53 protein-coding genes, 1 pseudogene and 1 riboswitch (1 of these 55 running past the window's edge) are annotated in these 57671 nt (G+C 47.8%); of the genes and pseudogenes, 35 read left to right on the top strand and 19 right to left on the bottom strand.

Annotation, left to right across the window (positions count from 1 at the left end; translation table 11 throughout):
* Positions 1-223: 223 nt before the first annotated feature.
* From P402_RS0101030 to dnaA, 7 genes are all read right to left on the bottom strand, one after another.
* A complete protein-coding gene (locus tag P402_RS0101030; RefSeq protein WP_026827028.1) occupies positions 224-1270 on the bottom strand; it encodes an HD-GYP domain-containing protein in 1047 nt (348 codons plus the stop codon).
* A 94-nt stretch (positions 1271-1364) separates the two neighbouring features.
* A complete protein-coding gene (gene gyrA, locus P402_RS0101035; RefSeq protein WP_026827029.1) occupies positions 1365-4025 on the bottom strand; it encodes a DNA gyrase subunit A in 2661 nt (886 codons plus the stop codon).
* A gap of 27 nt (positions 4026-4052) precedes the next feature.
* Positions 4053-5966, bottom strand: coding sequence for a DNA topoisomerase (ATP-hydrolyzing) subunit B (gene gyrB / locus P402_RS0101040; RefSeq protein ID WP_200868725.1), 1914 nt, complete (start codon positions 5964-5966; stop codon positions 4053-4055).
* Between the two features lie 10 nt (positions 5967-5976).
* Complete coding sequence (recF, locus tag P402_RS0101045; RefSeq protein ID WP_026827031.1) at positions 5977-7131, bottom strand: DNA replication/repair protein RecF; 1155 nt, start codon at positions 7129-7131, stop codon at positions 5977-5979.
* Between the two features lies 1 nt (position 7132).
* The gene (gene yaaA, locus P402_RS0101050) at positions 7133-7354 is read right to left on the bottom strand and encodes a S4 domain-containing protein YaaA (RefSeq protein ID WP_012368917.1); all 222 of its coding nucleotides are present in this window, start codon (positions 7352-7354) and stop codon (positions 7133-7135) included.
* A 140-nt stretch (positions 7355-7494) separates the two neighbouring features.
* Positions 7495-8628 (bottom strand): DNA polymerase III subunit beta, encoded by a 1134-nt coding sequence (dnaN, locus tag P402_RS0101055; protein WP_012368916.1) that lies wholly within the window; start codon positions 8626-8628, stop codon positions 7495-7497.
* A 186-nt stretch (positions 8629-8814) separates the two neighbouring features.
* Complete coding sequence (gene dnaA / locus P402_RS0101060) at positions 8815-10209, bottom strand: chromosomal replication initiator protein DnaA (RefSeq protein ID WP_026827032.1); 1395 nt, start codon at positions 10207-10209, stop codon at positions 8815-8817.
* Positions 10210-10955: 746 nt separating this feature from the next.
* Here dnaA and rpmH point away from each other — a divergent pair.
* From rpmH to P402_RS0101100, 8 genes are all read left to right on the top strand, one after another.
* The gene (gene rpmH, locus P402_RS0101065) at positions 10956-11090 is read left to right on the top strand and encodes a 50S ribosomal protein L34 (protein WP_012371910.1); all 135 of its coding nucleotides are present in this window, start codon (positions 10956-10958) and stop codon (positions 11088-11090) included.
* Between the two features lie 168 nt (positions 11091-11258).
* The gene (gene rnpA, locus P402_RS0101070; protein WP_012371909.1) at positions 11259-11609 is read left to right on the top strand and encodes a ribonuclease P protein component; all 351 of its coding nucleotides are present in this window, start codon (positions 11259-11261) and stop codon (positions 11607-11609) included.
* A gap of 102 nt (positions 11610-11711) precedes the next feature.
* The gene (yidC, locus tag P402_RS0101075; RefSeq protein ID WP_026827033.1) at positions 11712-12566 is read left to right on the top strand and encodes a membrane protein insertase YidC; all 855 of its coding nucleotides are present in this window, start codon (positions 11712-11714) and stop codon (positions 12564-12566) included.
* Between the two features lie 148 nt (positions 12567-12714).
* Entirely contained in the window at positions 12715-14097 is a 1383-nt protein-coding gene (gene mnmE, locus P402_RS0101080; protein WP_026827034.1) for a tRNA uridine-5-carboxymethylaminomethyl(34) synthesis GTPase MnmE, read from the top strand.
* Positions 14098-14139: 42 nt separating this feature from the next.
* Positions 14140-16026, top strand: coding sequence for a tRNA uridine-5-carboxymethylaminomethyl(34) synthesis enzyme MnmG (mnmG, locus tag P402_RS0101085; RefSeq protein ID WP_026827035.1), 1887 nt, complete (start codon positions 14140-14142; stop codon positions 16024-16026).
* Positions 16027-16031: 5 nt separating this feature from the next.
* On the top strand, positions 16032-16748 hold the full coding sequence (rsmG, locus tag P402_RS0101090) for a 16S rRNA (guanine(527)-N(7))-methyltransferase RsmG (RefSeq protein ID WP_026827036.1): 717 nt from the start codon (positions 16032-16034) through the stop codon (positions 16746-16748).
* Between the two features lie 48 nt (positions 16749-16796).
* Positions 16797-17633, top strand: a complete 837-nt coding sequence (gene noc / locus P402_RS0101095) for a nucleoid occlusion protein (protein WP_026827037.1) — start codon at positions 16797-16799, stop codon at positions 17631-17633.
* 41 nt (positions 17634-17674) lie between these two features.
* Positions 17675-18439, top strand: a complete 765-nt coding sequence (locus P402_RS0101100) for a ParB/RepB/Spo0J family partition protein (protein ID WP_026827038.1) — start codon at positions 17675-17677, stop codon at positions 18437-18439.
* An 85-nt stretch (positions 18440-18524) separates the two neighbouring features.
* On the opposite strand, the gene yyaC is transcribed toward P402_RS0101100, so the two are convergent.
* Positions 18525-19142, bottom strand: a complete 618-nt coding sequence (yyaC, locus tag P402_RS0101105; protein ID WP_034770119.1) for a spore protease YyaC — start codon at positions 19140-19142, stop codon at positions 18525-18527.
* Positions 19143-19326: 184 nt separating this feature from the next.
* On the opposite strand from yyaC, the gene P402_RS0101110 reads away from it, so the two are divergent.
* The 18 genes from P402_RS0101110 (at position 19327) to rlmH (ending at position 36699) form a co-directional block, all read left to right on the top strand.
* Positions 19327-20256, top strand: coding sequence for a mechanosensitive ion channel family protein (locus tag P402_RS0101110; protein ID WP_034769569.1), 930 nt, complete (start codon positions 19327-19329; stop codon positions 20254-20256).
* The gene (locus tag P402_RS0101115) at positions 20228-20416 is read left to right on the top strand and encodes a DUF951 domain-containing protein (protein ID WP_012371900.1); all 189 of its coding nucleotides are present in this window, start codon (positions 20228-20230) and stop codon (positions 20414-20416) included. Before P402_RS0101110 ends, P402_RS0101115 begins: the two co-directional genes overlap by 29 nt.
* A 259-nt stretch (positions 20417-20675) precedes the next feature.
* Positions 20676-21776, top strand: coding sequence for a redox-regulated ATPase YchF (gene ychF, locus P402_RS0101120; protein WP_026827041.1), 1101 nt, complete (start codon positions 20676-20678; stop codon positions 21774-21776).
* Between the two features lie 123 nt (positions 21777-21899).
* Positions 21900-22187, top strand: coding sequence for a 30S ribosomal protein S6 (rpsF, locus tag P402_RS0101125; protein WP_012371898.1), 288 nt, complete (start codon positions 21900-21902; stop codon positions 22185-22187).
* A 23-nt stretch (positions 22188-22210) separates the two neighbouring features.
* A complete protein-coding gene (locus P402_RS0101130; RefSeq protein ID WP_012371897.1) occupies positions 22211-22738 on the top strand; it encodes a single-stranded DNA-binding protein in 528 nt (175 codons plus the stop codon).
* Positions 22739-22785: 47 nt separating this feature from the next.
* Positions 22786-23016, top strand: a complete 231-nt coding sequence (gene rpsR, locus P402_RS0101135) for a 30S ribosomal protein S18 (protein WP_012371896.1) — start codon at positions 22786-22788, stop codon at positions 23014-23016.
* Between the two features lie 137 nt (positions 23017-23153).
* On the top strand, positions 23154-25139 hold the full coding sequence (locus P402_RS0101140; RefSeq protein ID WP_026827042.1) for a DHH family phosphoesterase: 1986 nt from the start codon (positions 23154-23156) through the stop codon (positions 25137-25139).
* Positions 25136-25579 (top strand): 50S ribosomal protein L9, encoded by a 444-nt coding sequence (rplI, locus tag P402_RS0101145; RefSeq protein ID WP_012371894.1) that lies wholly within the window; start codon positions 25136-25138, stop codon positions 25577-25579. The genes P402_RS0101140 and rplI overlap by 4 nt, the downstream gene beginning before the upstream one ends.
* A gap of 19 nt (positions 25580-25598) precedes the next feature.
* Complete coding sequence (gene dnaB / locus P402_RS0101150; protein WP_012371893.1) at positions 25599-26951, top strand: replicative DNA helicase; 1353 nt, start codon at positions 25599-25601, stop codon at positions 26949-26951.
* A 218-nt stretch (positions 26952-27169) separates the two neighbouring features.
* A complete protein-coding gene (locus P402_RS0101155; RefSeq protein ID WP_026827043.1) occupies positions 27170-28462 on the top strand; it encodes an adenylosuccinate synthase in 1293 nt (430 codons plus the stop codon).
* A 246-nt stretch (positions 28463-28708) separates the two neighbouring features.
* Positions 28709-29419, top strand: a complete 711-nt coding sequence (yycF, locus tag P402_RS0101160) for a response regulator YycF (RefSeq protein WP_026827044.1) — start codon at positions 28709-28711, stop codon at positions 29417-29419.
* Positions 29420-29421: 2 nt separating this feature from the next.
* Complete coding sequence (walK, locus tag P402_RS0101165) at positions 29422-31272, top strand: cell wall metabolism sensor histidine kinase WalK (RefSeq protein WP_026827045.1); 1851 nt, start codon at positions 29422-29424, stop codon at positions 31270-31272.
* Positions 31269-32585: a YycH family regulatory protein gene (locus tag P402_RS0101170; protein ID WP_026827046.1), complete on the top strand. Its 1317-nt coding sequence runs from the start codon at positions 31269-31271 to the stop codon at positions 32583-32585. The genes walK and P402_RS0101170 overlap by 4 nt, the downstream gene beginning before the upstream one ends.
* 6 nt (positions 32586-32591) lie before the next feature.
* On the top strand, positions 32592-33428 hold the full coding sequence (locus P402_RS0101175; RefSeq protein WP_026827047.1) for a two-component system regulatory protein YycI: 837 nt from the start codon (positions 32592-32594) through the stop codon (positions 33426-33428).
* Positions 33429-33438: 10 nt separating this feature from the next.
* On the top strand, positions 33439-34230 hold the full coding sequence (locus tag P402_RS0101180; RefSeq protein ID WP_026827048.1) for an MBL fold metallo-hydrolase: 792 nt from the start codon (positions 33439-33441) through the stop codon (positions 34228-34230).
* Between the two features lie 106 nt (positions 34231-34336).
* Complete coding sequence (locus P402_RS0101185; protein WP_026827049.1) at positions 34337-35629, top strand: S1C family serine protease; 1293 nt, start codon at positions 34337-34339, stop codon at positions 35627-35629.
* A 356-nt stretch (positions 35630-35985) separates the two neighbouring features.
* Positions 35986-36147: a CxxH/CxxC protein gene (locus P402_RS16800; protein ID WP_012371885.1), complete on the top strand. Its 162-nt coding sequence runs from the start codon at positions 35986-35988 to the stop codon at positions 36145-36147.
* 72 nt (positions 36148-36219) lie between these two features.
* Positions 36220-36699 carry a 23S rRNA (pseudouridine(1915)-N(3))-methyltransferase RlmH gene (gene rlmH / locus P402_RS0101195; RefSeq protein WP_012371884.1) on the top strand — a complete coding sequence of 160 codons (480 nt, stop codon included), beginning with the start codon at positions 36220-36222 and terminating at the stop codon, positions 36697-36699.
* Positions 36700-37007: 308 nt separating this feature from the next.
* On the opposite strand, the gene P402_RS0101200 is transcribed toward rlmH, so the two are convergent.
* Positions 37008-37697: a class I SAM-dependent methyltransferase gene (locus P402_RS0101200; protein ID WP_026827050.1), complete on the bottom strand. Its 690-nt coding sequence runs from the start codon at positions 37695-37697 to the stop codon at positions 37008-37010.
* Between the two features lie 478 nt (positions 37698-38175).
* On the opposite strand from P402_RS0101200, the gene P402_RS0101205 reads away from it, so the two are divergent.
* Complete coding sequence (locus tag P402_RS0101205) at positions 38176-38619, top strand: hypothetical protein (RefSeq protein WP_026827051.1); 444 nt, start codon at positions 38176-38178, stop codon at positions 38617-38619.
* Positions 38620-38649: 30 nt separating this feature from the next.
* Here the strand turns inward: P402_RS0101205 and P402_RS16115 are convergent.
* The 5 genes and pseudogenes from P402_RS16115 to P402_RS0101230 form a co-directional block, all read right to left on the bottom strand.
* Positions 38650-39000 (bottom strand): annotated as a pseudogene (locus P402_RS16115) (VOC family protein).
* The gene (locus P402_RS0101215) at positions 38997-39380 is read right to left on the bottom strand and encodes a hypothetical protein (protein ID WP_026827052.1); all 384 of its coding nucleotides are present in this window, start codon (positions 39378-39380) and stop codon (positions 38997-38999) included. Before P402_RS0101215 ends, P402_RS16115 begins: the two are co-directional and overlap by 4 nt.
* Before the next feature lie 25 nt (positions 39381-39405).
* A complete protein-coding gene (locus tag P402_RS16965; RefSeq protein WP_160168601.1) occupies positions 39406-39561 on the bottom strand; it encodes a hypothetical protein in 156 nt (51 codons plus the stop codon).
* 224 nt (positions 39562-39785) lie between these two features.
* A complete protein-coding gene (locus tag P402_RS0101225) occupies positions 39786-40028 on the bottom strand; it encodes a hypothetical protein (protein WP_012371879.1) in 243 nt (80 codons plus the stop codon).
* A 15-nt stretch (positions 40029-40043) separates the two neighbouring features.
* Positions 40044-40676 carry an HNH endonuclease family protein gene (locus P402_RS0101230; protein WP_026827053.1) on the bottom strand — a complete coding sequence of 211 codons (633 nt, stop codon included), beginning with the start codon at positions 40674-40676 and terminating at the stop codon, positions 40044-40046.
* Between the two features lie 354 nt (positions 40677-41030).
* On the opposite strand from P402_RS0101230, the gene P402_RS0101235 reads away from it, so the two are divergent.
* The 3 genes from P402_RS0101235 (at position 41031) to P402_RS0101245 (ending at position 46355) form a co-directional block, all read left to right on the top strand.
* Positions 41031-42227 (top strand): DUF4317 domain-containing protein, encoded by a 1197-nt coding sequence (locus tag P402_RS0101235; protein WP_026827054.1) that lies wholly within the window; start codon positions 41031-41033, stop codon positions 42225-42227.
* A gap of 254 nt (positions 42228-42481) precedes the next feature.
* The gene (locus P402_RS0101240; RefSeq protein ID WP_026827055.1) at positions 42482-43576 is read left to right on the top strand and encodes an alpha/beta hydrolase; all 1095 of its coding nucleotides are present in this window, start codon (positions 42482-42484) and stop codon (positions 43574-43576) included.
* Between the two features lie 4 nt (positions 43577-43580).
* Positions 43581-46355 (top strand): glycoside hydrolase family 3 protein, encoded by a 2775-nt coding sequence (locus tag P402_RS0101245; protein ID WP_026827056.1) that lies wholly within the window; start codon positions 43581-43583, stop codon positions 46353-46355.
* 89 nt (positions 46356-46444) lie between these two features.
* On the opposite strand, the gene P402_RS0101250 is transcribed toward P402_RS0101245, so the two are convergent.
* Both P402_RS0101250 and P402_RS0101255 read right to left on the bottom strand, forming a co-directional pair.
* Positions 46445-47440, bottom strand: a complete 996-nt coding sequence (locus tag P402_RS0101250) for a tRNA dihydrouridine synthase (RefSeq protein WP_026827057.1) — start codon at positions 47438-47440, stop codon at positions 46445-46447.
* Positions 47441-47541: 101 nt separating this feature from the next.
* Positions 47542-49134: an FMN-binding glutamate synthase family protein gene (locus P402_RS0101255; protein ID WP_026827058.1), complete on the bottom strand. Its 1593-nt coding sequence runs from the start codon at positions 49132-49134 to the stop codon at positions 47542-47544.
* Positions 49135-49290: 156 nt separating this feature from the next.
* Between P402_RS0101255 and P402_RS0101260 the strand changes: the two genes are divergently transcribed.
* Genes P402_RS0101260 through P402_RS0101270 form a run of 3 tightly spaced genes read left to right on the top strand, consistent with a single transcriptional unit; the run spans position 49291 to position 50828 of the window.
* Complete coding sequence (locus P402_RS0101260) at positions 49291-49773, top strand: LURP-one-related/scramblase family protein (RefSeq protein ID WP_026827059.1); 483 nt, start codon at positions 49291-49293, stop codon at positions 49771-49773.
* Positions 49774-49799: 26 nt separating this feature from the next.
* A complete protein-coding gene (locus P402_RS0101265) occupies positions 49800-50309 on the top strand; it encodes an LURP-one-related/scramblase family protein (protein ID WP_026827060.1) in 510 nt (169 codons plus the stop codon).
* Positions 50310-50828, top strand: coding sequence for an NUDIX hydrolase (locus P402_RS0101270; RefSeq protein WP_026827061.1), 519 nt, complete (start codon positions 50310-50312; stop codon positions 50826-50828).
* A 41-nt stretch (positions 50829-50869) separates the two neighbouring features.
* Here the strand turns inward: P402_RS0101270 and P402_RS0101275 are convergent, their stop codons facing one another.
* Both P402_RS0101275 and P402_RS0101280 read right to left on the bottom strand, forming a co-directional pair.
* Complete coding sequence (locus tag P402_RS0101275) at positions 50870-52114, bottom strand: MFS transporter (RefSeq protein WP_026827062.1); 1245 nt, start codon at positions 52112-52114, stop codon at positions 50870-50872.
* A gap of 200 nt (positions 52115-52314) precedes the next feature.
* Positions 52315-52869, bottom strand: a complete 555-nt coding sequence (locus P402_RS0101280; RefSeq protein WP_026827063.1) for a histidine phosphatase family protein — start codon at positions 52867-52869, stop codon at positions 52315-52317.
* A 217-nt stretch (positions 52870-53086) separates the two neighbouring features.
* Positions 53087-53162, top strand: a riboswitch (glycine riboswitch).
* Positions 53163-53322: 160 nt separating this feature from the next.
* Here P402_RS0101280 and P402_RS0101285 point away from each other — a divergent pair.
* Complete coding sequence (locus tag P402_RS0101285) at positions 53323-54690, top strand: amino acid permease (protein WP_026827064.1); 1368 nt, start codon at positions 53323-53325, stop codon at positions 54688-54690.
* Positions 54691-54771: 81 nt separating this feature from the next.
* Here P402_RS0101285 and P402_RS0101290 read toward each other — a convergent pair whose 3' ends face one another.
* Entirely contained in the window at positions 54772-56298 is a 1527-nt protein-coding gene (locus tag P402_RS0101290) for a cryptochrome/photolyase family protein (protein ID WP_026827065.1), read from the bottom strand.
* A 234-nt stretch (positions 56299-56532) separates the two neighbouring features.
* Between P402_RS0101290 and P402_RS0101295 the strand changes: the two genes are divergently transcribed.
* Positions 56533-57671: the 5' portion of a malate:quinone oxidoreductase gene (locus P402_RS0101295; protein WP_026827066.1), read on the top strand. It continues 355 nt past the right edge of the window; only the first 1139 of its 1494 coding nucleotides appear in the window; it begins with the start codon at positions 56533-56535; the stop codon falls past the right edge of the window.

A 57671-nucleotide genomic window follows, 5' to 3' on the forward strand; every position in this document is an offset into this window, starting at 1 on the left:
TTAGAATACCAAGTCTGAAACAATAAGTCAACAACTTTTTGAAAGAAGTTTTTTTCTTGTTTCCGGCAGTGCGCTCGTCCTCTTAAGGACAAGAAATAATATACCATGGGATTTATTATTGTACAAGTGTTTTTTATAAAAAAAAGAAAAACTCTTTTTTTCATCAAATTCATGACGAAAAAGAGAGCGTTTCTTCTATATATAATACACATGATACTGATCTTTAATCCATAAGCTGAATGATGTTCAGTTGCCGTTCCTCCATCAAGTCTTTCACAATACGCTGATTATGTTCTTCATACATAATCACCGGACGATCAAATACATTGTTTTTTCGAAGGACCGTTGCAATCTTTCCATTACTCATCAAGACGCGATCACCTGATTCGATCGGTAATAACAGCTGTCCAAGAAGCATGACATACTTCGAATCGTATTGCATAGGTCGTGCTTTTAAATGACAGTACGCATCATAGACCTTATAAGCATCACGGTACGGACGCCAACTGGTCATGGCTGCAAAGACGTCCGCTACGATGAACAGTCTCGTATGATCCATGATCTTATCCCCTTTGACTTTCAAAGGATATCCGGAACCGTCCAGCCGCTCGTGATGTTGAACGATCAATCGTTTGACTGTATCGGAGATGATGTTCTCTTTTTGTAAGGCCTGGAATGCCATCGCGGGATGACGGTGAAAGATTTCTTGTTGCATGGCTTCATAACGTTTTGTGTGACGCCATTCCATGATTCGGGCTAATCCACAATCAGCAAAATAGGAAGCTACCCATAAATCATGAATCATCTTGCGCTCTTTCCCTGCTGCTTCCGCAAGCAATTGAGCAATCGCTCCCCGGTAAATCGCATGTCGCACGGTATAGGCTTCTGTTCCCCGCTCAAGGAAGTACGGTAAGATATCTTCCCGCCGCATCGTATCCGGCATGGATTCCTTAACCCACCGCAACGCATCGTATACATTTGGAACTAATCCTTGCTCCCATGAAGTAAACACCTGATTATATGTTTCAATCAACGAATCAAACAAACTGTCCTCGGTCATCTCTTCCAGTTCTTGATCCGTCATCGATGCTTCACTCATACCTTCAGGTCGTTCCTCGATGTCCACTTCTTTAATCAAGAACCGTTTGATTCGTCTTAACTCGTCTGCTCCAATCTTTTTTCCTGCTTCAACGATTGGAATATCCGTATGTAAAAACAGAGATTCGGTTATTCGGTCACCAAGAATAAGTCGCTCACTTGCCACGCGCATCGTTGTCTCGTTCCTTCCCCTAAGTGATTTTTTAGAAAAACAGCAGAGTAAAGACAAGATTGTCCCCGCTCTGCTGTACGTCGTTCTACTTCGTTTATTCTTCTGTCTGCTCAGAGTCGCCGTTCATCTCAGAAGTTGAAACCGTCTGTTCTTCCGAACTCGTTTCGCCTTCTTCTAACACAGCAATTTCTTCCTCGACAGCATCTTCTTTTTTCAGTTTCGCAACTGTCGCGACACGATCGCCTTCTTCGATTCGAATCACTTTGACCCCTTGTGCATTACGTCCCACACTCGAGATATTTTGTGAATCTGTTCGAATGACGATGCCGCTTTCCGTCATGATCATGATGTCATCATCAACATCAACAATCCGGAGTGCAACGATTTGTCCGACACGATCTGTCACTTTACTGGCAATCAATCCTTTACCACCACGTGACTGGGTGCGGAACTCTGTCATTGGCGTCCGTTTCCCGAAACCTTTTTCCGTAATGACGAGTACATCCTGCTCATCACGGGCAAGTTCCATTCCGATGACGATCGCGTCTGCCGATAAGTTCATCGCTTTGACGCCTCGGGCACCACGTCCCATTGAGCGAACGTTCGTAATTGGGAAGCGGATGGCTTTTCCGGTATTCGAGACAGTAAAGACTTCATCTTCTGTAGAGGCAAGACGAACCGATGTCAATTCATCATCTTCAAACAGACGAATCGCAATCAATCCATTTTTATTGATCCGGGCGTAAGCAGATAACGGTGAACGTTTGACACGACCTTTACGTGTCATGAAGATCAACGATTTCTGTTCATCCTGCATTACTTCTTCTGCATCGAGCGCTTCTTCCGGTTCTTCAAGACTGTCCGGTGCCTCTTCCGAAGTGACTTCGACATCAATAATGTTCTCAGTCGCTTCCGCTGCCTCTTGTTCTTCAAGGTAACGTTTGAAGTTGACCGGAATCATCGTCTCGACCTTCTCATCACGTTCGATTTGAATCAAGTTGATGATTGGTACACCTTTCGATGTCCGGCTCATCTCCGGTACTTCATACCCGCGAATCCGGTAGACTTTTCCACGATTCGTAAAGAAGAGAATCGTATCATGTGTCGAACACGACAACAGACGTGTTACATAATCCGTATCGTTCGTGCCGATTCCTTGGACACCGCGTCCACCGCGGCGCTGTGCACGATAAGAATCCGTCGTCAAGCGTTTGATGTAGCCGCTGCTCGTCAACGTAATGATGATATCTTTTTCCGGAATCAAATCTTCATCTTCGAATTCAATGTGGTCCATCCGAATTTCAGTCCGACGTTTATCGTTGAAGCGTTCTTTCACTTCTTCGAGTTCTGTCCGGATCAATTCAAGCAAGACTTCATCGCTTTCGAGGATTGTTTTGAGTTCCGTGATCAATTGCATGATTTCCTCGTACTCGGCGTCAATCTTCTCACGCTCAAGACCCGTCAACCGTTGCAGACGCATGTCGAGAATCGCTTGTGATTGTTTCTCGGATAAAGCAAACCGTTCCATCAACTGTTCACGGGCAGCATCCGCTGTCCGGTTCGCACGAATAATCTTGATGACTTCATCGAGGTGATCAAGGGCAATCCGTAAACCAGCTAAGAGATGTTCCCGTGCTTCTGCTTTCTCGAGATCAAACTGCGTCCGGCGACGGACGATTTCTTTTTGGTGCTCAAGATAGTGATACAACATTTCTTTCAGTGTCAATGTACGTGGACGTCCACTGACGATCGCAAGCATGTTGACCCCAAATGTTGTTTGCATCGACGTTTGTTTATAGAGATTGTTAAGAATGACACTTGCGTTGGCATCACGGCGAATCTCCATGACGACACGCATACCGCGGCGATCAGATTCATCACGTAAATCAGTGATACCTTCGATTTTTTTCTCACGGACGAGATCGGCAATCTTTTCAACGAGACGGGCTTTGTTGACCTGGTAAGGCAACTCCGTGACGATGATCCGTTCACGATCTTTTTTCGTCTGCTCGATTTCGGCTTTCGCCCGGACGATGATTGACCCACGTCCAGTTTCATAAGCACGACGAATACCACTACGTCCCAAGATTTCACCGGCTGTCGGGAAATCTGGTCCTGGAATGTGCTGCATCAATTCGGAAATCGTGATATCCGGATTATGCGACAAGGCAAGGACACCATCGATGACTTCACCGAGTTGGTGAGGCGGAATGTTCGTCGCCATCCCGACTGCAATCCCGCTCGAACCGTTGACGAGCAAGTTCGGGAAGCGGGATGGTAACACTTCCGGTTCCCGTTCTGATCCATCGTAGTTATCTTTGAAATTGACGGTATTTTTATTGATATCACGAATGATTTCCATCGCGATTTTTGACATACGGGCTTCCGTATATCGCATGGCAGCGGCTGAATCGCCGTCGACAGAACCAAAGTTTCCGTGACCATCGACGAGTTCATACCGGTAACTGAAGTCCTGCGCCATCCGAACCATCGTGTCGTAAACAGCAGAATCACCGTGCGGGTGATACTTACCGATAACTTCACCGACGATACGGGCAGACTTCTTATGCGGTTTATCCGCGCGGATACCGAGGTCATTCATCGCATACAAAATACGACGATGACCTGGTTTTAAACCATCACGGACATCCGGTAAAGCACGTGCGACGATGACACTCATCGCATAATCCATGAAGGATGTACGCATTTCTTGACTGATGTTGATATCTTTAATGATCCCTTGTTGATCGGACATTCGTATGGCCACCCTCTCTATTCAACGTTAAATATCCAAGTTCTTCACATAGTGGGCGTGCGACTGGATAAAGTCACGACGTGGTTCTACCTGGTCTCCCATCAAAATGTCAAAGACCTCATCTGCTTCGATCGCGTCCTGTAATTCGACACGCAGCATTTGACGACCACTCGGATCCATCGTGGTTTCCCACAGTTGCTCCGGATCCATCTCACCGAGACCTTTATAACGCTGAATGTCGTATCGTGCGTTTTCCGGAAGTGCTGCTAATGCTTCATTCAACTCACGTTCGTTGTGCACGTACGTGATGTTTTTCCCTTGTTTAATCCCGTAAAGCGGCGGTTGGGCAATGTAGACGTAACCGTGCTCGACAAGCGGACGCATGTAACGATAGAAGAATGTCAATAACAGTGTCCGGATGTGGGCACCATCGACGTCGGCATCGGTCATGATGATGACTTTGTGATACCGGGCTTTCTCGATATTGAATTCAGAACCGATACTCGTTCCGAGCGCCGTAATGATCGTCCGGATTTCGTTACTGCCAAGAATCTTATCAAGGCGTGCTTTTTCGACGTTCAAGATCTTACCTCGAATCGGTAAGATGGCTTGGAAATGACGATCACGTCCAGATTTTGCTGAACCACCCGCCGAGTCACCCTCAACGATGTAGATTTCAGAAATCGTCGCATCACGTGATGAACAGTCGGCAAGCTTTCCTGGAAGTGAACTCACTTCAAGGACCCCTTTACGTCGTGTTAATTCACGGGCACGTTTCGCAGCCATCCGGGCACGAGACGCCATCATTCCTTTTTCGACGATCGCACGGGCACTTGTCGGGTTCTCCATCATGAACTGTTCAAACGCAGACGAGAACAACGTATCCGTTGCCGTCCGTGCATCCGAGTTCCCAAGTTTCGTTTTCGTCTGTCCTTCGAACTGTGGATTCGGGTGTTTGATCGAGACGATTGCCGTCATCCCTTCACGCACATCTTCCCCGGACAACGTACCGTCGGCTTCTTTCATCAGACCGAATTTTTTCGCGTAATCATTGATGACACGTGTCAAAGCCGTTTTAAAACCGGTTTCGTGTGTTCCACCCTCATGTGTCGGGATATTGTTCGTGAACGAGTAGATGTTGGCTGCAAAACCATCGTTATATTGCAACGCCACTTCGACTTCAATCCCGTCCCGGTTTCCGTGCACATAAACAGGTTCTTCGTGGACGACTTCTTTCGAACGGTTTAAATGCTCGACGTACGACTTGATTCCGCCTTCGTAATGGAAACTGCGCGTAATCGGTTCATCCGCACGATCATCCGTAATTTCGATCGTCAGTCCTTTATTTAAGAATGCCAGCTCACGAAGTCGTGTCGCAAGCAGATCATAATCGTATTCAAGTGTTTCCTGGAAGATCTCATCATCCGGGAAGAAACGGATCATCGTCCCGGTTTCTTCCGACGTACCGATAATCTCTAAATCAGCAGCCGGTACACCGCGGTGATAGGCTTGGTAATACAATTTTTCATTCCGTTTGACGAAAACTTCAAGTTTCGTCGAGAGTGCGTTAACGACAGATGCCCCAACACCGTGAAGACCACCGGATACTTTGTATCCGCCGCCTCCGAATTTACCGCCGGCATGAAGGACTGTCAAAATGACTTCAACTGCCGGACGTCCCATCTTCTCCTGGATATCGACCGGGATTCCCCGTCCGTTATCTTCAACCAGAATCGAATTACCCGGTTCAATCGTAACTTTAATCGTATCGCAATATCCTGCAAGTGCTTCATCGATTGAGTTATCGACGATTTCCCACACTAAATGGTGAAGCCCCTTCGATGCAGTCGATCCGATATACATACCCGGACGTTTCCGAACGGCTTCTAGACCTTCAAGCACCTGAATTTGATCGGCACCGTACCCTTGTTCTAATTCCATATCTTCATGATTACTCATCGGTTTTCTCACCTACTATTTCTTTGTATGATGTCTCTTCCAAAATGACGGCCCCCTGTTTCACGTGGAACAACTTCGCCTGTTTGATCGTTTCATGTGCAATTCCATCGACACTCGTTGTCGTCAGAATGGTTTGCACCTTTTGTTGCATCGTATCGAGCAAATGGGTTTGACGATGATCATCGAGCTCGGATAAGACATCGTCTAGAAGTAGCAATGGATATTCTCCCACTTCTTCATGAATCAATTCAATCTCTGCTAACTTCAAAGAGAGTGCTGCCGTTCGTTGTTGTCCTTGTGAACCATAAGTCTGGACATTCCGACCGTTGACTTCCATTTCGAAGTCGTCCCGATGCGGACCGAACAAGGTCACACCTCTTCGGATTTCGTTTGTCTTTATTTTACCAAACTTCTGCATGTAAGAAGCAGTCATTCCTTCGACATCGAGCAAATCATTGCTAAATGTATCCGAACGGTAAATAAGGACGAGCTGTTCCTGTCCACGACTGATTCCTTCATGAATCGGACGTGCCCACTTTTCGAGCTGGGCAATGAAGTGATGACGGCGCTGAACGATTTTAACGGCAAGCGTAATCATCTGCTCCGTCAAGACATCGAGAAACGTTTCGTCCCCACCTTTAATCGATAACTGTTTCAGCAACGCATTCCGTTGTTTGAGAACTTTTAAATATTGACTGAGTTCATGTAGATAGACCGGACTGACCTGACCAATTTCCATATCCAAAAAACGACGTCTGATTTGTGGACTGCCTTTGACGATGTGTAAGTCTTCTGGTGCAAACAACACGATATTCAATGCGCCGACATAATCACTGAGCCGGCGCTGTTCGAGATGATTCAACTTCGCTTTTTTACCGCGACTCGAAATCGCGATTTCCTGCGAGTGAGATCCTCTTCTTTTATGAATCCGTCCTTCGACACGAGCTGTCTCGGCATCCCACTGAATCAATTCTTTGTCATGCGTCGTCCGGTGAGACTTCGCAAGGGCAAGAACATAGATGGCTTCCAGGAGATTCGTCTTCCCTTGCGCATTCTCCCCGATCAGCACATTCGTCTTTTCGGAAAAAGATAATTCCAACGACTCATAGTTGCGATAATGACTGAGCCGGACCGAATCTAGTCGCACGTTAGTTTCCCTCGTTCTTAATGATGAACTGACCGTAATCTTCTACGTCAATCACATCTCCATCCCGTAATTTACGACCACGTCGCTGATCGACTTCACCGTTGACAAGAATGGGTACCTCGGCGAGGAACGGTTTAGCTTGTCCACCGCTCGAGATGATATCAGAAAGTTTCAGGAACTGACCTAATGTGACATATTCTGTTGAAATCTTGATTTGATTCATGGTTTGACTCCTCCTACCTACATATTATAAATGACGTACTCTTTATTGTACTAAAAAACTTGCGATTTGGCAAAATGAACGAACGTATATACGGATTTCAAAAAAAGCCCAAGGAACGTAAAGGGTTCCTTGGGTATGAATCATGCTGTCCGGACTGGCAGGATCAGCTGCAGGACGTTGTCTTGGTCAACCGGGTGCAGGATGAATGGTCGGATCGAACCGGTGAACTGGATCTCGATATCCGTCGCATCGAGTGCCTTTAACGCATCCATCATGTATTTCGAGTTGAACGAGATTTTCAGCTCTTCTCCTTCAAGCGATAAGATACTGACTTGCTCCGACACTTTACCGACTTCCGGTGAGTGGGAAGAAATTTCAACTGCCGTCGTTCCTTCAGCTGCGAACTTGATGACGTTGTTACGGTCTTCCCGTGCAAGAAGTGATGCACGGTCAATCGCTTGAAGTAATTCCTTTGCATTCATGCGGACCGCAGTCCGGTACTCTTCCGGAATCAAACGTGATGTATCCGGATAGTTTCCGTCAAGCAGACGCGAGAAGAATAAGACATGTTTCATCTTAAACAGTATCTGTTGATTCGTAATCGTAATGTCGACGTGACCATCACTAAGTAATTTGGATAATTCGTTTAAGCTTTTTCCCGGTACGATGACGTTTTGGAACGAAATCTCATTGTCCGTCTCAAACTGAGCACGTCGTAAGGCAAGCCGGTGACTGTCCGTCGAGACGCATGTCAAGATGTCCTTATCCGCCGAGAAGTTAACACCCGTCAACACAGGACGCGTTTCCTGTACTGCGACGGCAAAGCTCGTTTGACGGATCATTGACCGTAACAGATCAGCTGGTAAACGGAACTGTTGTCCTCCGTCGACTTGCGGCAAGCGTGGGAATTCATCCGGATCGAGTCCGTTCAAATGAAACTCTGCCGTACCCGATTGAATCCGTGTCATGAAGTTTGGTGAAACTTCCAAGATCACTTCGTCTGTCGGTAACTTCTTGACGATATCCCCAAAGAAGCGGGCATTCAAGACGACACTGCCTGCACGATGAACCGTGACATATGAAGTGCCGTTCTCTTCTGCATAGATGGTCCGTTCGATTGAGATTTCCGTATCGCTTCCTGTCAGCGTCATACCATCTCCATGGGCTTCGAGTTTGATTCCCGTTAAGATCGGAATCGTTGTCCGGGATGAAACAGCTTTTGCTACATCTTGAATTGCTTGGATTAAAGTATCCCGTTGAATTGTAATATGCATATTGTCGTTAAGCTCCTCTCAAAATGGGCGTTACATCATCATAACATAATAATATATTTTTTTAATAATAGTATTAGGGGCTGTGGATAGTGTGGATAAGTCGGTGGATAACTTGGTATAGAGCCAAAACGCATGTGGATAACTTGTGGATAACTAGCCTCTTTTATCCACAGCTTATCCACAGGTTTACGAATGCTTCAATTCATGCTTGATTTGTTCAATGACTTTTCCTGTTTCTCCATCCGATTTGACGAGTGTACTGATTTTTTCATGTGCGTGAATGACGGTCGTGTGATCACGTCCCCCAAATTCCTCACCAATCTTCGGTAATGAGCTTTCTGTCATCTCCCGCGACAGGTACATGGCAATCTGACGGGGAAAAGCAATCGACTTCGTCCGTTTTTTAGCTTTTAAATCATCAAACGGAAGATTAAAGTGCTTACTGACTGATTCCTGAATATCACGAATCGTGACTTTTCGTGGTTCACTCGCAGGCATGATGTTATGCAACGCTTCAGCGGCAACATTCGGATCAATCGTCCGTCCGACCAGGTTGGCGTAAGCAATGACGCGGGTTAAGGCCCCTTCGAGTTCACGAATGTTCGTATCGATCTGGCTCGCGATGTAGAGCATGACTTCATTGGAAACATCCAGTTGTTCCGCATTCGCTTTTTTACGAAGGATGGCAATTCGTGTTTCAAGATCCGGTGGTGTGATGTCTGTAATCAAGCCCCACTCGAAACGGGAACGCAATCGGTCTTCAAGTGTCGGAATTTCTTTAGGTGGACGGTCACTTGAGATGATGATTTGTTTCTGATCGTTATGCAAGGCATTAAATGTGTGGAAAAATTCTTCCTGCGTTTGTTCTTTTCCGGCGAGGAACTGAATATCATCTATTAATAGAACATCGATGTTCCGGTATTTATTGCGGAACTGAACCGTTTTGTTATCCCGAATGGAGTTAATGAAGTCGTTCGTGAACTGTTCAGAGGAAACGTACGCGATTTTTGTCCCCAGTTTTTGATCCTGGACATATTGACCAATCGCATGCATTAAGTGCGTTTTCCCCAGCCCGACGCCACCGTAGATGAAAAGCGGATTGTAGGCTTTGGCTGGAGCTTCCGCTACAGCCAAAGAAGCAGCGTGTGCAAAACGATTCCCCGATCCGATGACAAACGTATCGAACGTATATTTTTCATTCAACTGTCCGAGTTCACTCATGACCAGTTCATCAGAGGACTTACGGGTCTTTTGTGTTTTAGTCTTCGGTGGTGCGACTTCAATCACTTCTTCTTCCTCATTTTGACGATCGAGCATATGTTTTGCTTGACCTTCCTCGATAAACTGAATATCAAGCCGGCTTCCAGTAACTTCTTCGACGGTATCTTCTAATAGAGATAAGTACTGACGTTCCAACCACGTAACGGTAAATGCCGCTGGTGCCGAGACGATTAAAGTCGTGCCGTTGAGTGTCACACCCTCGGTAGACTTTAACCACATGTCGTAACTCGCTTTTGGGGTACGTTGTTCTTCCTCGATTACAGATAATACATTGTGCCAAAGTTCGGCAGCGTTTTTCATAAATACCCCCCTTTTTCTATCATGATATAAAAAACTATACACAGCTTTATGCACAGGACAAGGTTAATGAAGAAACACGACTTATCCCCAGAACATAAAAACTGTGGATAACGTTATCCACAGGGGCTGATTTCTGTGTATAAAGTTATCCACAGGTTGTGTATAACTTGAAGAATCAAATTGTCTTACGTTCTTGTTATGCACAATTAGTGTACCAAATGAAATGAGGTCTGGCAATGCTTAGAACGATTTATCCACAAGTAAATCCACATATACACAGGCAGTTACCCACAGGCTGTGGACAGTGTGGATAAACTGTGGATAAGATGTGTATAACTTTTCGAAAGAGGAAGCGTTCAGAAAAAGTTATGCACAAAACAAAAAAAGTGAAAGCAAAAAATCCAAAAAACAAACCTTGACGCTGATTTTAAAAAATACTATTGTAGACAAAGTGATGAGTTATCCACGGAAAGTGTGGATAGTGTGGATAAGTCTGTGGATAGTTTGAAAAAGGTATGGATTGATTCGTTTTCCATTCCGTCCGATCGACAAATCGTATCGTATGATATGAAACCGACTGGGGAATCCTATTTTCACGAATCCCGTCATTTTTGCTGAAAATGCTTGTAATAATTCTTACGAACTTTCATTGACAAGGTCACTTTTGCTTTATATAATATACAAGACTGCCTTAAAGTAGAAAACGATGATTTTTATAGAGTAATTTTTAAAGGAGGTGCAGACTAATGAAACCAACTTTCAACCCAAACAACCGTAAGCGCAAAAAAGTTCACGGATTCCGTGCGCGCATGGCAACGAAGAGTGGCCGCCGGATCTTGGCTGCTCGCCGTCTTAAAGGCCGCAAAGCCTTGACTGTATAATCGAGCGATGATGAGATCACTTCTGGCGCTGCCTGAAGTGATCTTTTTTTTGTAGTTTTAAGGGATGTTCGTGCTTTTGTCACAAGACCCCTCTCGCAGAGCGGGTTTGTTCTATGATATGATGAAAGACGACGAATTTTCGTGATGACAGGATGGAGTGTGATCAAGGTGAAGAAGGAATACCGCGTCAAGAAAGACAAGGAGTTCCAAGCGGTGTTTACTCGGGGAGCCTCTGTCGCAAATCGGCAATTTGTCGTATATGCACTAAAGAAAGAGCAGCAAACTCACTTTCGGATTGGTTTATCGGTGAGTAAGAAAATCGGGAATGCCGTTGTCCGTAATCAGGTTAAACGGTATGTACGTGAAGCATGCCAGCTTCATGAAGCCTCGCTTGCCCCGAATTATGATTTTGTGATCATCGCACGCAATCCGGCTGCGAAGATGACTGCTCAAGAAGTTGCTGACAGTTTACGCCATGTCTTTAAACGATCCGGTGTCTGGAAGCGACAGGTAAAATAAACGTGTAGTATATCCTGTTGATTTGTAGCGGCCACTCGCCTGCTTCTATATATAGATAGAACTTCGAGGACCGACCACGTGTAAACATTACTAGGAGGAATTATGAACAAGAGAACTAAGATTTGGCTGACTCTCGGATTGATGTCCGTACTCGCGGTCGTTCTATCCGGTTGTACACCTGGGACATACGGAACAGGTGAACCGATTACTGGTGATACAGAAGGTTTCTGGAAACATTACTTTGTTTGGCCGATGGCTTGGCTCATTCGTGAAATTTCGCATTTCTTTAATGGGGATTATGGAATCGGAATCATCGTCACGACGTTACTTGTTCGTCTCGTCATCCTGCCGTTGATGATCAAACAGACGAAGAGCATGGGTGGAATGCAGGTCATTCAACCGGAAATGGTCAAATTACGTGAAAAATACAGTTCGAAAGATCAGGAAACACAGCAGAAATTGCAACAGGAAATGATGAAGCTGTATCAAGAGCACAATGTCAATCCGCTTGCCGGCTGTTTACCGATCTTGATTCAAATGCCGATTTTGATTGCCTTCTATAATGCAATCATCTATACACCGGCAATTTTCCAGCATACGTTCCTTTGGTTCGATCTTGGAAAACCAGATCCGTATTTTATCTTACCGATCTTATCGGCCATCTTTACGTACCTGCAACAAAAACTTTCGATGGCGGGACAAGATGACAACCCACAGATGAAAATCATGTTGTACGTCTTCCCGATCATGATCTTCGTCATGGGTGTGACGTTACCATCTGCCTTGTCTCTATACTGGGTCGTCGGTTACATCTTCTCCATTATCGTGACGGTTGCCATCATGAAGCCAATGCGTGAGAAGATCAAAGCGCAGACGGAAGCAACGATTGCTTCAAAACGTGAACAAGAAGCGGCAAATGCTGCTCCTGCTCCAAAAAAACCGAAAAAGAAACGTTAACAACAAGTAAGAGCGATACTCCGTTTTACAGAGTGTCGCTCTTTTTCTTTTGCGCTATTTCGTGTATAGTTGTCACGTTATACCCATTTATAGATTCCTGAACATTTAACTATAGAAAAGATTGCAGAAAACGAGGTGTGAACAACTGATGATGGAATTTGATACGATAGCCGCCATTTCGACGCCGATGGGTGAAGGAGCGATTGCGATCGTCCGTTTATCCGGTCCTAAAGCAGTCGAAACAGCCGATCGCGTCTACCGCGGTGCCAACCGGTTGAATGAAGTCCCGACACATACGATTCATTACGGCAAGTTGGTTGAACAGACGACAGAACAAGTCGTCGATGAAGTCATGGTCAGTGTCATGCGGGCACCGAAAACCTTTACGCGGGAAGATGTCGTCGAACTGAATTGTCACGGCGGAATCGTGGCCGTCAATCGGGTGCTCGAACTGATTCTCGAACAACCGGACGTCCGTCTTGCAGAACCGGGTGAATTCACGAAACGGGCTTTCCTGAACGGTCGGATTGACTTGTCCCAGGCAGAGGCCGTCATGGACTTGATCCGGGCGAAAACGGACCGGGCGATGACGGTCGCGGTTGGTCAAATCGAAGGACGGTTATCGAAACTCGTCCAAGATTTACGCGAACAATTGTTGCAGACGATTGCTTCGATTGAAGTCAACATCGACTATCCGGAATATGATGCGGAAGAAATGACACAGCAAATCGTTCAAAAAGATGCGGGTGAAGTTCGCCGTATTCTAACGGAACTGTTGTCGACGGCGCGACAGGGAAAAATCCTGCGGGAAGGCTTGTCGACCGCGATCATCGGACGTCCGAATGTCGGGAAATCGTCTTTGCTCAACACATTGGTGCAAGAAGCAAAAGCCATTGTCACGGATATTGCCGGGACGACACGGGATACGATCGAAGAATACGTCAATGTCCGCGGTGTACCGCTGAAATTAATTGATACGGCCGGTATCCGGGAAACGGAAGATATCGTCGAGCGGATGGGTGTCGAAAAATCGCGGCAAGCGTTAAACTCAGCTGACTTGATTTTACTCGTCTTAAACGGAAATGATGCATTGACGGAAGAAGATGTCTTATTATTCGAAGCCATTCGGGGCATGAACGCCATTATCATCGTCAATAAAAGTGATTTAACACAAGCGATTGATCTGATGCGTGTCAATGAGTTAGCAGACGGTCGTCCCGTCGTTACGACATCACTTCTCGAAGAAGCAGGAGTCATGGATCTGGAAGCGGCGATTGCCGCGCTCTTCTTTGAACAAGGGGTCGAAGGACAGGACATGACCTACGTATCGAATGCCCGTCACATTCAACTCATCAAACAGGCGAGCCAAATGATTGAAGATGCACTCGGTGCGGCAGAAGCGTCGATGCCGATTGATATGGTCCAAATCGATTTACGCCGGGCGTGGGATACGCTCGGTGAAATCAATGGCGATACGGCGCAAGACAGTTTACTCGATAAATTATTCTCACAATTTTGTTTAGGGAAATAAGTGTTGTCAGGTTGTTGATTTTTAAAAGGAGGAACTACAGTTATGGCTTATCAAGCAGGCGAATTCGATGTCATCGTCATCGGAGCCGGTCATGCAGGGATTGAAGCATCTCTTGCAGCCGCCCGTATGGGTTCAAAAACCGTCATGTTGACGATGAACCCCGACATGGTCGGATTCATGTATTGTAATCCGTCAATCGGCGGTCCGGCAAAAGGAATCGTTGTCCGGGAAATCGATGCCCTCGGCGGAGAAATGGCACGGGCAATCGACGCGACGTACATTCAAATGAAAATGCTTAACACATCAAAAGGTCCTGCTGTTCGCGCACTTCGGGCACAGGCAGATAAATTCGAGTACCAAAACCGGATGAAAAAAGCGCTCGAAGACGAACCGAATCTGTTATTACGCCAAGCACTCGTCGAGCGGTTAATCATCGAAGACGATACGTGTGTCGGCGTCGTCACGAATACAGGGGCCGAGTACCGGGCAAAAGCGGTCATCATCACGACCGGAACGTTCATGCGCGGGAAAATCATCATCGGTGAACTGTCGTACGAGAGTGGTCCGAACAACCAGATGCCGTCGGTCAACTTGTCGAAACACCTGGAAGAACTCGGCTTCGAGCTCGCCCGTTTCAAAACCGGTACACCACCCCGGATCGACGGGAAAACGATCGATTATTCGAAAACGGAAATCCAACCGGGTGATGCTGTCGCATTGCCGTTCAGTCATGAAACGACACAGATGATCACGGAACAGATTCCATGCTGGTTGACGTATACAACGGAATACACACACCAGTTGATCGATGCGAATCTACACCGTTCCCCGATGTTTTCCGGCATGATTAAAGGAACGGGTCCGCGTTACTGTCCGTCAATCGAAGATAAGGTCGTCCGGTTCAGCGATAAACCGCGTCACCAGATTTTCCTTGAGCCGGAAGGCCGTGACACGGAAGAAGTCTATGTCCAAGGACTTTCAACGAGTCTGCCGGAAGACGTTCAACATGATATTTTACGGTCGATTCCGGGTCTTGAGAAATCAGAAATGATGCGTCCCGGTTATGCGATCGAATATGATGCGGTCGTTCCGACACAACTCTGGCCGACACTGGAAACAAAACGGATTGCCGGATTATTCACGGCCGGACAAATTAACGGGACAAGCGGCTACGAAGAAGCAGCCGGACAAGGCATCATGGCCGGAATTAACGCTGCCTTGAAAGTCCAGGAAAGAGATCCACTCATTCTGTCCCGTTCACAAGGATATATCGGCGTCATGATCGATGATCTCGTGACAAAAGGAACGAATGAACCCTATCGTCTGTTGACGTCACGTGCCGAATACCGGTTATTGTTGCGTCATGACAATGCCGATTTACGTTTATCCGATATCGGACATGAGCTCGGACTGATCAACGAGACACGACACGCAAAACTGGCCGAGAAAAAAGAAGAAATCAAGCGGGAAATGAAACGACTCGAAAAAGTCGTCATCAAAGCAACGAGTGATGTCAATGAACGGCTGACAGAAATCGGTGTTTCTCCGTTAAAAGAGGCATTACATGCCATCACCTTACTGAAACGTCCGGAAATCACGTATGCGATGATTGCGGAAATGACACCGGCACCAGTCGCACTCTCTCCGGAAGCAGCCGAACAGGTTGAAATCCAGGTCAAATATGCCGGTTATATCGACAAACAGTTGGATCAAGTCGAGCGGATGATGCGGATGGAGAAAAAACGGATTCCAGAACGTCTTGATTACGATGTCATCAGTGGTCTCGCCATTGAAGCGAAACAAAAACTAAACCAAGTGCGTCCGCTCTCGATCGGACAAGCATCACGAATTTCAGGGGTCAATCCGTCTGATATTTCGATTTTGCTCGTCTATATCGAACAAGGCCAATACGCATTGACTGCGGAGTGAAGAGAATGAATCAACAGCAATTCGTAACCGCATTAGCGGATCAAGGACTCGAAGTCTCAGAGCATCAATTGCAACAGTTCCGACGGTATTATGAACTACTCGTCGAATGGAACGAAAAAATGAATTTGACGGCGATCACGGATGAGGAAGGTGTTTATCTGAAACACTTTTACGATTCGATCACAGCGGCATTCTACTTTGACTTCACGAAAGTCGAAACGGTCTGTGACGTCGGTGCCGGCGCCGGTTTCCCGAGTTTGCCAATCAAAATCATGTTCCCGCATCTGAAAGTCACGATCATCGATTCACTCAATAAACGGATCGGCTTCTTGAACATGCTCGCGACGGAACTTGAGCTCGAAGGCGTCGCCTTCCACCACGGACGTGCCGAAGAATTCGGGAAAAATAAACAGTTCCGGGAACATTTTGATGTTGTGACAGCGCGTGCCGTTGCCCGGATGTCGGTTCTTGCGGAATACTGTTTACCGCTTGCGAAAGTCGGCGGGCAATTCGTCGCTTTAAAAGCCGCGAAACTGGGTGAAGAACTGGAAGAGGGCGCGACGGCCTTGAAGGTGTTGGGTGGAAATTTGCGGGAAAGTTTCCAATTCCAATTGCCAGGGGAAGAAAGTGAGCGTAATATCGTAATTGTCGATAAAAAACGATTAACACCCGGGAAATATCCGCGTAAAGCAGGTACACCGGCAAAAGATCCACTGGGTTAAACACCGTTTCACGTGAAACGATGACTGATGAAGGCGAGGTACACCAACGTGAAGAATGCAATTGCCAAACTGCTCGGTAAGGGAGGACAAACCGTTTCCCTAGAGCTAGATCCACAAGATACCGTCCGTGAGTTGAAGTTAACGGAATTGGTCGCCAACCAGTTCCAACCGCGGACCGTCTTTGACGGGGAACGGATTACCGAACTAGCGACCACGATTGAAGAACATGGTTTACTGCAACCGATTGTCGTCCGAAAACAAGGCGAAGGATATGAAATCATCGCCGGCGAACGCCGTTTTCGGGCGGTTCAATCGCTCGGATGGGAGACGATTCCCGCTATCATTAAACAGATGACAGACGAGACGACGGCTGCCCTCGCACTCATCGAAAATCTACAACGTGAAGAATTGACGCCAATCGAAGAAGCGGAAGCATATGCGCGGTTGCTTGCGATGCAAGAAATCACACAGGAAGTGCTGGCGCGCAGACTTGGACGGAGCCAGTCGACGATTGCGAACAAGCTTCGTTTACTGCGATTGCCGGAAACGGTCCGTGAAGCCCTGAAACAACGGAAAATCACGGAACGCCATGCGCGGGCCCTCCTGCCGTTAAAAGCAGCTGACTTACAGCTTCAAGTGTTGGTTGAAATCATTGAACGAGAATGGAACGTCAAAGAGACGGAACAACGGGTTGAACGGTTGTTGACACCAAAAGTTCCGAAAAAGCGTCATAAAAGCTTTGCCCGGGATACGCGGATCGCTTTAAATACGATTCGTGATTCTGTGGATATGATTGAACGGACCGGTTTGACGGTCGAAAAAGAAGAAGTCGATTGTGAAGAATATGTCGAGGTGCGGATCCGCATCGTGAAGGCACGTCCGTAAACTAGCGGTCGTGCCTTCCGCTACGTTTAGGAGAGATTAGCATGAATGAAATACCGATTGGAGCCATCCGACCGAATCCGGGGCAACCGCGGAAACAGTTCCACGAGAAAGCGTTGGCAGAACTCGCCAATTCCTTGACACGCCATGGAATGATTCAACCGATTGTCGTTCGTCCACGTGAGGGATTTTACGAAATCATCGCCGGTGAACGTCGTTATCAAGCTGCAAAACAGGCCGGATTTAATCGTGTCCCGGTCTTGATTATCGAAGCGAACGAAACCCGTGTCATGGAACTGGCACTGATCGAAAATATCCAACGTGCCGACTTGAGTGCGATTGAAGAAGCGATGGCTTACGCAGAGATGCTCGAAGAGTTTAACGTCACGCAGGCGGAACTGGCGAACCGGGTCGGAAAAAGCCGTTCCCACATCACGAACAGTCTCCGTTTATTGCAGTTACCGGCCGAGGTTCAGCAAGCCGTCATGGAAGAACGGTTATCGATGGGGCATGCACGGGCTTTATTGTCCTTAAAACAGCCACTGAAGATTGAACGGATGGCGGAACGCGTCATGCGTGAAAACTGGAATGTCCGGCGCCTCGAGCAAGAGTTGCGTGAAAAAAAACAGGTGCGTCCGGCAGCCAAACAGTCAACGGAACTGGATTTCATCGAAGAGACGTTACGGGAACGGATTGGGGCGACTGTTCGCATCAAGATGGCGAAACAAGCCGGAAAACTCGAAATTGATTTTACGGACGAGGACGATTTAAACCGAATTCTTGAACTGCTTTTACCCGAAGAAGATTAATAGCAAAGGATCCATTCCAGTACTGCACTTGGAATGGATCCTTTTTTTGAAACTTACAGGATAAAAGAAAGGAAAAATACTGCCATTAAATCGAGCGTGGTGTGAAGGAGATAGTTGTACGTGTAGTTTCAGCCGCAAGCTTCGTATCGAGCAAGGCAAAGCTATCGGCAACGAGTTCAGCCAACTCATAAACAAGGTGGAGGCGCGTATTTTGAAGAATCATCATTTCCATGAAGCCACTGACATTGACGACAGCTTTAATATTAAAATCACCGACAGCCGGTAATTCTTTTTGGACACCGGCACCAGGAGCAAGCGGACCTTCCGAGAAGAAGACATGACCAACACTCGACAGGCGGCCGAGACAGGCATCGATGGCGATAACGAGCGGACGGTAATGTGTCGTTTGAATCGAATGAATGGTTTCGGCCAGATTCAAGGCATGGACCGGTTTGGCCAATGTCCCGTAGACATGCATGTTCGCCGGTCGATTTTTTTCCAAAAAGGTTCCGACGAGCGGTCCGAGTGAGTCGCCGGTTGACCGGTCGGAACCGATACAGACAAGGACGACGGGACGGTTTTCCTTCATGGCATTGACCTGTTCATGCAACTGTTCGGCCAGTCGTTCCTTAGCGAATGGTTCCGTATATTCTAAAAAGAAAGAATAGGGCTTTTTTTCGTGAGAATGAAAACGGAAATTCATCTGGATCATCCTTTCTTCTCCTGGTGTCAGCATCCTGGTGTCGTGGTGAGAGTGAAGGCATTCTGTAATGATTTTCCTTTCCCGGTTTTTGTGAAAATCTAACGTCAAAATCGGTTCTTTGGTTGAAAGTCATTTAAAATCACGTATACTGTCGTAATAGAGAGAAGTCGAAAGGATGGAGAGAATGGCTACCAATAAAGACGTACAGGATTCAGTCGCCCAGGTCGATCGGATTCTAGATCAAGTCATGGACGCAGACATGTGGATCCGCTTTGGATTGAAGTTATTGATCGCCGTGATCATTATCGCCGGTTTTTATATACTGATGCGTATTTTAACAGGCGCGGTTTCACGATTGTTTACGATTCGAAAGATTAATGAACATGATTCGTTGGCACAACGCCAAAATGAAACATTGTTGAAACTGCTCCAAAATGCTATCCGTTATGTTCTTGGTATCGTCATGCTCTTGACGGTCCTCAGTCAGTTCGGAATCAACATTACAGGTCTTGTCGCCAGTGCCGGTATCGCCGGACTTGCCATCTCATTTGGGGCGAAGAACCTGGTTCAGGATATCATTACCGGAGCCTTCATCATTTTCGAACGTCAATTCAAGGTCGGTGACTTTGTCCGTGTCGGTTTGATTGAAGGGGTCGTCACAGAACTCGGAATCCGGACGACGAAGTTAAAGGGATTGAATGGAGAAATCCATATCATTCCGAACGGACAAATTCTGCAGGTGACGAACTTTTCCGTCGACAACAGTTTTGCTTTAGTCGATGTACAAGTCTCGTATGAAGAAGATTTGGAACGGGTCGAACAGGTCTTGCATCAAATTGCTAACGTGACGACGGAAAAATATACAGATATGTTTATTGAGCCGATTCAAATGCTCGGTGTCCAGACACTTGGACCGTCTGAAGTCGTCTACCGTCTGATGGCAGAAGTGCCGCCGATGCAGCATTTTCAGGCAGGACGCTTGATCCGGAAAGAACTGAAGCAAGGACTCGAACTGGAAGGAATTAAGATTCCGTATCCACGGATGGTCATGATGAATACAGAACAAGGGAATGGTGGTCAAGCCGATGATGCCAAAAACGTACAATCTTCATGATTATGTCGAAATGAAAAAACAACATCCTTGCGGAACGAACCGTTGGCAAATCATCCGCGTCGGGATGGACATCCGAATTAAATGCCAAGGATGCGGAGCGAGTATCCTGATGCCGCGCCGTGACTTCGATAAGCGTTTAAAAAAAGTCTTACCCGAATGAATATGAGCAAGCCCCTGTCGACCGGTAAAGGTCTTCAGGGGTTTGTTGCTGTTCCGGTAATCAAATAGAAGATTGCTTGGAACTACAGCAAAACGTACATGAAACAATCTTGTCTTTAAAAAAAGAAGACGCATCTCCTTGCTTAAAAAAATTGAACTATCTATAATTGTGAAAGATGTGCTGACGTGGTGTAATCATTCTACCCACTGCGGCCGCTAGCACGGATTTCCTAGGAAATACCGAAAAGGAGGAATTCCAAGTGGGATTAACAGCCGGAATCGTTGGCTTACCAAACGTAGGAAAATCAACACTTTTTAACGCAATTACACAAGCAGGTGTCGAGGCAGCGAACTACCCGTTCGCAACCATCGACCCGAACGTCGGTGTCGTCGAGGTGCCGGATGCACGTCTTCGTAAATTGACAGAACTCGTTAATCCGAAGAAAACGATCCCGACCGCATTCGAATTCACGGATATCGCCGGAATCGTCAAGGGAGCTTCAAAAGGAGAAGGACTCGGTAACAAATTCTTGGCCAACATTCGTGAAGTCGATGCCATCTGTCAGGTAGTCCGCTGTTTCATCGATGAGAACATCACACACGTTTCAGGAAAAGTCTCACCAATCGATGATATTGAAACAATCAATCTTGAATTGATTCTTGCCGATCTCGAATTGGTCGAAAAACGGATCCAACGTGTCCAAAAACAAGTGAAATCACGCGATAAAAATGCAGCGGGCGAACTCGAAGCACTTGAAATCGTCTTGGCATTACTGGAAGACGAAAAACCAGCACGTCTTGCCGAGTTAAACGAAGATCAGGCAGCAATCGTCAAGCATTTCCAATTGCTGACGATGAAACCGATGCTTTATGTCGCAAACGTCGGTGAAGACGAAGTCGCGGACGCAGACAGCAATGAAAACGTCCGTTTGGTTCGTGAATTCGCGGCGAAAGAAGGCGCAGAAGTCATCATCATCTGTGCCCGGATCGAAGAAGAGATTGCTGAGCTTGAACCGGAAGAACGTCAAGAGTTCCTCGTTGACCTTGGAATCGAAGAGTCAGGTCTTGACCAGTTGATCCATGCAGCGTATAACACGCTTGGTCTTGCGACGTACTTCACAGCCGGTGAAAAGGAAGTTCGTGCCTGGACGTTCAAAAAAGGCATGAAAGCGCCGCAATGTGCGGGCGTCATCCACTCGGACTTCGAACGCGGTTTCATTCGTGCGGAAGTTGTTGCTTACGAAGATTTAGCAGCAGCTGGAAACATGGCGACCGTGAAAGAACAAGGACGTTACCGTTCTGAAGGGAAAGAATATGTCTTCCAAGACGGCGATGTCGTCACATTCCGCTTCAATGTTTAAGAGAAGCGAACGAATCGTTATTGCATAAACCAAAATACTTTGATAGTATTAACAAATGTGAGTAATGAATTATTGCTCCTTGCTCGATGAATCGAGCCGCCAGTCCAAGAGGAGGTGACAGATATGCGTAAATACGAAGTACTTTACATCATCCGTCCGGAAGTTGATGAGGAAGCACGAAAAGCTCTAGTTGAGCGTTTCAACAAAGTCCTCACTGACAACGGTGGTACAGTTGAAAAAACAACTGAAATGGGTAAACGTCGTTTTGCTTACGAAATCAATGATATGCGTGAAGGTTTCTACGTTCTTCTTAACGTGACTGCTGAACCAGCAGCTACTAAAGAACTTGACCGTCTCATGAAGATCAGTGACGATATCGTTCGCTTAATGATCACAAAAGACGAGAAATAAGCTGAAACAGGAGAGTGATTCTGATGATTAACCGCGTCGTTTTAGTCGGTCGGTTAACTCGTGACCCTGAAATGCGTTATACGCAGAGCGGGATTGCGGTAACGCGATTCACACTCGCTTGTGACCGTCCGTTTACAGGACAAGATGGGAAGCGAGAAGCTGACTTCATCGATTGCGTCGTTTGGCGCAAGCAAGCAGAAAACGTTGCTCAGTATTTGAAAAAAGGGAGCCTCGCAGGAGTTGAGGGTCGCCTTCAGATTAGTAGCTATGACGATAAAGATGGTCAACGTCGTTATCGTGCAGAAGTCGTCGCGGATAGTGTTCGATTCCTAGAATCACGCAATGCAAGCCGTTCTTCCGATAGTGATAGCTACTCTTCGAATTCAAATACAGGTGGAAACGGAAATGCTGCAGGATGGGGTTCACAGCAACAGCAGAACAACTCTTCCTCGCCAGCACCCGCTTCATCTTCATCGAATTCGGGCTTCGGCGCTGATCCGTTCAGCGGCGGCAGTTCGATCGATCTTTCAGACGACGACCTTCCATTCTAATGGGAACGTCGGACTGAAAAATTTACTCTAAAAAGGAGGTTAATCACATGGCACGTCGTCCAGGTGGAAAACGTCGTCGTAAAGTATGTTACTTCACGTCGAACCACATCACTCATATCGATTATAAAGACGTAGAACTTCTCAAACGTTTCATTTCGGAACGCGGTAAGATTCTTCCACGTCGTGTGACTGGTACTTCAGCGAAATACCAACGTCCACTTACAATCGCAATCAAACGTTCACGTCAAATGGCTTTAATTCCATACGTAGCTGACTGATTACGGTCCAGCGCTTTTCCTTTTCGAAGGAAAGGCGCTTTTTTTCGCTTCGCTTTCAACCGGTCCTGCTTTTCGGTTATAATATACAAGTTACCGAATTTTTCATACGAGTATATTTAGTATACAAGGAGGACGCGATGGGGTTAGGTCAGCAAGTATCACCTGAACGAGAACAACGCTTTTTTCGCTTCGTTCCGTATCTATTAATCGTGGCTCTACTTTTTGTCATTGCCGTCGATCACCCAATCATCGCAGCGGTTGGAGCCGTCTTGACGACGGGGCTGTTTGTCCTTCATCTTCTGGAGGAACGACGTGGTCGGAAGTCGTGGGAAAGCTACGTCGCCGGTATATCGATTCAAGTCGAAGATACCGGTCAAGATGCTTTGACGAACATGCCAATTGGAATTTTACTTTATGATGAAGACGCACGTGTTACCTGGTTCAATGATCCGATGCGTGAAATTTTTGAGGATATTGCCATGGGACACGTCTTGACGGATCTTGATCCTTTGTTCGTTGAAATGATTGGCGTCGATGAGGACCAAGCGACACTCGAAATCGGCGAATCGGTTTATCGTGTCTTTTCGAACAGCGAAAACCGGACCTTCTACTTGTTCGATATGACAGAAGAAGCACAGGTCGAACAGCAACTGGTCGATAATCAGACGGTCATCGGTGTCATTTATCTCGATAATTATGATGAGATGACACAAGGGATTGAAGATCAGCTTCGCAGTGAGTTGAACAGCCGCGTCACCCAATTGCTGAATCACTGGGCCGCAGATCACGGCACTTACATCAAACGGACCGCTTCCGACCGTTACTTTATCGTGACGACGGAAGAGAATCTGCGGATTTTGGAACGATCAAAATTTACGATTCTTGATACAGTCCGGGAAGAAACGAGTCAACGCGGCGTCCAGCTTACGTTGTCGATCGGTATCGGATGTGGCAGTGATCCGATTCCGGCGCTTGGTTTGATGGCCCAATCGAGTCTCGATCTGGCCTTAGGCCGCGGCGGCGATCAGGTCGTCATCAAACGGGACGGGAAAGTTCGTTTTTATGGTGGGAAAACCAATCCGACAGAAAAACGGACACGTGTCCGGGCCCGCGTCATTGCCAACTCGTTGCGTGATTTGATGCAGGAGTCGAGTCGCGTCCTCATCATGGGGCACCGGAATCCGGATATGGATTCACTGGGGTCCTCGATCGGGATTTTAAAACTCGCCGAGATGAACGATAAAGAAGCCCATATCATTCTTCCGGAAGCCGAAATCGGACAAGGAATCCGGCGGATGATGAATGAAATCAGTCAGGAACCGAAACTTGAGACCCGTTTCGTGAATGCGTTCCAGGCGGATCAATTGATTGATGATCAGGCGCTCTTGATTATCGTCGATACCCATAAACCTTCCCTGGTCGTCGTACCGGCATTGCTGGAGCGTTTTGAACGCCTAGTCGTCATCGACCACCATCGACGGGGAGAAGACTTTATTGAAGAACCGGTTCTCGTTTATCTCGAACCGTACGCGTCATCGACGTCAGAACTTGTCACGGAACTGATCGAGTATCAACCGACGAATCAGAAACTGGCGATGCTTGAGGCAACGGCACTGCTTGCCGGAATTATCGTCGACACGAAAGGCTTTACGTTACGGACCGGTTCCCGGACCTTTGACGCCGCTTCGTACTTGCGTTCGCAAGGCGCCGATACGGTCCTGGTGCAAGAGTTCCTCAGTCAGGATCTTGAGACGTACGTCGAGCAATCGCATATCCTCGAGCGGACGGAAGTGTACACCGCCGGGATGGCGATTGCGACGGCCGAGCCCGGTGTCATCCATGATCAGGTCCTGATCGCCCAAACAGCGGACCAGCTGTTGTCGCTCCAAGGAATCCGCGCGGCGTTCGTCATCGCGGAATTGCAGGACGGCAGGACGGCCATCAGTGCCCGTTCGCTTGGTGAAGTGAATGTTCAGCTGATTATGGAGACGCTTGGCGGCGGCGGTCATTTAACGAATGCTGCGACACAGATGACCGAATCGGTCCTGACCGTCGCAACAGAATTACGAAAAGCGATTGACCACTATTTAGAAGATGAAACAAAAGGAGAGGAAACAGAATGAAAGTTATTTTCTTACAAGATGTAAAAGGCCAAGGTAAAACAGGAGACGTCAAGGACGTCGCTGACGCATATGCAAACAACGTGTTGTTCAAAAAGAAATTGGCACGTCCCGCAACAACCGGAAACCTCAAGCAACATGAGGCACATGAGCGTAAAGCGGCAGAAGAAGCAAAACAAGCGTTACAAGATGCGCAAGCATTAAAAGAAAAGATTGAAAAAGAAACGATCATCGTCTCAACAAAAACAGGTGAGGGCGGTCGTGTCTTCGGATCCGTTACAAGCAAACAAATCGCGGATGAGTTGAAACAGATGGGTTACAAGATCGACAAACGTAAAATCGAACTTGAGCACCCGATCAAAACACTGGGTGTGACGAAAGTACCATTGAAATTGCACAATGAAGTCACAGCAACGTTAAACGTCCAGGTTAAAGAAGCGTGAGTAGAAAAGGGGACCGGTGATGAGTGATGTAATGCAAAATACGCCCCCCCAGAGCATTGAGGCGGAACAAGCCGTCCTTGGGGCGATCATGATCGATGCGGATCGACTGATCAGTGCGTCCGAACGATTATTGCCACAAGATTTTTATCGTGCGGCCCACCAACGCATTTTTGAAACGATGCTTGTGTTGTCGGATCGGGGAGAAGCAATCGACCTCGTGACCGTTACGGCAGAACTCAGTACGCTGGGTATTCTCGAGGAAGTCGGCGGATTACCGTACCTCGGTGAACTGGCGGAAGGTGTTCCGACCGCAGCCAACATCAACTATTACGTCAATGTCGTCGATCAAAAGTCGACATTACGCCGATTGATCCGGACCGCCAATGAAATCGTCACGGATGGTTACGAACGGCAAAATGAGGTCGACGTCCTGCTGAATGAAGCAGAGCGGAAGATTCTCGAAGTATCACAAGGAAAAGGCAGTGCCAGCTTCATTCCGATTTCCGATGTCTTGACGAGTGCTTATGCGACGATCGATAAATTGCATAAACAAAGCGGCGAGACGACCGGTATTCCGACCGGTTTCCGGGATCTCGACAAAGTAACGGCCGGATTCCAGCGCAACGATTTAATCATCGTTGCCGCCCGTCCGTCTGTCGGGAAGACGGCCTTCGCCTTGAACATCTCACAAAACGTCGCGACCCGTGCCGATGAGAATGTCGCCATCTTCAGTCTTGAGATGGGAGCGGAGCAGCTCGTCATGCGGATGCTGTGTGCGGAAGGCAATGTCGACGCGCAGCGTCTCCGGACGGGACAGCTCGAAGATGAGGACTGGGGTAAGTTATCGCTCGCGATGAGCAGCTTGTCCCAAGCCGGGATCTATATCGACGATACACCGGGTATTCGTGTCAACGACATCCGGGCGAAATGCCGTCGTCTGAAGCAGGAACACGGTCTCGGGATGATCATGATTGATTATCTCCAACTGATTCAAGGGAACGGCCGTTCCAGCGATAACCGGCAACAGGAGGTCTCCGAGATCTCCCGGTCCTTGAAGTCACTGGCCCGTGAACTCGAAGTTCCCGTCATTGCGTTATCGCAGCTGTCACGGGGCGTCGAGAGTCGGCAGGACAAACGGCCGATGATGTCCGATATCCGGGAATCAGGAGCGATCGAGCAGGATGCCGATATCGTCGCTTTCTTGTACCGCGATGATTACTACAACAAAGAAACGGAAGATGCTAACACGATTGAGATCATTATCGCGAAACAGCGGAATGGTCCGACCGGTACCGTCAAACTCGCTTTCCGGAAAGAATTCAATAAGTTCGTGGATCTCGAACCGAACAATTCCTATGCACCACCCGCCTAAACGGCTTAAAAACGCTTCCGTCTTTCGAGACAGAAGCGTTTTTTTAATCGTTATGTTTGAATATCTTGAAGAGAAAGGAAAAAAATGAATTAAAACCGTCTTTTAAACGAACGAAAAAGAATTGTAACATTTAATTGTTCGGTATTTGGTTGACTTCTGTTTTTTTCCGCGTTACACTTAGTCGTGGTTTTGAATCGTACGTGGAGGTGGATGAGAATATGTCATCAGTAGTAGTAGTCGGAACACAATGGGGCGACGAAGGAAAAGGAAAGATTACCGATTTTCTTTCGAAAAAAGCCGATGTCGTTGCTCGTTATCAAGGTGGAGACAATGCCGGACATACAATCGTATTTAATAATGAGACGTATAAGTTACACTTGATTCCATCTGGAATTTTTTACTCAGACAAGAAATGTGTCATCGGGAACGGCCTTGTCGTCAACCCGAAATCGCTCGTCAAGGAATTGAAGTATCTGCACGATCGTGGTGTTTCAACGGATAACTTACTGATTTCCAATCGGGCGCATGTCATCTTGCCGTATCATCAGTTGCAAGATCAACTCGAAGAAGAAGAAAAGGGCGACGCGAAGGTCGGAACGACGCTTAAAGGAATCGGACCGTGCTACATGGATAAAGCAGCACGAATCGGAATCCGGATGGCTGATTTACTCGACAAAGAAACATTCGCTGAAAAATTAAAAATCGTTCTTGAGCAAAAAAACCGGATGTTCACGAAGATGTATGATGCGGAAGCGATCGCTTTCGACGATATCTTCGAAGAATACTACGCGTACGGTCAAGAGTTCGCGAAGTATGTCTGCGATACATCGGTCGTCGTCAACGACAGCCTCGATAAGGGCGAAAAAGTACTCTTCGAAGGGGCACAAGGTGTCTTACTCGACCTTGACCACGGGACGTATCCGTTCGTCACGTCATCGAACGCATCAGCCGGCGGTGTCGCTTCAGGTGTTGGTGTCGGTCCAGCACGGATCGATCACGTCGTTGGTGTCTGTAAAGCGTACACGTCACGTGTCGGTGATGGTCCGTTCCCGACAGAACTGTTTGACGAAATCGGTCATCAAATCCGTGAAGTCGGTCGTGAATACGGAACAACGACAGGCCGTCCACGCCGTGTCGGCTGGTTCGATTCAGTCGTCGTCCGTCACTCACGCCGGACAAGCGGTTTGACAGATCTTGCATTGAACTCAATCGATGTCCTGACAGGAATCGAGACGCTTAAAATCTGTACGTCGTATGAGTTTAACGGCAAACAGATTGATGAGTATCCGGCGAGTTTCCGTGATCTCGAAGCATGTGTCCCGGTTTATGAAGAGTTACCGGGCTGGAAAGAGGATATCACGCACATCCGTAAGTTTGAAGATCTGCCGATCAATGCGCAGAACTACGTTAAACGGATTGCAGATTTGACGAATATCTCACTCGTGACATTCTCGGTAGGACCGGGTCGTGAACAAACGGTCGTCCTTCGTGATCTGTACGAAGAAGCTTAATGGTTGAAAAGCAGCAGTTCCAGATTTGAGATCTGGGGCTGCCTTTTTTCTTCTCTGATTAAGCGAAATCATTCACAAAATGAAGTGAACGAGCGTATACTAAAGGTAATGTTTCACGTGGAACGCATGACGTGAGCGTATGATGAAGTCAACAGAGTGGCGTCGGGAGTTTCCGTCGCCACCTTTCTATATGCCTGAAAAACAGGTAAAATAGATTGAATAGAAATTTTTAAGGGGGAACACCCAGTGACGGAACGTAAAATCCTCGTCGTCGATGACGAGCAACCGATTGCCGATATATTAAAATTTAAATTAGAAAAAGAAGGTTATAGTGTCGCCGTAGCAAATGATGGAGTGGAAGCACTCGAGAAAGTCGAAGAGTTTAAACCCGATCTCATCCTGCTCGATATCATGTTGCCATTGATGGATGGAATGGAAGTTTGCCGGGAAGTCCGAAAAACATCAAAAGTCCCGATCATCATGCTGACAGCAAAGGATTCTGAAATCGATACGGTCCTTGGCCTTGAGCTTGGTGCAAATGATTACGTCACGAAACCATTCAGCTCGCGCGAACTATTAGCACGGGTGAAGGCACACTTACGTAACGTCAATACGGTCGAAGCGACACCGGCAAATGCAGGACCGGGTCCATTGAAAGTGGGAGAACTGTATATCGATACGAATTCTCATACCGTCACACGACAAGATCAAAAAATCGAACTGACACAACGTGAGTTTGAACTGTTGCATTACCTGGCGAAAAACATCGGGCAAGTCATGACTCGTGAACACCTGCTTCAAACGGTGTGGGGATATGACTACTTCGGTGATGTCCGGACAGTTGACGTAACGGTACGCCGTCTGCGTGAAAAAGTCGAGGATAATCCGAGTACACCGATCTATATCATGACCCGCCGCGGTGTCGGCTACTATCTCCAAGACGGGGAGAATGAATAACGATGTTAAAAGGAACGAACTTTTTCAAATCGATCCAGTGGAAACTTGTCGTCATTTATGCGTTGTTGATCTTAGTCGCGATGCAAGTCATTGGGGTTTACTTCGTTCGTTCCCTTGAAAAACAGTACATTACGAACTTCTCAAAATCTGTTGAAGACCGGGCCGGACTTGTCGCGTACAATGTCGGGAAGGAATTCGATAAGACAGGCGATGATGAGGCCTCCAAACGGCAGTTGTCTGAATCTCTTGGACAACTGCTGTCTGAGTTTAGTAGTGGCTCGACGTCAAGGAACGATATTCTCGAAGTACAAATCATTGATCAGGACTCGATCATTCAAGCGACGTCTGACGAAGACAATCAGTCGGCGGTCGGACAACGGGCGACGAATTCATTGATTAAAAAAGCACAGGCCACGAGTTCCTCTCGTGTCGATACCGTCCTCGATCCGACGACGGAAGACAAGATTCGGATTTTTGCAGTCCCCGTCACGTCCGAACGGACAGGGGCGACGACCGGGATGATTTACGTCCGGGCGTCGATGGAGTCAATTTATTCGCAAATGCAGCAAGTCACAAGGATCTTAGCAACGGGGACAGTGATTGCACTTGTCATCACCTCGATTCTCGGTGTCCTGTTATCGCGGACGATCACCCGGCCGATTTCGGATATGCGGCGCCAGGCGATCGAGATGCGACGCGGGAACTTCTCGCGGAAGGTTAAGGTCTATTCCGATGACGAAATTGGTCAGTTGGCACGTTCCTTTAACGAACTGACTGATGAATTACTCGAAGCGAATGCGACGACGGAAGCCGAAAGGCGGAAGTTGACGAGTGTCCTCGAAAATATGACGGATGGTGTGATTGCGACGGACCGGACATTACGTGTCATCCTGATGAACGATCAAGCGAAGGATATCGTTGGTGTCGATGAATCCGGTATCGTCGGGACGAACTTAAAGGATTTACTCGCTCTCGGAGACGACTTTATGATTCCGGAAGACGGGACGATGCCGCCCCGTCTGCTCGATTTCAGCAGCGAGGATGAACTGTTCCTTGTCCGGGCCTTCTTCTCACCGGTCAAAAAGCACAGTGGACCGATTACCGGGATGATTATCGTCCTGCATGACGTCACGGAGCAGGAACAAGTCGAGCAGGACCGCCGTGAGTTTGTCGCGAACGTCAGTCATGAACTCCGGACACCGCTGACGACGATGCGGAGTTACCTTGAAGCCTTGGCGGAAGGTGCCTACCAGGATGAAGAACTGGCGCCACGGTTCCTGGAGACGACACAAAACGAAACGGAGCGGATGATCCGCCTCGTCACCGATCTGTTGCAACTGTCGAAAATGGACAGTAAGGAATACAAGATGAACAAAGTCCGGTTTGATTACATTCAATTCTTAAATGATATTCTCGACCGTCATGATATGACGAAACCGGAACGGATTCAGTTCCGCCGGAAAATCATGAAACGGAAAGTCTACCTCCGCGGGGATCAGGATAAGTTGATCCAGGTCGCGGATAATATTTTAACGAACGCGATCAAGTATTCACCGGAAGGCGGTACGATTACCGTCCGGACGATGTTACGGGCGAAACGAATCGTCATCAGCATCAAAGACGAAGGGGTCGGGATTCCAAAAGCGAACCTGCAGAAAATCTTTGAACGTTTCTACCGGGTCGATAAAGCACGGGCACGGAAGATTGGTGGAACCGGACTGGGTCTTTCGATTGCTAAAGACGTCGTTTCGGCACACGGTGGTGACATTTGGGCAGAAAGCGAATGGGGACGCGGGACAACGATTTACTTTACACTTCCATATGAGGTGATCGAAGAGGTGGATATCGGATGACGAAACAGCGACTGAAATCCATCGCTTTGATTCTTTTGGTCAGTGCTTCGATTGTCCAGACCGCCATGTTATGGACGTATCATCCGAGCAGCGAGTCGATTGAACAGGAACAGGTATCGTTTAATGAAATCGATGCCTCAAAGACGGTCGAAGGAAATCAGCTGATCAATCCGGAGCTTGTCATCTATTCGAACGGCGAAAGTGCCTACCAGACCCAAATCATCGGTCGGACGATCCTGAACCGGATCGGCGCCTCGTTTGATGTCGGTGTCCTGGTTTTGACCGATAAGGCGTCGAATATTCCGGTCAGCAAACGGAGTGTCGAGATGATTTTCCCGACGCCGATCAGTTCAAAGATGCTCGAGGAGTTGCTCGGGGAAAAACAAATTGCGATGTCGGAGCCGATCAAACGGCTCTATCTGCTCGATTATGAAGGACCGATTCTTCGACTGGAGTCGACGACGGGACGATTTAAGGACTTTAAATTAATCGGGGATGAGACGGTCTTAAAACGTCTATTCGCCTATGATAAGAAAAAACCGATGACGAAAGTCGAGCTCAAGGGCGGTGACTACACGTATGTCCCAAGCGGCGCGACGAAACTGGAAGAAGTATTCGTCTACGATGATGTTTCGCAGGATCCGAAGCCGCTCAGCCGGATCGAGAGCGCATTCTTTACGGAAAACTCGAACGTGCAGCAAATCAAGAGCCGGGATGACCTGGACGTTTTGACGGACGGTGTCAGTGTTTCGACCTACGACCGGGATTATAATGCGTTCCGTTTTAATACATTGTCTCCGAACACCCAAACCTCGTCCGTCGATTACAGTACAATCGTCAGTTACATCAACATCCACGGCGGATGGCTCGATCCTGTGACACAACGCAGTGGCTTCCGCTATTACTTTGATCAGATGTCGAAAGCAGAAGAAGAACAGGCGGCGACATTCCGATTATATTTGAACCGATATCCGATTTTTGGTGAAACAGGACCGTTACTTGAACAACCGGACTTCGATCTCGCGACCATCAAAGTAACGTTCGAAGAAAATCAGATCCGTTCGCTTAGTCGCAGTATGATTCGGGCGGAGCGGAAGTTGTTGCTCCGGGAAACGACATTGCCATCCATCGATCAGATTGAAAAACAGCTTCAATCCGCCGACATGTTGGATGAGATTTCCGGTATCCGGATGGGATATGAGATGACGTACGAAATTGAAACGAGTCGTTATGCCTTGTTTAAGCCAAATTGGTTCGTCAAACAAAACGGAAAATGGACCACGGTTGATCAAGCTATCGGAAAAGAGGGATAATGTTTCATGGATTGGAGTAAAGCAAAAACGTTACTGATTTTGACGTTCCTGATCCTGAACGCCTATCTTGCCGTTCAGCTGATGGACCGAATGATTGATCCCCGAATCGTCACGACGAATGCGGACGGGAAAACTGTTTTGAAAGAACGAAAAATTGATGAAAAGAAACTGCAGACCGTCTCGAAAGAAATTGGTTATTTGACGGCGGAAGTTGATACGAGTTCATTGATTCCAAAATCAGGATCCCCGATTCAAGATGCCGTCACGTCTGTCAAAAATCAAATCGAGTGGTCGGTTCGTCTGACGAAACCGTTCCCGCTCGAAGCAAAAGCAATGCGTGATTCGGCGACATCGTTTGTCCAGTCGTCGGCTGCATATGGCACAGACTACACGTTTTGGAAGTATGACAGCAAACACAATGAGATGACCTTTGTTCAGACGTATAAGGAACAACCGTTATACTCGACACCGCAACAGTCGCGGGAGGATGACGCGATGATTGGTCCGTCGTTACTTGTGCTCCAGTTGAACGAGCAGAAGGAAGTCGTCAGCTACAAACAACGCCACTTAAACAAAGTCGTCCGTCAGGCACAGGATGTCACGTTATTATCGGCGAGTGAGTCCGTCATTCAACTGTCGGAGCAGGGCTTGTTCCCGGCCTCAAAACGAATGACGAGTCAAAAGCTCGGCTACTTCTGTCTTGTGACGGAAGGAACGAAATCGGTGCAGATTTTACCGCCGACGTGGCAGATTGAACTGAACGGAGAAGAACTGTATTTCGTCAATGCGATTGACGGCGGAGTCCAGACCATCGAACGGCTTGATACCGTTTCAGAGAAATGAGGAATGCACGATGAGCCTACACTACAGCGTCCTTGCCAGTGGCTCGACGGGGAATGCCCTCTATATCGAAAGTGAACAGACCCGCCTGCTCGTCGATGCCGGTCTGACCGGCAAAGCGATGCTCGCCCTGTTCGACCAGATTCACCGGTCACCGGAAAAAATCGATGGCTTGTTCGTCACCCATGAACATTCGGATCATATTAAAGGTGTCGGCATCATGGCCCGGAAGTACAACATCCCGCTTTATGCGAACGAAAAAACGTGGGCAGCGATGGAAGCGAAGATTGGCAAGATTGACCCCGCACTGAAGTTCCTCTGGGAAGTCGGGGAGGTCAAACAGTTCGGTGATATCGAGGTCGAATCGTTTAACGTCAGTCATGACGCGGCCGACCCGATGTTCTTCCAGTTCGCCCACGACGGAAAACGGCTCGCCCATATTACGGATACCGGCTACGTCTCGGACCGGATGAAAGGTGTCATCCGCGGCGCCGATGCCTATATTTTTGAAGCGAATCACGATATCGGGATGCTCCAGATGGGGCATTACCCGTGGAGCGTCAAACGGCGGATTCTCGGCGATTACGGACACGTCTCGAACGAAGATGCGGCGATTGCGATGAGCGAAGTGCTCGATGACCGGACGAAACGGATCCACATGGCCCACCTGAGTAAGGACAACAACATGAAGGAGCTGGCCCGGATGAGTGTCTCCCAGACGCTTGCGAGCCGCGACGTCGACCTCAGCAAGATTCAGTTACTCGACACCGATCCGGTCATTCCGACACCGCTTTTGAAGCTCTGATTATGGGAAATTACTGAATATGCTCAAAAGACCCCCACATTTGGCTAACTCGCCACGTGATGGGGGTATACTTGTGTAAAGAGAGTTTAGAAGGAGGCGTGTGTCGATGGATCGACCAGAAGAACCACGGAATGAATCAGATCAGCCTTACGCATCGACCGATGAGACGAGCGGCTTTCCGCCACGGCGGTCCAGTGAAGATGAGCCGGTCAGTCCCTATCGTGAACCATATGAAGAAGAACCGCAGGAACCAAAACGCCGTGGCGGCGGGAAGGCCTTTTTTGTCGGCTTGATCGGCGGGATCATCGGGGCGCTGTTGATTGCCTTGATCGCCTGGCCGTTCGTCCGTGACGAAATGACAAGTCCGACGCCGGTCTCAAACGCGACGCCGGAACAGGCCGCGACAAAGGCGACGGAATCAGAAAATGATATTGTCGGTGCCGTCGGTCAGACGAAAGAAGCGGTCGTCAGTGTGACGAATCTGCAAAGTTCATTCCAGGGTGCCGATCAGGAGACCGGTGCCGGATCGGGTGTCATCTATAAAAAAGACGGCAACAAAGCGTACGTCGTGACGAACTATCACGTCGTTGAAGGGGCGAGCCGTCTGTCGGTCACATTGTCCGACGGAACGGCACTCGAAGCAAAAGTGCTCGGAGAAGATCCGACGTACGATCTAGCAGTCCTGTCGATTGATGCGTCAAAAGTGACACAAGTCGTGAAACTCGGGGATTCGGATACGCTGCGTGCCGGAGAGACGGTTCTTGCAATCGGGAATCCGCTCGGAATCTTTGCGAACTCGGTCACACGCGGTGTCATCAGTGCCCAGGAGCGGACAGTTCCTGTCGATACGAACAAGGACGGGCAGCAGGACTTCAACACTGAAGTCATTCAGACCGATGCCGCAATCAACCCGGGTAACTCAGGCGGCGCACTGATCAATACATCCGGTCAATTGATTGGAATCAACTCGATGAAGATTGCGGAAGCAAGCGTCGAAGGTGTCGGCTTTGCGATTCCAATCAACGAAGCCTTGCCGATTATGCGTGATCTCGAACAAAACGGTGAAGTGATTCGCCCGCAACTCGGGATTCAGATTCGTGACGTTCAGGAATTCCCAAGCGGGTTCCGGGAAGATCGTCTGAAGTTACCGAGTGACGTCAACCGCGGGATTGTTGTCGTCGGTTTGACGAAAAATAGCGGAGCAGCAAAAGCAGGGATGAAAGAAAATGATGTCATCGTTGAGATCAACGGAAAAGACATCCGATCATTTGCCGATTTAAAAAGTGTCCTCTATCGTGACGCTAAAGTCGGCGACAACGTCAAAGTGACATTCTACCGGGGCGGCGAGAAACAGACACTTGATGTCAAACTGTCGGCGCAAGCAGCGACGGTACAATAACAGATTCAGATCAACTACTCGTATACGTGCGGGTAGTTTTTTTTGCGTAGAATGGACTGTTGTTCTCATCGTGATTCGCTGTCACGCGCTTTCCTCAGGCGAGGAACAAGCCGCGGGATTCTTGCCTGTCGGCGTCGATGCCCGGGTCTCGTTTTCCTCTGACAGCGCGGGCGAGCCGCGCTTTTTCCTGTAGGAGTCGCGTGCAGCGGACACGATGAAGAAATTGGTGGTGAGGTAAGCGGATCAAGAAGTAACTCCAAAGAGGAGGTGTGGATAACTTTTTTCAGTGAGGGAAGTCAATTTTTGTTATACTGGTAGCGGATAAATGTGGATAACTTAAAAGGAGGAAAAGACCTGTGGATAAATATGTCTGTTTAGAACATGTCGAGTTAGCGCTCGACGAAGTAGTCGATGAAACGGAAGAGTATCCGATTTTGGAAGAGGTGCCGGCAGAGAAAAACGTCACGTGTGAGTACTGTGACCAGCCCGCGACATATCTTGTGTCAAGCAAAAAATAATTATCAACATGTGGACATGTGGATAACTCTGTGGATAACTCCTGAATTTTCTGTCAGAAAGCGAGAAAAATGATGCAAATTACCATTATCACGGTCGGAAAGCTGAAAGAGAAGTACTTGAAGCAAGGGATTGCCGAATATACAAAACGTCTTGGCGCCTATTGTTCGATTCAAGAAATCGAGGTGCCGGACGAAAAAGCACCGGAACAACTAAGTGACGCCGAGATGCAGCAAGTGAAGAAAAAAGAGGGCGAACGGATTTTAGCGAAGATTGGACCGGACGTTCATGTCTATGCACTTGCTATCGAAGGAAAGCAACGGACGAGCGAACAGTTTGCGACAGAACTCGACCGACTAGCAACGTACGGCAAAAGTAAAATCGCGTTTGTCATCGGTGGATCACTTGGTCTCGCACCGGAAGTCATGCAACGGGCAAACGATACGATTTCGTTCTCGAAGATGACATTTCCCCATCAATTAATGAAGATGATTTTGTGTGAGCAGATTTACCGGGCGTATCGGATTAATCGGAATGAACCGTACCATAAATAAATGAGGTTTCTCAAAAAAATTCCCGTGACAATAAATAGTGAGTTCTAAAAGTCAGAAAGACGACTTTTGAGAATAGTCCTTTCTCCACCTTAAATATAGTTATAACGAAGAAGCACCCAAAAGCTATACGATAAGCTTTGGGTGCTCTTTTTTGTGTCTAACAACGATTTTAATAGCTTGTGAATTAGAATCAGAGATGAAAAAAGAAAAATGTAGATCTGCAATGGTGTGCGGCAGAAAATGGACGCAATTATTTCTTTCGTTATTCCAGTTTGATTCTATACATCGCACGTATTTTAAGAGATTAATTACTTTAACTCAGCTGCCCAACCACCAATTTGATATGCAGAGTAGAATTTGACAATGTTCTTGAATCCCGCCTCATCAAGTAATTCTAGTATTCTTTCTTCTGGAATGAGGGACATTTTAAGAATTCTTTGTACGTCCTCACTCTTCTCGGGGTCCACCCCATTACTTCGAAAACGCTCTTTCCAGGCTGTAAAATTTTTCTGGAATTCAGTAGATTCTTTGTCTCCAAATATACTTACAAGAATAAAGGCAGCTCCATATTCTAGCCGTTTAGCTACGCTCTTTAGCAAGTTTAGTTTAGCTGTATCATCCGGCAGGAATTGGAGAACCAGGATGCAAGTAGCCATATCAAATTTAATATCAGTCGGTAATTCATGAACAAATCCTTGGTGTAATTTGACACGGTCTTCTGTACCTGCCCGTCTTATTTTATGCGAAGCAATCTTCATCATTTGGTCGGAGGGATCCACTCCTGTAAGAAACCAGCTAGGATAGAGTTGACTAAAGTAAAGCAACTCAGCTCCTCCTCCAGCTCCAACAACTAGGAGATTTGGAGACGTTTTTTTTGGTTGATAAAAAAAAGAATCAGACATCGGAAATAATTGATCATAGGCAGGAACTGCTAAACGAATAAATGAATCATATTGTAAAGCAAAATCAGAGTTGAAATCGGGCTGGCCATTATTCATGATTAACCTCCTAAGATTTCAGATGTCGTTCATGATACCAAGGAAATTTTATCCATCCCCTTTAGAAAGAATCAAATCATTCTCTTATTTAGCATAAGAATTTTGAATTATATTTTTTAGGATAGGATGTTGATGCTTTACACCGACTCATCTGGCTTTAATATTTGTTCTGCAGTCGTTGAATACAGCAGAAAAGGTAAAAGTATCTTGTGTAATAGAAGAAGTATTTAAAATATTTCCCGTAACCATAAAAACTAAACAGTAAAACAATAAATGAAATTGTATTTGTTAAGTGAGAAAAAAATCTCATTTAGATACCATATGGAGAGCAGTATTATAAATAAATACATTTAACATAAAGACCACATCAAATGTTTAATGGGATTTAATATTGTCTTTTGTGTTTTGTAAAAAAGGAGTAGCCCTTTTGGCAAGAAATTATTAAAAACAAAAACAAGAAATATACTGGAGGTCACTCATGAACTGGATCGAACTAAAAGAAGAATCGGAAATCAAGGAATTACTTGAGGACTTTGGTTATTTTCATGATGGCTGCTTGAAGGAAATGCATATGTGGACCGAAACATATGTCGAAGAGAATCTGAACATGAACGCTCCTGGCGAATTAGATACGAACGTCAAACTGTTGTTTCAACGTCAGTTTAAAAACCCGTCTGTAATTGAATTATGGTTTGAAGGTGTAACCGGAATGCATATCCTTCCGACAGCAGAAAATTTTGCCTCGATATTGTTTGAGGCTGTTATTTTAAAACAGAATAATACTTACTACTGGTCAGATGATATTGATTTTGATCCGAACGAGATCGAATATAATGCAAGCTGGATATCTGCTAAGAATCTTAGATGGAGAGAAAGAAATGATTGGATGGGAAAACAAAATCGATATGGAGCTAGCGAATAGATTGATTTATTTTTTACAGGAAAACAAATTTCAACATATACAAATCATCAAATGATTGCCGTTGGGATCTTTAAAATTGAACCAGTGATCGTGCACAATTTCTGTAATTATTTCGATACCTTTATTCTTCACATATGTATAAGATTATTCGATATTGTTTGTATTAAAATGAAAAAGTGGCGTATTAAGAATATTGTCTGTTGAAAAAATCTTGCTGTCCAACACGATATCTACGCCGTTCATCGGAATGACGTACAGGCGACCGAACAAGATTTCGCCATCGGATGGTAGTCCGAGCAGATCACAGTACCAGTCCCGTGACTGTTCGATAGTACTGACGGGAATGAAGATAGTCCCGACCTGATTTAAAAACGGATTCATAGCCGACCTCCTGATTTGGAAAGAACGATGAAATCTAAATAGTCCTGCTCATCTGAGAAATATTCGTTTGCGATTAAATCACTCGAAACTAAATATGTTCCATATAGTTCGCCCCGCTTGATGCCGAAGTAACACGTATTTGGAGCAAGCAGACTGGTTTGCTTTTTGATGTTTTCCGGTGAGAGTTCAATCCAGTTCAATTCGTCTTCTGAAAGAGGAATGCGCGCGGCAAAAATGGATTGATTTTTGTGAATGGAGACAATCAGGTCTTTGGTCTTTAATAAGCCAGGATTGACATGGGCTAAAATTGGGTCAGCACACGTTGCAATAAATCCACCAATCGTAGTAGATTCAGATGCCCGCATTAATTCATGAATCATGACGTTTCCTCCTTCTACATAATAGTCATTCTACCTTCTTCTTTTTCGTTAACATGGCTACAACTGCACCCAAAGTCACTGTAATCATACCGATAAAACCTTGTGGGATGTGTCCGTACAACAACATGAAAATACCGATACTGATCAACGCGACGCCTGACCCAATCAACACTTCTCTCATTGAAAAGACTCCTTTCGAAATCAAACTGTATATTTCCTTCACTATAACGAATATTTTTATGAAACAGCAATGAGCCGATTTGTAAAGATAAGTCATGAAAAATAAAGAAATGAGTGTCCACCTACATCAAAATTTCTCCTTATGTGTATTAAAAATCAAAAACACACGTCGAACGGACAGCGGAGTCAGTTCAACATGTGTTTTTTGTAGGACATTCAATTTTTTTATGTTCGTTCCAGCACCGTCGCCAACATCCGGTGCACGACTTCATGGTCGCGGACATCATGTAGCTGATAATCCTTGCCAGGTAATGTGTAAACATCGGTTGAGCCGACGTAGGAAATGGCGAGTTCGAGTGTACCGTCTTCCTGGCAGGTCGTCCGTAATTCCAGTTCGCCGCTGATGACACCGACTTCATTCGTCATGACACCGTGTGTGGCGGTAAACGTAGAGGTTTTCGTTTCCATCGAATCGACTCCTTCTTAGTAGGTACAGGTGTTCAGCATCGTTTGCAGTGCTGTTTTTTCCGTTGATTGAAGACTTAAGCCCCAACGGCTTTTCGTGTTGATCCACATCTTCGAGTAGGCACAGCTTGCGCCGGCACGGGTTGGTTTCCATGTCGATGGATCCTGGTCACCCTTCGAACGGTTCGAGCTTGCGGAGACGGCAATCAATTGCGGACCGTTGAGGTCGTTTGCGAATGCCTGACGTGTCGTTGTCGTCCAGCTGCTTGCACCGGAACGCCATGCTTCCGCGAGCGGCACCACATGATCGATGTCGAGATCGGACGGGTTCGTGAACGTTAGTCCATCATAATAACTGTACCATGAGCCGGATGTGACCGGGCAGCTGCCGACGTATGAATCCGCATCGCGTTTCAAGACGACTTGGCGCGTGTCACAACCGTTTCCCTGGCTGATCCAGTGTGGGAACAGATCACGGGAGTAACCGGTCATCGTACTTTCGGCTTTGACCGTTAAGGCATTGAGTTCGGATTGTGCCGTCGCTTTTGACGGGATGCCGGACGGGAGTGCGGAAACGGGTGAGAGGTCGAACTGAAACGCAGTGAGAAACAAAACAAACGATACGGCGAGTAGCTTGAGTTTCTGGAACATGAACTGCCTCCTCTTATGTAAGTGTGATGAGAGAATCCTCTCAACTCACTCAGTATGCCACCGAATATTTTGGATAGGGTTAAAATCATGTAAACATTACAAAAGTTGAATACTTTTCATCAAAAATATTTTTTTGGAATTAGTCCCAAAGTAATAGAGAAATGAAGTACTTAAAAAAATAAAACCGATATTAGATAAAAAAACAAAATGAATGATTTAAAATTGCGGGGACTTTTAACATAAAAAAATTCAACTCTTGTATAGTAAAGGGGTACCTCTGTTCGATTTGAACAGCAGGCACTCCTTTTTTAGGAGCCACGAGGAATTCAAACGCCAAGGAGCTGAGACCGTACCATGAACAAACAAGACATCAGTGATATCCGTCGCCATTTTAAGGTCGACTCGGAACTACTTAAAATCAACGAAATTTATAATGTATATATCCGCAAAGAAACGAGTGAAATCTTCTATGAGGAAAGCCGACCATTCGCCTTTCTCGAACTTGAGCAACAGGAATTGTTCCTTGCGAACTTCAAGAAAGTCCTGACCGGGAAACTCGACATCAAACTGTTTGAGGTCAAGTTCCAGCAGCCGGAAGAAGGCGCGACCGGACATACGCAACAACTGTTGTACGAAGGGCTATACACGGAAGAGACAGAAGACTGGACGGAGCAGATGCAACAGATTGCGCTGAAGATGGTCCAGGACGTGCAGTACGAAAACGATATCGTCGTCACGTTCATCCGGGGACAGTATTACAAAACGACGAAACGGCAGGCAGACGAGACGGAAGTTGATAAGAACGATGAAGTTTATACGACACCGTTTATTCTGAGCAGTCTCAACCAGACGGAACTGCCGAAACAATCACTTGTCTTCGACTATGTCGATCTCGAGTTCAAGTCGAACCTGCTGATCAATCCGGTCATCAAACTCGCGTCACCAATCGGCGGCTTTTTATTCCCGTGCTTTACGGATAATGCGGCGGACGTCAACCGTGTCCTTTACACAGCAAGCAAGCCGAATAAACCTGATCTGTTGTTCATCGAAAACGTCCTGAACGGTGATCAGATCGTGACGGCGGAAGAAGACAAAGCGGTGTTTGAAGAGATCGTCAAACTGGTCATCGGCGAATCAGTCGATTCAAAAACGCTGGCGGGTGTCTATGAGGAAGTCAATCACCTGCTTGTCGTTGAGGACGAAAAGGAAGACGAGCCGGAAGATATTCCGATGCTGGACGTCAAAGAAGTCGAACGGGTCTTAAAAGCGAGCGGCATCGAAGACGTTAGTACGGAACAGGTCGAACGGGCTTTCAAAACAGTCATCGATGATACGACGTACGAGATGAAGGCGAGCAACATCGTCCCGAACTATGAAGCGAAATCGATTAAAATCAATACGAAAGTCGCGAATATCTCCGTCAGCGCCCAGGATTTGAAGTACATCAAGCAGGTCAATTACAACGGCAAACAATGTCTGTTGATTGAAGTCGAGGAAGATACCGTCATCGACGGATTTACGCTCGTCTCGGAAGAAAATATTTTAAGTTAATTCAAAAAGGCACTCGTTTCGCGTCATTCCGACAGGGAAAGGACGCGAAAGACGGGTGCCGTTTTTTGAATCATCCAGAATGATTGATTAATCGGATAAAGATGCGTATGATTGATTTTGTAAGCGGTATCTTTTAAGAAAAAGAGATATCCGACATTTTTTTAATCATTTACGAAAGCGGTTTCGATACTTATTTTTACAAATGAATGACCTCTTATAAGCATGTAAGGAATTCGATAAAAGGAGGAAGAAACATGGGACAGGAGTATCAGCAATTGGTCGATCGGTTAGCGCAAAAAAAGACCGGTGAACTACAGGATGGTGTCGAAGTCGTCATCAAACCGGTACCGGACCGGACGGAAAGCGGCGTACTCGATCCGCGCGTCTTGGAAGTCATGACGCAGCAACAGCAGGACAGTTCACCGGCCGGCCCTTTTTCACTCGAAGCAGCACGGGCCGGGATGGGCTGGGTCAACACCGACCTGACAACGACAGACATCACGACGGAAGACATCATGATTCCAAGTGCCGAGCAATCGATTCCGGCACGAATCTATCGTCCCCGGTCGACGGAACCGTTACCGGCGGTTGTCTATTTCCACGGCGGCGGCTTTTTCGGCGGAACGCTTGAACCGGTCGAACATCCTTGCCGGTTGTTGGCGGAGCGGGCGAACGTTGTCGTGATTTCGATCGATTACCGACTCGCACCGGAACACCCGTTTCCGGCTGGTCTGAACGATTGTTTCACGTCCGTCAAATGGGTTTACGAACAGGCGGCAGAGCTCGGGATCAGCCGTACACAGCTGGCTGTCGCCGGCGACAGTGCCGGCGGGAACTTAGCGACGGTCTGTGCCTTGCTTGACCGCGAACAGCAGACAGAGATGATCCAGTACCAAGTCCTGCTCTATCCGGTCGTCAATCTTGCCGCCTTGCCGACGGATGATTTCGAGTGGTGTCTTGACGCCTACGAAATGAACGAGAATCGGGAGTTGCTTGAAGGGATCGTCACAGCTCTTGCAGACACGGATGGCTTGTTGAACCGGTTATATCTGCAAGGAACGACCGATGTCCAGGATCCGCATGTCTCTCCACTGTTTAGCGACAAGCTGGCAGGACTACCGGACGCATTGATCATCACGGCAGAATACGATTACCTCCGTCTTGAAGGGGAAGCGTACGGACGAAAACTCGCGCGGGCCGGTGTCAAAACAAAACGCATTCAATACAACGGGATGGACCACGCCTTTATCGAAAAGCTCGGGCAGTATCCGCAAGCGGAAGACTGCATCACGGAAATCGCGAACGGTCTGAAGAAACGGTTTGCGACTACACAACCAACAGGAGGATGAATCGATGACGACATATACATTAGATTGGAACGCCTATACGGCACTGGCAAGGCAGACGGTCGCAGAAGGAGCGGTCCTGCTGAAAAATGACAAGCAGACGTTGCCGTTGCCTGCAGGAACAACAGTCTCGGTGTTCGGACGTAATCAGTTCAATTATTATAAAAGCGGAACAGGGTCCGGCGGAATGGTCAACGTCACGCACGTGACAAGTCCGCTCGAAGCGTTGCAACAACATCCGGATGTGACGGTAAACCAGTCGTTACTCGACGTCTATGAAGTCTGGCTGAAAGATCATCCGTTTGATAAAGGCGAAGGCTGGGCCGCGGAACCGTGGTCGCAGGAAGAAATGCCGGTCACGGATGAAGTCGTCGCAGACGCAGCGTCGCAATCAGACGTCGCCATCATCATGATCGGTCGGACGGCCGGTGAAGACCGTGATAACACAGCGGATCCCGGCAGTTATCTGCTGACGGACGTCGAACTGACACTGATTGATAAAGTCTCGGGAGCGTTTTCGAAGACCGTCGTCTTATTAAACGTCGGCAATGTCATCGACATGCAGTGGGCGCTTGATTTCAATCCGAGTGCGATCCTGTACGGATGGCAAGGCGGGATGGAAGGCGGAAACGCCTTGGTCGATCTCTTAACGGGAGCGGTCACGCCATCCGGAAAACTGCCGGATACGATTGTCCGTTCCCTCGATGCGTACCCGTCAACACCGTACTTCGGCCATGAGGACCGGGCGATTTACAAGGAAGACATCTATGTCGGATACCGTTACTTTGAGACGTTTGCGAAAGACGATGTTCTTTATCCGTTCGGATTCGGCTTATCGTATACGACGTTTGATGTCGTAACTGACAAGGTCGACATGACGGAGCAACAGGTCACGTTAACCGTCAACGTCACGAATATAGGGACACACAGCGGGAAAGAAGTTGTCCAGGTGTATCTTGAAAAACCGCAGGGACAACTCGGCAATCCGGCACGAGGACTTGTGACGTTTGCGAAAACGCAACAGCTCGAACCGGGGCAACATGAGACGTTGACGCTGACCGTTCCGCTGACAGAATTTGCGAGTTACGATGACGCGGGTCTGACGGGGCATAAATCGTCTTACGTCATCGAAGCAGGTGCTTATCATCTGTACGCCGGCACAGACGTCCGGACGGCGGCGCACGTGGCGACACAAACAATCGAAGCGTTACGTGTAGTTGAGACATTAAGCGAAAACATGGCACCGATCACAGCATTCGACCGGCTGAAGCCGCAACAGACAGAGACCGGGTATGAAGTCACGTACGAAGCGACACCATTGCGGACGATTGATCCGGAAGCCCGCCGTTTAGCCGAACGACCGGCAGCACGCACGTATTCGGACAACCAGGGACTGACCCTGAAGGATGTCTACGAAGAGAAGACGTCGCTCGACGTGTTCCTCGATCAGTTGACGGATGAGGATCTTGCGGCGATCGTCCGCGGTGAAGGAATGAACTCCCCACGCGTTACTCCGGGAACGGCAGCGGCGTTTGGTGGCGTGACCGACCGGCTGACAGCGTTCGGGATTCCGGCAGCCTGCTGTGCCGACGGTCCGTCCGGCATCCGGATGGATATCGGAACAAAAGCTTTCTCACTGCCGAACGGAACGCTCGTCGCCTCAACGTTCAACGTCGATTTAGTCGCGGATTTATTTGAGATGACAGGGCTTGAACTCCGGAAAAACGGCATCGATACGTTGCTTGGACCGGGGATGAACATTCACCGTCATCCACTCAACGGCCGGAACTTCGAATACTTCTCGGAAGATCCACATTTAACGGGGATGATGGCTGTCGCCCAGCTCGACGGGATGCACCGGGTTGGCGTGACCGGAACGCTGAAGCATTTAAGTGCCAACAATCAGGAATTCCATCGTCATGATCTCGATTCGATCGTCTCGGAACGGGCGTTACGGGAGATTTATCTGAAAGGATTTGAGCATGCCGTCAAACGGGGGCAGGCATATGCCATCATGACGACATACGGTGCCGTCAATGGTCTGTGGACCGCCGGCTTATATGATCAGAACACCCGGATTCTCCGCGACGAGTGGGGCTTTGACGGTGTTGTCATGACCGACTGGTGGGCGAAGATCAATACGGAAGAAACGGAAGCCAACCGGCAACAGACGGCGACGATGGTCCGTTCGCAAAACGATCTCTACATGGTCGTCGGAGAACCGGGGGCCAATCCGTTCGAGGATGATACACTGTCATCGCTTGCGGACGGGACGTTGACACGGGCGGAATTGTTACGGAGTGCGGCGAATATCTGTCAGTTCATCCTGCGGTCACCGGTCATGGAGCGGACACTTGGTCAGGAGTCAACGGTCGAGGTTACCGAATTACCGGAAGAAACGGATGATCTCAACGAACAGGCGGTGATGCATCAGCAACTCCAGAGCGGTGTTCCGATCGTTTTCGACGAACTCGATACGTCGACCGGAAGCAGTCACGTCTTTGCCGTCACGGCGGAAGAAACCGGGATGTACCACGTCACGTTCGAAGCCCGGTCGTATGCGGGGGAACTGGCGCAGATGCCGGTGACCTTGTTTGCGAATAATATGCCGGTCGCGACGTTTACGTTTAACGGAACGAATGGCGAATGGGTGACGCAGACGAAAGACGTCTTTGTGTTTAATCCGCACAACTACTTCAAGCTGTACTTTGCGCTTGGCGGACTTGAACTCAAGAACATCACCTTTACGCTAACGGAATCGTTCCATATGAAAAACGGCTAAACACATCATAAAGAATTAAAAAACGTGCACGACAAAAAGAGAGAAGCGATGTCTAAGCCGCTTCTCTCTTTTGTTACCTCTATTTTTTCTTAAATCGAAAACGAGTTAACGGCGTGAATGCCTTCTTGTTCGACGAATTCGTCAAGCAGTGCCCGGACGTCATCCGTTGAATTCGTATCCATCAGACGGGCGCGTAATTCGCTCGCCCCGCGGAAACCACGGACATAAATCTTGAAGAACCGGCGGAGCGGTTTGAAAAGACGGGGTTCGAATTCAGCTGAATACTGATCGTGTAGGTCGAGTTGCAGACGTAACAGATCAAGTAATTCTTCACTCGAATGATCTTTCTTTTCAACTTCGAACGCAAACGGGTTATGGAAAATTCCGCGTCCGATCATGACGCCGTCGACACCATACTGCTCGACGAGTTCAAGCCCGTGTTGGCGGTCGTTGATGTCTCCATTGATCGTCAAGAGCGTTTGCGGTGCCACTTCATCGCGGAGCTTCTTGATTTCCGGAATCAGTTCGAAGTGGGCCGGGACCGCACTCATTTCTTTACGTGTCCGCAGGTGAATCGACAGGTTGGCGATGTCCTGCTCGAGAATATGGCGTAACCAGTCGTGCCATTCTTCGACTTTTGAGTAACCGAGGCGTGTCTTGACGCTGACCGGCAAACCGCCGGCTTTTGCTGCTTGAATCAGTTCAGCGGCGACATCGGGGCGGTTGATCAGCCCGGATCCCTTTCCGTTGACGGCGACGTTCTGAACCGGGCAACCCATGTTGATATCGATGCCCTTAAAGCCCATTTCCGCCATCCCGATACTCATTTCACGGAAATATTCCGGTTTGTCGCCCCATATGTGGGCGACCATCGGCTGTTCATCTTCCGTGAACTCAAGGCGTCCGCGGACACTCTGTTTTCCTTTTGGATGACAGTAACTTTCTGTATTCGTAAATTCAGTAAAGAAGACATCCGGCCGCGCTGCTTTCGCGACGACGTGACGGAAGACGACGTCGGTGACATCTTCCATTGGAGCAAGTACAAAAAATGGTCGTGGCAGGTCCTGCCAAAAGTTGTTTTTCATCGTATATAAAACCCTTTCCTTAAGGTAATTCGTTTTGCACAATTAAAATTTCATCAACTATACACTTTAATCGTAATGAGGAAAAAGTGCAAGCGGATGGTTTAGGAAAGGGGCGTCGGATAATGAATCAAGGCGGTGGCCGGTGTGACTTGTCCGTTCGATTGTTTGTAGATGATATGGTCTGCCGACAACTCGGTCGGCGACTTCAGACCGGCAGCGGCGGTCAGATTGTATAATCCTTCCCGGAGCGAGATGATGTAGTTCGTCACCCGGAAACTTTTTTCATCAATGATCAACGCTTGCTGGAGTTTCGGATCGGTCGTCGCGACTCCGACCGGACAGTGGTTCGTATGACAGACTTGCGCCTGGATGCAGCCGACGTTAAACATCAAGCCGCGGGCGATGTTGACGAAATCAGCACCGAGCCCTAAGGCGACGGCAATCTTATCGGCACTGATCAATTTTCCGGAAGCAAACAGTTTGATACGGTCACGGATCCCGTGCGCGACCAGCAACTGATGCAGATAAGGTAGGGCGGATTTGAGCGGTAATCCGGCGACATCCGCGAGTTCCTGGAACGACGCACCGGTTCCGCCTTCCCCGCCATCAATCGTGATGAAATCCGGATGTTTTCCGGACGTTGTCATGTAAGAGACGAGTTCATGCAGATCATTTAGATTGCCGACGACCAGTTTAATGCCGACCGGCTTTCCGCCGGTCTCACGCAACAGTTCGACAAACGTCAGCATCTCTTCCGGTGTCTGGAATTCATTGAACCGGTTGGGACTGTCGATGCTGACACCGGCTTTGACGTTCCGGACGGAGGCGATTTCAGCCGTGACCTTTTCGCCTTCGAGGTGACCGCCCCTTGTTTTCGCACCTTGGGCCAGTTTCAGTTCAAAGGCTTTGATTTGTGTCAGCTCACTTTTCTTTTTGAATTCTTCGAGCGAAAAAGCACCGTCTTCCGTCCGGACACCAAACAGTCCCGGTCCAATCTGGAAGATGATATCGACGTCACCCTTCAAATGATAGTCGGATAGTCCGCCTTCTCCGGTGTTCATCCAGGTTCCTTCCGCCCGGCCGAGACCGATCGACAATGCCGTAATCGCCCGGTCACCGAGCGCACCGAAACTCATCGCCGACTGACCGATCAGTCCGAAGACTTGAAACGGGTGACGGCAGGTATGTTCGCCAATGATCGGAGCGTCAGCGGCGGGGAGTAAAAACGGCGCAATCTGTTGTTCGACCAAGTGTTCTTTACGGGTCAGGAGATTATCCTGATCAAGTTGATAGAGATGAGTCGTAATTTTATGTTGATTATCGATCCGCAGTTCCTGACGGTTCGTTGGAAAAAGGGCATTTTGTAAATAAAAGCCGGCTGCTTCAAAGTCACGTTCGGAACCAAATCCCATCGTCCGCGTATTATATTTACCGGAGAGAACCGCGGTTTTATAATCATTCCGGGAAAACGGTTTGTCTTCATTGTTATTTAAGAACAAATACTGGCGAAGTTCAGGACCGATTTTTTCAAGGATGTAACGGATTTTTCCGAGCACCGGAAAGTTTCGTAAGATGGAATGCTCCTGTTGTCTGTGATCGATATTCCACAGATAGAGCCCAAGCACTAACGGAACGAAGATGATGAGTGAAATCAATGTCAGGATGATCGTCAGAATGATGGTATCAGTCGACATGGGAGTGCCTCCTTCAGGAGTGGGAGCGGCGGGACGATGAAGAGGGAAAAACAAACAGGTTAGTCGAATAAGGTAAAACAAGACCGTTCTATCCCGATACCACTCGCCTGACGAATACAAACCTAACGGATCAGATGAAGGAAAGGATGATTTCTTATGCATACACTGTACATGAAACAGAAAGTATTCAGTTTACGGGGACGATTTTCGATTCAAGATCAGCAGGAACAGGACGTTTATCTTGTCGAAGGCAGCTTTATGAAACTGCCGAAGACTTTTTCAATCTCTACGGTTGATGGGGAGGAAGTCGCCGTCATCACGAAAAAAATGCTCAGCCTGTTGCCGAAGTTTTTTATCGAAGTCGATGGTGAGACACTGACGATCGAAAAATCATTTACGTTCTTTAAAGACCGCTATACGATTGATGCGGCAGATCTCGAAATCGACGGAGACTGGTGGGATATGGATTTTGAAATCAAGCGTCAAGGCGACGTCGTCGGAAGTGTCGAGAAAAAATGGTTCACGTTTGGTGACAGTTATGAAATTCAAGTCTTTGATCCGGACATTGAGAAGATTTTAATTGCGCTTGTTGTCGCTATCGACTGTGTCAAAGAAGATGAAGAATCCAGCTCGTCATAAGAAAACAATCAGGAGAGGAAGCGCATATGAAGCAGCTTTTGATGAAACAGACGTTTGAACTGAATAGGCGATTTACGATTACCGATGAAGCCGGACAGATCGCGTATGAAGTAAGAGGACAGTTATTCCAAATGCAGAAAAACTGGCAACTCGTGCACGAAGGATCCGAAGTCGGTCGGGTGACGAAACAGACGTTCAGTATGTTGCCTCACGTCCTGATTGAACTGGACGGGCGCGTCGTTGCAACGATTCAAAAAACCGGATTTGTGATGTTTTCGAATTACCGGATTGACAGCCGGGAGTTGCATGTCGACATCAACTGGGCGACGATGACGTTCAGCGTCATGTATCAGGGAAATAAAATCGGGCAAGGCAAAAGACGGTGGGTCCGCTTCGGCAAACAATACGAATTGACACTGCTCGACGACACGGCAGAACAACTGTTTTTAAATGTCGTCCTCGGACTTGACCGGGCGAAAGCAGACAAAACCGTCTCGACGCTGTTTGCGGACAATTGGGCAGGGGGGAAGAAGTAAATGGAACGATGGGATATTTATACGGCAGACCGCGTAAAAACAGGCCGTACCTGGCCGCGGGGGACAGAATTAAAAGACGGCGATTACCATCTTGTTGTGCACGTCTGTTTGTTTAACAAACAAGGACAAATGTTGATTCAGCAACGCCAGCCGTTCAAAGAGGGCTGGTCGAACATGTGGGACCTCAGTGTCGGCGGAAGTGCGACGACTGGTGACACGAGTCAAATGGCTGCCGAGCGCGAATTGTTCGAGGAACTCGGACTATCGCTGTCATTCGAAGGACGGCGTCCACAGTTGACGGTGCCGTTTGAAGTCGGATTTGACGACTATTACTTAATTGAAAAAGAAGTCGATCTGACGACCCTGACGTTACAGGAAGAAGAAGTCCAAACCGTCAAATGGGCGACGGAAGAGGAAATCATTACCGGGATTCGGAAAGGAGTCTTCATTTCCTATCATGAACCGTTGATTCGGTTGCTGTTCATCCTGCGCAATCAATACGGTGCGCATCAAAAATAAACAATCCCCAGGTCGCAGGCGACACTGGGGATTGTTTGCAATCAGGCTGTTTTTTTCGAAGCCGGAACCGATTGTTTCGGTTTGGTTTCCGGTAAAAAGAGACTAAAGATCAGGTACGTCGAACAGCTGAGGAAAAAGACGACCATCGACGCCGTATAACCCATCTGACCGAGCGTGTAACTCCAAATAATCGTAAAGATGGTTTGGGTCGCATACGCAATCGCCCAGAACAGGCCGAACAAGACGGTGATCTTTTGTGGTGTCATACCCTTCATTTCGTGGGCCAGATTCATGAAGATCGGATACTGAATGTACATCGCGAACCCAGAGACGAAAGCAAAGATATACGAGACGAGCGGTGATATGTTGCCAAACGCAACCGTGACGATGAAGCTGCCGATCATCACGAAGCCGCTGATCAGAAGAATCGGTTTTCGCGGTGTCCCGCGGCTGCCGATTTTTAGACCAACAAAGGTTCCGATAATACCGGCGCCGGAGACGAGCAGATTAACGAGCGATCCGTTTAACTCAGTATACGTGTCAAACACCGGTTTGAGTCCGACGAGCGACAGAATATACAGTGTCAGGAAGCCGCCGAACGCGATCGCATACTTCCATAAGAAGCTGTCTTTAATCGCATCCCGGTAGCCGTAAGCCGTGACGACTTCATTTTGGTCGCTTGCCGTGTTCAAATCGAACTCTTCACTGAAAATCAACCAGGCGAGGAACAGGACGGCTGTCAAAGCAGCAAAAATCGTTAACGTCAGCTGCCAGTTGTTCGTGAACTGGGTCGCAAAAAACGTAAACAGTAACGAGACGACAAACGCACCGACATTATACGAGACGGTATTGAGCGCATTGATCCGCAGTTTTTCCGTCGGATCGCTGATGTAACGGGTGACGACCGGATTCATGTAGACAATGACCATCGAGCCGCCGAGACCCATGACCATCCGTGCCGCCGTATATGCCCAGTAGTTCGGCAGATAAATGGCGACGATCGACATCATCAGAAACAACAGGGCGAGCATCGGTGCTTTTTTAGGTCCCAGTTTCATCAAAATCAGTGCCGCCAAAATGTTCGCGAAAACGCGTGCGGTCGTGATCGAGTAGTTGACGAGTTGTGAAATCAACGGGTCAACAGTACGGTCTCCGAAGAAATGAGCCGTGATTTGCGGGGTTAATGAGGAACCGGCGACCCAGTTCATAGCGAACGTCGCATAGGCGAACCAGAGAACAGCCATCATCAAATACCCTTTTCGTGCGTGACTTGCTTGTGTAGACATAACATACCCCTTCTTTTCTTAAGACGAATCACTGTAAGACAGGAATTCGAACTACTTCACTTTGTTATCAATTCGTTAAATGTAGTCGAGTTCGAAGGGGAAGTAAAATAGATAATTCTTATGTTTTCCATAATTTAAAAGAATAGATTAAAAGTTATCATATGCATTTGGTGAATACTTGAAAAAATGACGTTTTTCCTTCAGTCTGTTTGCGCATTGAAAGGCAAGCGTTCGCAAGTCAGACCCTCAGAATTTTTGATGAGACGATAGATGTCCGGGTTACGCAACTGTTCCCAGTCCGGATAGCCGAAATTTGAATCGATGGATTTTAACAATAGAGCCATCGCGTTTCCGTGCGTCACCAATACGGTGTGACGGGCAGGATGAAGAAATGCCTCATGGAGGACGGATGAGGTCCGGTCCATTGCTTCACGACTAGATTCACCACCGGGAAACTGGAGATTGAGATCAGAAAATGTCGCTTTTAAGTCAGCCCGCCAGTCATTTAACGAAGAAGTACTGAATATGCGTTCCTGCAACCGATTCTCTAGTTCGATTGGACAATCGTGAGCATTGGAAAGCGAAAAACTAGTATCGTATGCTCGTCGAAATGGACTCGATAAAATCCGGTCAACTGGAATGGATTTGAAAAAGTCAGCGAGTAATACCGCTTGTTTTTGACCTTGAGCCGTCAACGGAGCATCGGCTGCTTGTCCGGTCGCTTCACAATGACGGATGAGATAGTATGTCTGCAATGTAAGTACCTCCTCGAGATGTAACCATATAAAAGATTTCTGGTAATAGAATGGAAAATCCTCTTTCAAGTTATGAAAGAAGAAATGAAATAATTTGATAAAACGGTTGACAAACGATCATAAGGTTACTAGTATTAGAAACAATTCAGGTGATTATGTCACCTCAGAAACCGAATAAAAAGAGAAAGCTATGATTGTCATGGGTCACACTATGGCAGGAGCAGCTTCTGGAGAGACCGTGTAAACGGCGCCGAAGGGTTCACAATCTCAGGCAAAAGGACAGAAGAGTACTAAATCTTTATTTTTTGTGTTGGCTTTGCCGACCGGAAAATGATTATTTGCTATTCTGATGATTTTTTTGAGATTGGACACCCGTCCAGTCTCTTTTTTGTTGGACTGACAGAACAGTCTGACCGGGGGAAACAGAGAGATCATCAAAGGAGGAGTTCAGGTTTGGAACAGCAAGGATTAAAGCGGGATTTATCGAATCGTCATGTCCAATTGATTGCGATTGGTGGAACGATCGGAACGGGGTTGTTTTTAGGATCGGGGAAAGCGATTCAGTTGGCCGGTCCATCGATTGTATTTGCTTATCTGCTTGTCGGGATTGCGATTTTCTTCGTCATGCGGGCACTCGGAGAGTTACTGTTGTCAAAAGCCGGTTATCAGTCCCTGACGGATATCGCGGAAGATTATCTTGGACCGCGCGCCGCCTTCGTAACCGGCTGGACGTATTGGTTCTGCTGGATCATGACGGCGATGGCCGATGTGATTGCCGTCGGTGTTTACGTCAAATACTGGTTTGATATCCCGCAATGGATTCCGGCCGTCATCGCCCTGTTGATCCTACTCGGCTTTAATCTTCTGACGGTCAAACTGTTCGGAGAACTCGAGTTTTGGTTCGCCTTGATCAAAGTCGTCACGATTTTAGCTTTGATCGGCGTCGGAATCGTCCTGCTTGTGATCGGCTTTAATACGGATGCGGGACCGGTCACGGTCAAGAACTTGTGGCAGCACGGCGGGATGTTCCCGAACGGTGTCACCGGTTTCCTGTTGTCGTTCCAAATGGTCGTCTTCGCCTATGTCGGTGTTGAACTGGTCGGTGTCTCGGCCGCTGAAACGGCGGATCCGAAAAAGAACATTCCGTCCGCAATCAATAAGATTCCGTTACGGATCCTCTTCTTCTACGTCGGTGCCTTGCTTGTCCTCTTGATGATCAATCCGTGGACCGGACTGAACGCAACGGAAAGCCCGTTCGTCAAAACGTTTAGTCTGATCGGGATTCCGGTCGCGGCCGGAATCATCAACTTCGTCGTCCTGACATCCGCCGCATCCGCTTGTAACAGCGGAATGTTCTCGACGAGCCGGATTCTTTATAATCTCGGGAATCAAAAACAGGCACCGGCATCGTTTTCGAAGCTTAATAAAAATCATGTGCCGGCGAATGCGCTGTTCGTTTCGACATTGGTCGTCTCAGGTGGAGCCTTGTTGAGTAAATTACTTCCGGGACAAGCGTTCAGCATCGTGACGACGATCAGTGCAATCTGTTTCATCTGGGTGTGGGGCGTCATTCTCGTCTGTCACTTGAAATACAAGAAGACACAGCCGGAATTGCATGCCGCATCGACGTTCAAAGCGCCGTGGACACCGTTCGTCAACTACCTCGTGCTCGGTCTGTTCACGCTGATTTTAATCGTCATGCTCGTAGCGGACGAAACGCGTCCTGCGCTTCTCCTGACACCGGTCTGGTTCATCGGATTGTTTGTCCTGTATCAGCTGCGGACGAAAAAACATCAAAAAGCAGAACGACACAGTGCGTGATGCATCAAGTAAATAAACAGAGACCCGATTCCCTGCTAAGTAAGGCAGGGAGCCGGGTCTTTCTTGATGTTGATGAAAAGCTCAGCGATGGAACTGTCCGTCCGCCAATTGCTTTTTCAAGGCGGTCGCTTTTTTGCGAATCGCCTGCTGATCGCTTTTATCCCGTTTTGCCCATTGCCGGTACATCATCGACATCCGTTGGTTACTGGAGAACCGTTCCTCGTGCCGGGCGATGAAATCCCAATACAAGGCATTGAACGGACAGGCATTGTCCCCAAGGGCATCCTTTTGGTTAAAGGGACAGTTCCCGCAGTAGTCGCTCATCTTGTGGATGTAGTTCGCCGATGCGATGTACGGTTTCGTCGACAAGAGACCACCGTCGGCATGCAAGGCCATCCCGAGCACATTCGGAAGGACGACCCAATCATAGGCGTCGATATACATTTCGTTGAACCAGTCCGCCGTCTGTTGCGGGGAAATCTCAAACAAGTTGGCAAAGTTCCCGAGCACCATCAGCCGCTGAATGTGGTGATTGTGCGCCGTTTCGATGACAGGTCGAAACGACTCTGCGACACACGTCATCGTCGTTTCGCCGTCCCAAAAGAAGTCCGGCAAGTCCCGGTTGTGTTGCAGGACATTGACCTGTTCGTACCCCGGCATCTCACTTAAATAAACCGCCCGCATGTATTCGCGCCAACCGAGAATTTGCCGGATGAATCCTTCGACGGCATTAAGCGGTGCGTCCTGATCTTCCAGTGCGGCCGCCGCCGCGTGAATGACTTCGTCCGGTGACAGTAAGCCGATATTGATCGACGAAGAGAGCAGGGAGTGCGATAACGTATCTTCTCCCGTCAGCATCGCATCCTGATAAGTGCCGAACGTCTCAAGCCGTTCGTCGATAAACCGGGCGAGCGCGCGCTGCGCTTCCGCTCGGGTGACCGGCCAGTGGAACGTCTCAAGCTGACCCGGATGATCGGCAAATGTCGTCTCGACTTTGTTGATGACATCACGCGTGATCTGATCCGGGCGGAACCGGATCGGTGCTTTAAAATCAACGCCGTCCTTCGCCGGTTTCCGGTTATCCGCATCAAACGACCATTTTCCGCCGAGCGGTTTGTTTCCATTCATCAACAAACGGCGGTCTTTTCGAAGCTGCCGGTAAAAACGATCCATCTTCCACGGTTTATCTCCAAGTATTGCCATGGCTTCGTCATGCGTCAATAAAAAGAGCGGGACGTCGGAACAGACGTCGACAGTGATTGATTTCGGGAGAGCATCCTGAAATTTTTGCATGACACGGCGCATCGGTTCGTCTGTGGTGGCTGTATAGAGGAGGTGTGTCGGTTTGTACTGCTTCTGGTGCTGCTTCCAAGCATCGTCAAACGAGTCCGCTTCCCGGTAATCGACTGTAAATCCTTTGTCCCGGAGTTCTTCTGCGAAATGACGCATCGCCGAAAAGATCAGCACGAGTTTTTGTTTATGATATGCCTTCCAGGTCGAGCGGGACGTTGCTTCGACCATCAGGATGATATCTTCTTTTGGATCCGCTTCTGTCAGAAGCGGTAAGCTGTGATTGAGTTGATTGCCGAAAATCCAGCGCGTTGCCATGCACGTTCCTCCTTTTTCTCCTATAGGAGTATATAGCCCGTTTGCTGGAAAGTATGTCTTCGGATGTGTCCTATTACACTCGGAAGCCGATTTATTTTTAAGTGGAGACACCCAATATTTTAATTTATGAATGACCTGTGATAGGGTTATACTGGAAAGGTAAGTTGTCGTCATACGAGCGCTTTCAACTGGTATGACAGGTCCATAATATCAAACGGGGATAGGAAGGATATCATGAGCAGTATGCCTAAACAAACAGATGTTATTTTGATTGGTGCCGGAGTCATGAGCGCAACGTTAGGGGTCTTATTAAAAGAGCTTGCGCCGGACATGAAGATTAAAGTATTCGAGAAGTTAGCGAGTGCTGGGGAAGAAAGCTCAAATGAATGGAATAACGCGGGGACGGGTCACGCTGCACTTTGTGAACTGAACTATACGACGGAAAACGCCGACGGAACGATTGACATCAGCAAGGCCGTTAAGGTCAACGAACAGTTCCAACTGTCGCGCCAGTTCTGGTCGCACCTCGTCAAAGAACAGGTGTTGCCGAATCCAAAAGAATTCATCATGCCGATTCCACATATGAGTATGGTTGAAGGGGCGGAAAACGTCACATTCCTGAAAAAACGATTGGAAGCGCTCTCAGCTAATCCGTTGTTCAAAGGGATGGAATTTTCGGAAGATCCGGAACAACTGAAGCAATGGATTCCGTTAATCATGGAAGGCCGGACGTCACCGGAGCCGATTGCAGCAACTAAAATCGATTCGGGTACAGACGTCAATTTCGGAGCGTTGACACGGATCCTGTTTGATCACTTAAAACAACTCGATGTTGAGATCAACTACGGTCACGGTGTCGAAGATTTGAAACGGGTCGACGGCGGTTGGGAAATCAAAGTCAAAAATGAACGTGACAACCGGATCGAACATCATACAGCGAAGTTCGTCTTTATCGGCGGCGGCGGCGGAAGCTTGCCGTTACTTCAAAAAACAGGGATTCCGGAGTCGAAACAGATTGGCGGATTCCCGGTCAGCGGCTTGTTCCTCGTCTGTAAAAATCCGGACATCGCCGAGCGTCATCATGCGAAAGTCTACGGGAAAGCGAAAGTCGGTGCACCGCCGATGTCTGTCCCGCACTTGGATACACGTTACATCGACGGTCAAAAATCACTCTTGTTTGGACCGTTCGCCGGCTTCTCACCGAAGTTCCTGAAAACGGGATCGAATCTTGATTTGATCACATCGGTCAAACCGAACAATGTCTTGACGATGCTTGCAGCAGGCGCAAAAGAGATGGGACTGACAAAGTACTTGATCGAACAGGTCTTACTGTCGACGGAGCAACGGATGAACGAACTGCGTGAGTTCATTCC

It is taken from the genome of Exiguobacterium sibiricum 7-3, assembly GCF_000620865.1.
Classification (GTDB): domain Bacteria; phylum Bacillota; class Bacilli; order Exiguobacteriales; family Exiguobacteriaceae; genus Exiguobacterium_A; species Exiguobacterium_A sibiricum_A.

Excerpts from the sequence above, each read along its gene's own strand:
- P402_RS0101030 (WP_026827028.1), bottom strand. The coding sequence starts at position 1,270 with ATGCGCGTGGCAAGTGAGCGACTTATTCTTGGTGACCGAATAACCGAA.
- gyrA (WP_026827029.1), bottom strand. The coding sequence starts at position 4,025 with ATGTCCGATCAACAAGGGATCATTAAAGATATCAACATCAGTCAAGAA.
- gyrB (WP_200868725.1), bottom strand. The coding sequence starts at position 5,966 with ATGGAATTAGAACAAGGGTACGGTGCCGATCAAATTCAGGTGCTTGAA.
- yaaA (WP_012368917.1), bottom strand. The coding sequence starts at position 7,354 with ATGAATCAAATCAAGATTTCAACAGAATATGTCACATTAGGTCAGTTC.
- dnaN (WP_012368916.1), bottom strand. The coding sequence starts at position 8,628 with ATGCATATTACAATTCAACGGGATACTTTAATCCAAGCAATTCAAGAT.
- dnaA (WP_026827032.1), bottom strand. The coding sequence starts at position 10,209 with ATGAAAAACGCTGCCGAACTTTGGCACAATGTATTATCTGTAATCGAG.
- rpmH (WP_012371910.1), top strand. The coding sequence starts at position 10,956 with ATGAAACCAACTTTCAACCCAAACAACCGTAAGCGCAAAAAAGTTCAC.
- yidC (WP_026827033.1), top strand. The coding sequence starts at position 11,712 with ATGAACAAGAGAACTAAGATTTGGCTGACTCTCGGATTGATGTCCGTA.
- mnmE (WP_026827034.1), top strand. The coding sequence starts at position 12,715 with ATGATGGAATTTGATACGATAGCCGCCATTTCGACGCCGATGGGTGAA.
- mnmG (WP_026827035.1), top strand. The coding sequence starts at position 14,140 with ATGGCTTATCAAGCAGGCGAATTCGATGTCATCGTCATCGGAGCCGGT.
- rsmG (WP_026827036.1), top strand. The coding sequence starts at position 16,032 with ATGAATCAACAGCAATTCGTAACCGCATTAGCGGATCAAGGACTCGAA.
- P402_RS0101100 (WP_026827038.1), top strand. The coding sequence starts at position 17,675 with ATGAATGAAATACCGATTGGAGCCATCCGACCGAATCCGGGGCAACCG.
- yyaC (WP_034770119.1), bottom strand. The coding sequence starts at position 19,142 with ATGAATTTCCGTTTTCATTCTCACGAAAAAAAGCCCTATTCTTTCTTT.
- P402_RS0101110 (WP_034769569.1), top strand. The coding sequence starts at position 19,327 with ATGGCTACCAATAAAGACGTACAGGATTCAGTCGCCCAGGTCGATCGG.
- P402_RS0101115 (WP_012371900.1), top strand. The coding sequence starts at position 20,228 with ATGATGCCAAAAACGTACAATCTTCATGATTATGTCGAAATGAAAAAA.
- rpsF (WP_012371898.1), top strand. The coding sequence starts at position 21,900 with ATGCGTAAATACGAAGTACTTTACATCATCCGTCCGGAAGTTGATGAG.
- P402_RS0101130 (WP_012371897.1), top strand. The coding sequence starts at position 22,211 with ATGATTAACCGCGTCGTTTTAGTCGGTCGGTTAACTCGTGACCCTGAA.
- rpsR (WP_012371896.1), top strand. The coding sequence starts at position 22,786 with ATGGCACGTCGTCCAGGTGGAAAACGTCGTCGTAAAGTATGTTACTTC.
- P402_RS0101140 (WP_026827042.1), top strand. The coding sequence starts at position 23,154 with ATGGGGTTAGGTCAGCAAGTATCACCTGAACGAGAACAACGCTTTTTT.
- rplI (WP_012371894.1), top strand. The coding sequence starts at position 25,136 with ATGAAAGTTATTTTCTTACAAGATGTAAAAGGCCAAGGTAAAACAGGA.
- dnaB (WP_012371893.1), top strand. The coding sequence starts at position 25,599 with ATGAGTGATGTAATGCAAAATACGCCCCCCCAGAGCATTGAGGCGGAA.
- P402_RS0101155 (WP_026827043.1), top strand. The coding sequence starts at position 27,170 with ATGTCATCAGTAGTAGTAGTCGGAACACAATGGGGCGACGAAGGAAAA.
- walK (WP_026827045.1), top strand. The coding sequence starts at position 29,422 with ATGTTAAAAGGAACGAACTTTTTCAAATCGATCCAGTGGAAACTTGTC.
- P402_RS0101170 (WP_026827046.1), top strand. The coding sequence starts at position 31,269 with ATGACGAAACAGCGACTGAAATCCATCGCTTTGATTCTTTTGGTCAGT.
- P402_RS0101175 (WP_026827047.1), top strand. The coding sequence starts at position 32,592 with ATGGATTGGAGTAAAGCAAAAACGTTACTGATTTTGACGTTCCTGATC.
- P402_RS0101180 (WP_026827048.1), top strand. The coding sequence starts at position 33,439 with ATGAGCCTACACTACAGCGTCCTTGCCAGTGGCTCGACGGGGAATGCC.
- P402_RS0101185 (WP_026827049.1), top strand. The coding sequence starts at position 34,337 with ATGGATCGACCAGAAGAACCACGGAATGAATCAGATCAGCCTTACGCA.
- rlmH (WP_012371884.1), top strand. The coding sequence starts at position 36,220 with ATGCAAATTACCATTATCACGGTCGGAAAGCTGAAAGAGAAGTACTTG.
- P402_RS0101200 (WP_026827050.1), bottom strand. The coding sequence starts at position 37,697 with ATGAATAATGGCCAGCCCGATTTCAACTCTGATTTTGCTTTACAATAT.
- P402_RS0101205 (WP_026827051.1), top strand. The coding sequence starts at position 38,176 with ATGAACTGGATCGAACTAAAAGAAGAATCGGAAATCAAGGAATTACTT.
- P402_RS0101215 (WP_026827052.1), bottom strand. The coding sequence starts at position 39,380 with ATGATTCATGAATTAATGCGGGCATCTGAATCTACTACGATTGGTGGA.
- P402_RS16965 (WP_160168601.1), bottom strand. The coding sequence starts at position 39,561 with ATGAGAGAAGTGTTGATTGGGTCAGGCGTCGCGTTGATCAGTATCGGT.
- P402_RS0101225 (WP_012371879.1), bottom strand. The coding sequence starts at position 40,028 with ATGGAAACGAAAACCTCTACGTTTACCGCCACACACGGTGTCATGACG.
- P402_RS0101230 (WP_026827053.1), bottom strand. The coding sequence starts at position 40,676 with ATGTTCCAGAAACTCAAGCTACTCGCCGTATCGTTTGTTTTGTTTCTC.
- P402_RS0101235 (WP_026827054.1), top strand. The coding sequence starts at position 41,031 with ATGAACAAACAAGACATCAGTGATATCCGTCGCCATTTTAAGGTCGAC.
- P402_RS0101240 (WP_026827055.1), top strand. The coding sequence starts at position 42,482 with ATGGGACAGGAGTATCAGCAATTGGTCGATCGGTTAGCGCAAAAAAAG.
- P402_RS0101245 (WP_026827056.1), top strand. The coding sequence starts at position 43,581 with ATGACGACATATACATTAGATTGGAACGCCTATACGGCACTGGCAAGG.
- P402_RS0101250 (WP_026827057.1), bottom strand. The coding sequence starts at position 47,440 with ATGAAAAACAACTTTTGGCAGGACCTGCCACGACCATTTTTTGTACTT.
- P402_RS0101255 (WP_026827058.1), bottom strand. The coding sequence starts at position 49,134 with ATGTCGACTGATACCATCATTCTGACGATCATCCTGACATTGATTTCA.
- P402_RS0101260 (WP_026827059.1), top strand. The coding sequence starts at position 49,291 with ATGCATACACTGTACATGAAACAGAAAGTATTCAGTTTACGGGGACGA.
- P402_RS0101265 (WP_026827060.1), top strand. The coding sequence starts at position 49,800 with ATGAAGCAGCTTTTGATGAAACAGACGTTTGAACTGAATAGGCGATTT.
- P402_RS0101270 (WP_026827061.1), top strand. The coding sequence starts at position 50,310 with ATGGAACGATGGGATATTTATACGGCAGACCGCGTAAAAACAGGCCGT.
- P402_RS0101275 (WP_026827062.1), bottom strand. The coding sequence starts at position 52,114 with ATGTCTACACAAGCAAGTCACGCACGAAAAGGGTATTTGATGATGGCT.
- P402_RS0101290 (WP_026827065.1), bottom strand. The coding sequence starts at position 56,298 with ATGGCAACGCGCTGGATTTTCGGCAATCAACTCAATCACAGCTTACCG.